We start from the raw sequence: 57445 nt of genomic DNA on the forward strand, positions 1-57445 counted from the left end.
ACCGTCAGCGCAGGCAGCCGCCTCTTCAGTTCGACCAGCGCCGGCGCAACCACGCTCATCGCCAGCGACGCACTGCACGACACACGCAGCAAGCTCGACGGTCCGAGCGCAAGCGCATGCGCGAACTCGTCCACGCGCACCGCCGCCTGATACACCTGCTCGACCTCCCTGAACAGCGCGTGGGCCTCGGCCGTCGGCACGAGGCGGCCTTTGGAGCGCTCGAACAGGCGCAGGCCGAGCGTCGTCTCGACATGGGACACCAGCTTGCTGACGGCGGGCTGTGAGACGAACAGCAACTTCGACGCCGCATTGATCGATCCGGTCAGCATGACCGCACGGAAGACTTCCATGTGGCGGAGTTTGAAGCGCATTGCAGCCGTCCGGACGATTAACCAAAAGTTATACGTTAGCTGACTTTCGGCATACGACAAAGCAGGCGTTAGTCCCTAGTATCGGTTCAAACGATTTCGAACCCTCGGAGACAGAAAGGATGAACCAGCTGGATTTGCATCATCGTGTGTGTGTCATCACCGGCGGCTCCGGTGCGATCGGCTATGCGATCGCGGAGCGATGCGTCGCGTCCGGCGCCAAGGTAGTGCTGTGGGATATCGATGGCGCAGCCGCTCATGCGGCAGCCGAAAGCGTTCGTGCTGTGTCATCCGCTCAGGTGGACGTGACGGACGCCGCCAGCGTGGCTGCCGCAGCGAAGGCCGTCGCCAAACACCATGGCTCCATCGACATCCTCATCAACGCTGCGGGCATCAACGGCCCGATCGGCCCTGTCGAAACGTATTCGATCGAGGCCTGGCGGCAGGTCATCGACATCAATCTCACGGGCGTGTTCGTCTGCTGCCGCGAAGCGCTGCCGTATCTGCGCCGCGCGCGGAATGGGCGCATCGTCAACCTGTCGTCGGTAGGCGGCAAGGAAGGCAATCCGAATCAGGGGGCGTACGGCGCGTCTAAGGCCGGCGTGATTGCACTGACCAAGTCGCTCGGCAAGGAACTCGCGGACACGGAGATTCGCGTCAATTGCGTCACGCCGGCGGCCATCGAGTCGGAGATGCTCCGCAACATGACGGCCGACGCCCGCAATTTCGTGCTCGCGAAGATTCCGCTCGGACGCGCGGGCCGGACCGACGAAGTGGCGTCGATGGTCGCGTGGCTCGCAACGGAAGAGTGCTCGTTCACGACCGGCGCCGCGTTCGATCTGACCGGCGGACGCGCGACCTACTGAGCCCCGGGACGTGATGCGATGAAACGACTCTCCCTGGCTCATCTCACGGTGCTCGACGTCGGGCCGCCGGATCTGATCTCACTGGCGGCGCAAGCGGGATTTAGAGCGGTCGGCATCCGCCTGTGTTCTCCGGTTCCCGGCGGGCTGGCTTATCCGCTGCGCGCAGGATCGCCCGAATTGCGCGACACGCTGCGTCTGATGGACGCGCACGATGTCGCTGTGTCGGATATCGAGGTCATTCGTCTCGGCGCCGATACCCGCATCGACGACTATCTCCCCGTGTTCGAGACGGGCGCGGCACTCGGCGCACGGCGCGCGTGCATCAATATCGACGATCCGGAGCGTGCGCGCGTGACCGACCGGCTGGGCGCGCTATGCGATCTCGCCCGGCCGTTCAACCTGGCGCTCGACATCGAATTCATGATCTGGCGACCGGTCGCGCGGCTCGAAGACGCAGTCGAGGTCGTCAAGGCGGTCGACAAGGACAACGCCTTTGTGCTGATTGACGCGCTGCATCTGTTCCGCTCGGGCGGCACGGTCGAAGCGGTGGCGGCACTCGATCCCGCGTGGATCGGCAGCGTCCAGCTGTGCGATGCGCCGCTCGAAGCGCCGGCGCCTGACGGCATTGTCGACGAGGCGCGCGGCAACCGGCTCTTGCCGGGCGAAGGCGGCCTGCCCTTGCGCCGGCTGCTCGATGCGTTGCCCAAGGATGTGCCACTGGCGGCGGAAGTGCCGCTCGCCCGCGAACCGGATGCGACGAAGCGCGCAACCTTCGTTCGACAGGCCACCGGCCGGCTGCTCGAACACAGTGCGTGGCCGCTGATTTGAAATATCCAACAAATAAACGGAGACAGACATGACGACAAACACGATACGCAGCGGCGACACGACAGCATCCGCACCAGCCGACAGCAGACGGCAGGCGAGAAAGGCGGCCATCGCCGGATGGATCGGCAGTGCGCTCGAATACTACGATTTCTTCATCTACGGTACGGTGGCCGCGCTCGTCTTTCCGCGCATCTTCTTTCCGCCCGGCGACCTGGCCGCCGCGACGCTCGCCTCGATGGCGACCTTCGGCGTCGCCTATGCGGCACGTCCCCTCGGCTCGTTCCTGATGGGACACTATGGCGACCGTCTGGGCCGCAAAGTCGTGATGGTCGGCACCTTGCTCCTGATGGGCATTTCCACGTTTCTGGTCGGCTGCCTGCCGAGTTATCAGGGCGCAGGACTGCTCGCCCCCGCGCTGCTCGTGCTGTTGCGCATTCTCCAGGGCATCTCGGCGGCGGGCGAACAGGCCGGCGCGAATTCGATGTCGTTCGAGCACGCACCCGCGAATCGCCGCGGCTACTACACCAGCTGGACCTTGAGCGGCACGCAAGGCGGACAGGTGCTTGCGCCCGCCGTCGTGCTGCCGCTCGCTGCATTGCTGTCGGAAGATCAACTGCTGTCATGGGGCTGGCGGGTGCCGTTCTGGCTGAGCGCGGCGGTGGTCGTCGTCGGTTTCATCGTGCGTTCGCGGCTCGAAGAGACGCCCGCCTTCCAGAGCGAGGCGTCGCATGGCGACGTTCCGCGCGCGCCGCTCAAGACGCTCCTCACGACGTACCGCAAGGAACTGCTGCAAGTGTTCTTCGCCGCGCTGATCGCATCCGTCGGGACGACGTTTGCCGTGTTCGCGCTGTCGTTCTCGCGCACGATGGAACATCACATCAGCACATCGACGATGCTGTGGACGGCGATCATCGGCAATCTTATCGCCGTGTTCACGATTCCGGTCTATGCAACGCTGTCCGACCGTATCGGGCGGCGTCCGGTGTTCATTGCGGGCAACGTCCTGTGTGCGATGGCTGCCGCGATCTTTCTCTGGTCGATCACGACCGGAAGCGACGCGCTCGTGTTCGCAACGGGCGTCTTGCTGGGCGGCGTCGTCTACAGCATCACGAATGCCGTCTGGCCCGCAACGTACGCCGAGCGCTTCCCGACGCAAGTCCGGCTCTCCGGCATGGCGATCGGCACTCAATTCGGCTTCGCGATCGCCGGCTTTGCGCCGCTGATCGAAACGGCGCTGATCGGCAAGTTCGGCACTGCGCCGTGGGTGATGCCGGCCGTCTTCACGGCGTTCGTGTGTCTGTTGTCCGCGGTGTCGATCTATTCGATGCGAGAAACGTATGACGTTCCGCTGGAGCGTCTTGGGAAGCATGCGGGCTGAAGCAGATCAACCCGTCCGACACAGCCCCTTAAAAAAAACGGGCGGGAAGCCCAGCTTCCCGCCCGCCTGCCATCCTCCAGCCTTCAACCGTCGCTTACTTCTGGACGATCACAGCCTTGTTGAACGAGCCGCCCTGCGCGATCGACGCCGAGTTGCCCAAGCCGGTCTGCGACACCACGCCCAGGTTCGAATTGCCGACTTGCGTGATCGACGCGCTGTTGTAGCCGCCGTCCTGCGATGCATACGCGCCGTTGAAGTTACCCACTTGCGCCAGCGCCAGCTCTTCACGCGTACCCGACTGCGATGCCTTCATGTCGTTGTGGAAGCCGCCCTGACCGGCCAGCAGCGTCGACTCGAACGCGCCTTGTTGCGTCAGATCCATCGTGTTGTTCGAACCGACCTGCACGGCCAGCGCCGTGTTGCCGCGACCATCGGCCTGATGCACGGCTGCCGTGTTGCGATCGCCGTCCTGGATCACGAGCGTGTGATCGTTGGCTTCGCGGAACTGGTCCACATAGGCCGTGTTGTAAGCCGAACCCGTCTGCATGATGGTCGTCTTTTCGTTGACGGCGTTGCCTTGCGTGACTTGCGCGTAGTGCGGTGCGCCCGCGCCGCTCTGGTTGATCGTCGTCGTGTTGCCGCCGCCGTTCTCCGAGTGCACCTGGGCACGCGCGAAGTCACCTTGCTTGATCGACACCGAATCGCCGATTTCCGAGATCTGCTCGATCTTGCCGTCGGTGTGACCGCCGGTCTGTTCGATGCGCGCGCCGTTGTAGCCGCCGCCCGTCTGCGTCACCGTCGCGATGCCGTTGTCCTTGCCTTGCAGCACATCGACGCGATTGCCGATGGTATTCGTCTGCGTCACGGTGGCTTTGGCGCCGTCGCTCGTGCCGGCGGTCTTGTTCGTGCCCTGATCGATGTTCACCGTGTTGAAGCTCGAACCGTTGCGGGTGATCGTGGCCGACGCGTTCTTGCCTTCCTGCTTGACGGTGTCTTTATCGAAAGCCGAGGCCGTTTGCGACACGGTCACGCTGTTGTCGTGGCCGGTCTGGCGCACCGTCGTGCGTTCGCCGATAGCCTGCTGTTGCGTCACGTCCGCGCTCAGGTTCGACGCGCCGCGTGCGCCTTGGCCGATCTGCTTGATGTCGGTGACATTGCCGCCGCCGTTGCTCGACTTGACGTTGGCGCTGGCGCCATCGGCGTTTTGCAGCACGTTGACCTGGTCATAGCTCGAAGCGGTCTGCTTCACGCCGGCCCAGTTGCCGTTGCCGATTTGCTCGACCGCTGCGCTTTCACCGACCGAGCCCACGCTCGCGGCGAATGCCGACGTCGAAACCAGTGCTGCCAGACCCATGGCGATGACGATTGCCTTGACTTTCATTTTTATGCCTCGTTGGTTTGTGTTTTGATGACTTTCGGTCTCACGACTTGCCTTGAATCAACCCCGACGACGGACAGCCCCTGCCATCCGCCGGTCCCGCTCCTTCTGCCTACTTCATCAACACCGCCGCTCTCGCTCCGTTGCCGGTCTGCGTGACCGACAATCCAGAGCCATTGCGGTTCTGCAGAATCGAAATCTCGTTGTTGTTGCCGTACTGCGTGACTTGCGACGACATCGCGCTGCCAATCTGCGTCACCGTCGCGTCATTGCCGCTGCCGTTCTGTACCGCGCTCGAACGGTTCAGCATGCCGGCCTGATAACCGGCGTACTGGTTGGCCGTGCCGCTCTGCTGCAACACGGTCCAGTTGTCATTGCCCGCCTGCGCGGTCGCGGCGGCATTCGCCACGCCCGCCTGGTTCGCCATCAGTCCGTTCTGCCCTGTCTGAACGGCGCTCAGCCGGTTGCCCGCGCCGTTCTGCACGACGCGCGCCACTTGCGTCGCGCCGCCGAAGCCCGGCTCGGTCGGACCGAAGTCCGAGACCGGCGAGAGATCGGCTGCAAAGACCGCCAGCGACAGACTCACGATCGCGCTCAGCCCCGCACAGAACGCGATCTTGGATGCGCGCCAGGGCGCACGCGGTGGATTCATTCGTGTCTCCTTCATGGTCGGTTCAGCCGCCCAGCGAGCGGGGCGGATCGATCTTCACCGGGCTGTACGGCGCGTTCGCGTCTTCCATCGTCTGCACGTAGCCCTGGTTCTCCTGCAGATAGCGCTGCATCGTCGGGTCGTACCAGTCCTTCATGTCGGCGAGCGACCACGACTGGTTCGCCACGCCCTGCACGATCAGATGCACCAGCGCGGATTCGATCGCCTCGTTCACGCACAGCTGCTGCGGCTCGTTGCGCGTCATGCCGAGTTCGGCCTGCAACAGATCCTTGAAGCCGATGAAGCGATACACGCCGGTATCGACCTGGATCGAATAGATGGTCTTGGTCGTCGAGACGCTGTTGAGGATCGTGCCGTTGCGGATATCGACAGCGCGCAGGTTCACCGTCACCTGATCCACGCGATACTGCTGCGACGCCGAGATGCCGAGATACGCGACGCCCGCGCCGCCAGTGCGGATGTTCGTGTCATACGCGACGATGCCGCCTTCCAGCACGATGCTCGCCGGCGCCAGCGCGCCGATCTGCGGCAGGTTCGAGCCGGCGCGGTTCTTGTCGTCGGGCGTTTCCAGCGCGCGCATGATCTTGCGTTCGGTGAGCAGATCCTGAAGGTTCTCGCGCTCCACCGGCGTGAACCAGCCCGAATCGCGCATCGCCTTTACGAGGAAGGAGGCGCCGCCCTGCGTCACCTGCGACGAGAACGAGCTGTCCGGCGAAGGCTTGTATTGCCCGGTCAGGTCGCGGAAGCCGTACACGGCCGCGACGATCCTGCCCTTCGGCGGCGGCAGATGCGTGAGGTCGCGCGTGATGCGGGTCGGCGGCGTGAGCGTGGCGTTGCTCGCGGGCGGCATCGGCGCTGTCACGCAGCCGGTGAGCAACATCGTGGCGATGACGGCGGCGCCCAGCGCGGTCCTTTTGATTGCGTTCGTGTTCATTGCTCGTGTGCCCGTCTCACTGTCCATTGCCGACGACGAAGGTCGTCGATGCGCCCGAGGTCTTGTCGGTCGTGGTCACCTGCAGGTTGCCGCCGGTAACCTGGGTGATCGCAATCGAGAAGTTGCCCGTATTGATCGTGCCCGGATGCAGCGTGCCGTCCGCGCCGACGATCGAGCTCGAGATCGACGAGGCCACCCGCGAAAGAATCGCCTGCTGCAGCTGGTTGTTGAACTGATCGAGCGTCGACTGGCTCGAGCCGAGGTCGCTCAGCGACGGGTCCTTGTATTTGTTCTGCGCGTTCGCTTCATTGAGCAGGTTCGTGCCGTTCAGCGGACTGCCGCCGAAGTTCGGATTCACCGGCTCGTAGACGAGCTGCGTGGCATGGGCCGCGGCGAGCGGCAGCGTGAGCGCGCAGGCGAGCACCGCCCTGCGGACAAGCGCATTCGTTTTCATCGTGTGTTCCCCGTATTGGCCTTGGAGCTTTTTTTAGAGTTCGTCGGTCGCCATGTCGGCGTCGCGAAACAGCAGGCGTGTCAGGTCCGCCTGCATGACGTTCTGGAAGGCGATCTGCGCGGCATTCTCGGCAACCGGCCGCACATTGGCGCGGGCGATGGGCAGGAACGCCTGGAAGACGCGGCGCTGCCCGAACTCCACCCACACGAGACTGCCGTAGCGCGCCGACGGCCGTTCGTGCACCGAGACGATGTAGCGGTCCGACAGCGGGATGCCGCTCCAGGCTTGCGCGAACCAGGTGTAGAAGTCCTGGCCGGCGAGCGTGACGGTATCGGTGGTGACGACGCCGCCGAGCGCGTCAGCGAGCGGCTGCTGGCCGGTGACGTCGGCGGTGCGCGCCCGCGGCGTGCCGGCGAGCGTAGCGCTCTGTTCGAGCGCAGCAGCGCCGTTGAGCGTCCCGCGCGGCGTGAGCGGCGCGCCGTTGGCGGACGACAGCGGCGCGCTCCGGTTGACCGGGCTGGGCGTCGGCGTGCTCGGCAGCGAGATGAGCGGCTGAGCCTGATTCGCCGATTCCGCCTGTGCCGCGGCCGGCGTTTCAGCATCCTGGGCGTAAGCACCCGGAACCATGGTTGAAACTGCGATGCACACTGCGATTGCATGCCCGCTCGCGGGCAGGATCTTCCTTCGCTGCATGACTTCCCCGTATGCTTCGACCGCTTGTTGCGCGGCCTTGTCGGCGTTGTTTTTATTTGTCTGACGGGATGGATTGTGCGCAAGGTCAGCAAACGCTTATGTTGCGCACGCCACATTCCTCACATGAATTACGAAAGAATCGAAATGCGCGTTGAAAGCCGGCCGAAACCGCGAATAGTGGTGCTTTTAAGCGGCAGCGTAAAGAACCGCCCGCCCCTGCCGATAACGTGAAGCAAAGGGGGCCGGACAACCGTTCGACCCGATCCGCAGCGCTTTCAGGGAGAGAACGAATTGGTCTTCAGCTACAGGGACATGATGGTCACGCCGGCAGCGGTCCGGCACGGCGACATGTTTGCCGCGACGGCGCGCATCCAGGATCTCGACGGCACCGAACGTTCCGTGCGCCTGCCGGGCGCTTTCCCGAATGTGGAAGACGCGATCCGTTTCGCGATTGCCGCCGGCTTTGAATACATCGACTGCGCGCCCCGCTGCGGAGCCGCTTCACGCTGATCGAGCCGTAAAACCGGGCGCACCGCCGATCGGTTAAAATCCCCCGCTTCCCCTCCTTCAGTCACGCCCAGACACCTATGTAGCGTATCGCGAGCCTCCTTCGTCACATCCATCTGACCGACAGGGGTTCGCGGACCTATGACGTGCGTCGCCGGCCATCGTCCAAACGATCGCCGCGCAGCGCATGCATCGCCTTGCCGCGCCCGCGGTCGTTGCACTCATTCTCCATCCAGGTTCACCCATGAAGACCCACACATTGCGCGAGGAATGGCTCTCGAACGTGCGCGCCGACGTGCTTGCCGGCATCGTCGTCGCGCTGGCGCTGATTCCCGAAGCGCTGGCTTTTTCCATCATCGCGGGCGTCGACCCCAAAGTCGGGCTGTACGCCGCGTTCAGCATCGCCGTGGTCTCGTCGATCGCGGGCGGCCGGCCCGGCATGATCTCGGCGGCCACCGGCGCCGTCGCGCTGCTGCTGTCATCGCTCGTGAAGACGCATGGCGTCGAATACGTGCTGGCTGCGGGCATCCTCGCCGGCATCCTGCAGATCGGCGCCGGATTCGCGCGGCTCGGCGCGCTGATGCGCTTCGTGTCGCGCTCCGTCATCACCGGCTTCGTCAACGCGCTGGCGATCCTGATCTTTCTCGCGCAGTTGCCGCAGCTGAACGCGCAGCCCTGGTATGTCTACGCGATGGTCGCGGGCGGTCTCGCCATCATCTATCTGCTGCCGCGCCTGACCAGGGCGGTGCCGTCGCCGCTCATCTGCATCATCGTGATGACGGCCATCTCGATGGCCCTGCATCTGCAACTGCGCACGGTCGGCGACATGGGCCAGTTCCCCGACCGCCTGCCGGTGTTCGCATTCCCGCAGGTGCCCTTCTCGCTCGATACGCTGCGCATCGTCTTCCCGTACTCGGTGGCCATTGCCATTGTCGGGCTGCTCGAATCGCTGATGACGGCCGCCATCGTCGACGACTACACCGACACCCCCAGCGACAAGAACCGCGAATGCCGCGGCCAGGGCTGCGCCAACATCGTCGCGGGCTTTCTCGGCGGCATGCCGGGCTGCGCGATGATCGGCCAGACGGTCATCAACATGAAATCGGGCGGACGCCAGCGCCTGTCCACCTTCGTCGCAGGCGCGTTCCTGCTGGTGCTGGTGGTGTTCCTCGGTCCGTGGGTCAAGCAGATTCCGATGGCCGCGCTCGTCGCGGTCATGATCATGGTGTCGATCAGCACGTTCAGCTGGAAATCGATCGGCAATCTGCGCACGCATCCGAAAAGCTCGTCGGCGGTGATGCTGGCGACCGTGATCGTGGTCGTGGCAACCGGCAATCTGGCGATTGGCGTCGGGGTCGGCGTGCTGCTTTCGGCGTTGTTCTTTACGTCGAAGGTGCGCAGCGTGCTGGCGGTGGAATCCACGCTCGATGAAGCCGCGAGCGAGCGCCGCTACGTGGTGCGCGGGCAGGTGTTCTTCGCGTCGTCGGAAGCGCTGGTAGCCGAGTTCGACTTCAAGGAAAGGGTGCGCGCAGTGCGGCTCGATCTGTCGCACGCGCACTTCTGGGACATCACCGCTATCGATGCGCTGGACCGTATCGTGAACAAGTTCCGCCGCAACGGGATTGCGGTGGACGTGACGGGTTTGAATCGCGCGAGCGCGACGATGATCGAGAAGTACGCCACGCACGACAAGACGTCCGCGACGCACTTCGAACCCACGCATTGACACGCAGGCAACGCAGCGAAGCATGGCGCTTCGCTGCTTCCACGAGTTCGCTCAGCCGAGCTTGATCGAGGTCGGATCGGCAGTCAGGTAGCCCACCGCCGCGCCGAAGCGATCCTTGTAGTTCGCGCGGACCAGCGGATCGAGCGTCGCCTGCACCTTCGCATGCAGCGGCAGTTCCCAGTCGCCGGCGTGCTGGAAGTTGCTCATGATATAGGTCCAGCCGTTGATCTCGTCGACGGCATGCAGGCCCGTCGATTCCGCGCCCGCCGGCGCCGAGAGAATCCGCGTCAGCGACTTCGTATCGACGTTGTACGCCCACAGGAAGTTGTTGACGTGCCGGCCGCTGTCCTCGCCGATGAACAGCGTGCGCAGCTTCTCCGAGAACTTGAGGTTGTCCGGATTCGCCACCTTCTCCGGATTGCCGATGTTGCCGAGCTCGTCCGCCGTGATGTCCTCGCCGACCAGCGCGGCAGGCGCGCCGATATCCACCGGCACCCACTCGCTGTCGATGGCCGCGCCGCTCAGGTCGCGCTGGCCGCCCTTCAGGTTGAACGCATACACGGCGCCGGAATTGATCGCCTTGTCCACGGCGAAGTCACCGGCGTGCGTATCGCCCTTGACCATCGACTTGACAATCTGCGACATCGCCGAATAGACGATCTTGTCTTTCGCGTTGACCGTCGTGCCTTCGAGCTTCGTGAAGGTCATGCTCGCGCCGCGCAGCGCGGCATAACGGTGCGTTTCCAGGAACGCGGCGGCCTTCTCCATGCCCGGCTTCACGCGGATCCAGTTGAACGCGCCGTTGAAGTTGATGCGCGTGTAGCTGGCATCCAGCGTCGCGCCGACGGTCGCGTCGCTGACCACGTCCATGATGTCGGCGAGCGTCAGCGTGTTGGCGAGGTTCTCGATTTCATCGCTGGTTGCGTGACCGAGGTTGAGCCACGTGAGCGTCGCCGCGCCCGCGCCGGCCGTCGAGGTCTGCGTGCACTTCGCCACGTAGAGCGTGCCCGCCGAGAGATCCGCCTTCTTGTCCGCGACGAACATGAACACGCCGCCATTGGTGGCGTCGTCGCCCATCATCACGGTGCGCTCGTCCGGCAGCACCTGGATCAGCTCGTGCGAGATCCGGCCGAGGCAGTAGTGCTTCTTGATCGTGCCGGTGCCGTCCGGATGCACGGAGACTTCCGGCAGATGGCCGTAGTGATACGGACGCGCCTTCGTTTCGTCGCCATAGAGGTTCTTGCTGTAGGCGAGGAACTGCGCGTCCTTCGAGCCCAGCGCCGCGTCCGGCTCGTACTCTTCGCTCGACAAGTGCGTGTTCCACGGCGACAGGCTCGCGCCGCAGGTGATCCACAGGCCGTTCGCCTTCGAGGTATCCACGTTGGCGTAGCTGACCAGCGAGAGCTTGCCGGTGGCCGGATCCTGGTCCAGCGTCAGCACCGCGACAGGCGACGGCAGGCGGCCGTACATGCTGGCCGCGTTCTGGTCGCGCGTGGTGTATTCGAACTGCACGACCGCGAACACGGCATTGCCCTTCACGCCCTTGACGGTCGGGTTGTCGAGCTTCAGCAGCGAGGTGCCGTCCGGGCAATCCGAGAAGAACTGGCGCTCCTTGCCGGCCACCGAGCGATCGATGATCGGCTGGTTATCGATGTCGAAATAGCCGCCCGCGACGATCGTGCCGCCGGCCGTGTTCGGCACCGTATCGCCGGTGACGAAGAACGGCTGGTAGGCCAGCTTGTAGGCGCGCGCGCTGCCGTCGCTGAATTTCACGGTCATCGACGAAGCGACGGTCGTGGTGGCCATCGCGTTCGGCGTGGCCAGCGTGGGCGCCGCCATGCCGGTGAAGGCCGCCGTGGTGAAGGCGGCGGTGGGCTTGGGCGTGGCCGGGCTGCTGTCGCTGCCGCCGCAGGCCGTGGTCAGCAGCGCGGCGGTCGCGGCGCCGCCCAGCGGCAGCATCGGTGCGCCGGCGAGAATCTTGAGGGCTTTGCGGCGGGAAAGGTCGGTGGGCAGCGCCATGTGTGGGTTCGAGTCCTGTGTGTGGTTGTGGTCATTGCATCGCGGGCCGGATGCGGCCCCGGCGTGCTGATCGACGCGCTACTTTAGGAAAAGATTGTGAAATCAATTTGACAGGCTTTGGTAATTTTTTTGCCTCGCATCCGAAAGAATGGGGCGGTATGCGTCACGGCAGGCGCTCACCATTCGCGAAACGAGAAGGCTGCCTTCCGCATGCGGGTCATTCCGCCGGGCGGCTCCGGCGCACAGGATGATGCGTACCGCGCCAGGGTCGGCGCCGGAGTTCATGGCTGCGCTGGACTTCGGCTATGCCAGGCTGATCACGGCGCAGGACTTCGTCGCGTCGCGCCGGAAAGCAGCGGCCTGATCCCTGCCGCAGACCGGCGGCGAGTCTTGCGCAATTCTCATCTGCGCGTCATCTTCAGGCACCGCGCGCCTTCCATACTGCCTCTCAAGCTCGGCCAGCCGGCCGGCTGCACTCAAGGAGGCTCACATGAAGAAGTCGCTTCTCGTCGCCATGCTGGTTACTTCGTCGATGGCGCTGGCGCTTGCATCGGGCGCCGCGTCCGCGCAAGGCAAGTCGCGCGATCAGGTCAGGCAGGAACTCGTGCAGGCTCACCATGACGGCGACGTGCCGTCGGGCAAGACCCAGTACCCGCCCTCGGAGCAACTGGTCGCGCGCAACAAGGAAGTGCATGCATCGGCGGTGCATGCGGGCGAGAAGTCCCCTTCCATCGATCAGCACGACAAGCGTTGATCCGTCTCAGTCACTCGCAGCTGCCGCGTCGGCTTGCAACGCGGGATGCGGACGGCGCGGGAACGCCATCCAGAAAGTCGTGGCCACGTGCGGCACGCTGCGCACGCCGCACGCTCCGCCGTGCCGTTCCATGATCGACTTGACGATGGCCAGGCCCAGGCCCGTTCCCGCCGCCGAGTTGGAGCGTGCCGGATCGACACGATAGAAGCGGTCGAAGATCCGGTCCAGATGCGGCTGCGCAATGCCCTGGCCGGTGTCCGACACGCTGACCTTCGTCATGTCGGCGCCGTCCAGCACGCAGACCTCGCAGTCGATCCTGACCACCGAACCCTGCGGCGCATGCGACAGCGCGTTCGAGAGCAGATTGCTCAGGGCCCGCTGGTAGAGCAGCAGATCTGCATCGACGACGGCCGCGCCGCGTACCTCGATGCTCACGCACGCCTCCTCCGCCATCGACTCGTAATAGCCCGCCACGCGCTCGGCTTCGGCAGCGGCATCGAGCGCGCGCACGGCGAGCAGCGCGCCGGCCTGTTCCGAGCGCGCCAGGAACAGCATGTCCTCCACCATCGTCGTGAGCCGGCGATATTCCTCGAGGCTCGACTCGATCACCTCGCGATACTCGTTCGCCGTGCGTTGCTGTGACAGCACCACCTGCGCCGCCGCCTGAAGATTGGTCAGCGGCGTGCGCATGTCATGCGCGAGATCGGACGAGAACTGGCTCAGCAGCGTGAACGATTCGTTCAGCCGCCGCAGCATGGCGTTGAACGCGCGTTCCAGTTCCGCCAGTTCGCCCGCCGCGCCGAGCGCCGGCAAAGGCTGCGCGAGGCGGTTCACGGAGATGGCCTCGGCATGCTCGACCATGCGCCGCAACGGGCTGATGCCGACCATCGTGATGCCGTAGGCGAGCGCGGCCGCCAGCAGCACGCCGAGCGCCTGGATCAACACGATGGTCCGCGCCTGCGCGCCCAGCAACGCGATATCGCTCGTGCGGTCGTAACGCACCACTACTTCGACGGAACGCGGGCTCGACCCGAGCGGCACCATCGCCTTCAGATAGCGGTAGCGCACGGTCGAGTTGTCGGGCTTCGCATCGTCGGCGCCGCGCCGGAAACCCGGCGTCGAGATCAGCAGGCGTCCGTCGACCCCGAGGATCGCGAGATCCACGTTGGCGCGCCCGTGGAGCGTTTCGGTCACGGCCGCAATGCCGGCTTCGGGCGTGCCTTCCGGCACCGCCTCCGCGAGATGCGCGCGCACTTCCTGCAGCGTGCCCGTCATCTCCGCCGACGAGGTCGCTTCGAGACGGCCCTTCAGCGTTTCATAGACCAGCACGCCGGTCGAGGCGAGCACCAGCGAAGTCGACAGCACGATCAGCACCGTCAGGCGCGCGCGCAGCGTGCGCGGCAGGAAGCACGTCACTGGAAGCCCCGCGCTTCCAGCACGTAGCCCATGCCGCGCACCGTGTGGATCAGCTTCGGGTGATAGTTGTCATCGACCTTGGAACGCAGCCTGCGGATCGCCGAGTCGACCACGTTCGTATCGCTGTTGAAGTTCATGTCCCACACTTGCGAAGCGATGGTCGCGCGCGGCAGGATCTCGCCCGTGCGCCGCATCAGCAGCCACAGCAGCGCGAACTCCTTCGCCGTGAGCAGGATCGTGTCGCTATTGCGCACGGCCTTGCGCCGCACCAGGTCGAGTTCGAGATCGTCGACGCGCAACGTGGTGACCTCGCGCGGCTGGCCCCGGCGCAGAATCGACTTGACCCGCGCCAGCAGTTCGACGAAATCGAAGGGCTTGACCAGGTAATCGTCCGCGCCGAGTTCGAGACCCTTGACGCGGTCGTTCACGTCGTCGCGCGCGGTGAGGAACAGCACCGGCAGCGACTTGATGCGGCGCAGGTTGCCGAGCAGCGTCCAGCCGTCCTGACCCGGCAGCATCACGTCGAGCACCAGCAGGTCGTAGTCTTCCACCTCGGCCTGATGCTGGCCGGCAATGCCGTCGCTCACCCAGTCGACCACATAGCCCGCCTCCGTCAAGCCTTTTTGCAAATACGCGCCGCTCTTGGGCTCGTCTTCCACGATCAGAATCCGCATCAGTCAACACTCCGTGCAAGCCCGGCGCGGTGCGTGAGCACGCGGGGCAGGACACGCGCGAGCGCCGCGCGCAGCGATACCTGATGACTCAGGCGATACAGCACCGGCAACACCAGCAGCGTGAGCGCCGTCGAAGAAAGAATCCCGCCGATCACCACCGTCGCGAGCGGCCGCTGCACCTCGGCGCCGGTGCCGGTCGCGAAGGCCATCGGGATGAAGCCCAGCGACGCGATCAGCGCCGTCATCAGCACCGGCCGCAGCCGGGTGAGCGCGCCTTCGCGAATGGCGTCGTCGAGCGTCGCGCCCGCGTCGATCAGGTTGCGAATGAACGAAATCATCACGAGGCCGTTCAGCACCGCCACGCCGCACAGCGCGATGAGGCCGACCGCCGCCGTGATCGACAGCGGCATGCCGCGCAGCCACAGCGACACCACGCCGCCGCACAGCGCGAACGGAATGCCGGTGAACACCAGCAAGCCGTCCTTCATGTCGCCGAACATCACGAACAGCAGAACCAGCACCAGGAACAGCGCCAGCGGCACGACCAGCTTCAGGCGTCCGACCGCGCTCTGCAATTGCTCGAACTGTCCGCCCCACGCGAGCCAGTAGCCGGCCGGCAGGCGCACGCTGTCGTCGATGCGCGCCTGCGCTTCCGTGACGAACGAACCGACATCGCGGCCGCGCACATTGGCCGTGACCACCACGCGGCGCCTGCCGTTTTCGCGGCTGATCTGGTTCGGCCCCACGCCGACCTCGACCTTCGCAAGCTCGGCAAGCGGGACATACAGCGTGCGTGCAAGCGGCGCGCCGCCGACGCCGGACGCCGCACTGTCCGCCGCCGCACGCGCCGTCACCGGCAACGCGACCGGCAGACGCTTGATCGCCTCGATGTCCGAGCGCAGGTCATCGGGCAGCCGCACGACGATGTCGAAACGCCGGTCGCCCTGGAACAGCGTGCCGGCTTTCTGTCCGCCGACCGCCGCGAGCACGGTGTCCTGCACGTCGGCGACGCTCAGTCCATAGCGGGCCAGCTTGTCGCGCTCCAGCTGCACGCCGAGCACCGGCAGCCCCGAGGTCTGCTCGACCTTCACCTCGATCGCGCCCGGCACCTTCTGCAACGCGCCCGCCACCTTGTCGGCGTTCTCGCGCAGCACGGTCATGTCCTCGCCGAAGACCTTCACGGCGACATCGCTGCGCACGCCTGAAATGAGCTCGTTGAAACGCAACTGGATGGGTTGCGAGAACTCGTAGACATTGCCCGGGAAATCGGCGAGCACGGCCTCGACGTCCTCGATGATCCGCTCATGCGGCTTCTTCGGATCCGGCCACGCGGACGGCGGCTTGAGCATTACGTACGCATCGGAGAGATTGGGGGGCATGGGATCGGCGGCGATCTCGGCCGTGCCGGTGCGCGCGAACACGCGCTCGACTTCGGGCACGCGCGCCTTCACCGCGCGCTCGATGGCCTTCTGCATGTCCACCGACTGCGACAGGCTCGTCCCCGGAATCCGCAGCGCCGCCACCGCCAGGTCGCCTTCGTTCAGGTTCGGAATGAATTCGCTGCCGAGCCGCGTGGCCAGCACGAGCGTCAGGGCGACGATCCCCGCCGCGCCCAAAAGCACGCCGCGCGGCCGCGCCATGAAACGCGTCAGGGTGGGCTCGTAGACGTGCCGCACGGCCCGCAGCAGCCGGCTTTCCTTTTCCGCGACGCGCCGGTTCACGAACAGCGCGACCGCCGCCGGAATGAACGTGACGGTCAGGACCATCGCGGCGGCCAGCGCCATGACGACGGTGATCGCCATCGGATGGAACATCTTCCCTTCGACACCGGTGAGCGCGAAGATCGGCAGATACACCACCATGATGATGAGCTGCCCGAAGATCAGCGCGCGGCGCGCTTCCTGCGAGGCTTCGAACACTTCGGCGAAGCGCTCCTCGCGCGTGAGCGCCCGGTTCGCGGCGCCCTGCGCATGCGCGAGCCGCCGCACGCAGTTCTCGACGATCACCACCGCGCCGTCGATGATGATGCCGAAGTCGAGCGCGCCGAGACTCATCAGGTTGGCGCTGACGTGCGCGTTCACCATGCCGGCGAAGGTCATCAGCATCGACAGCGGAATCACCAGCGCGACGATCAGCGCCGCACGCAGGTTGCCGAGGAACAGGAACAGCACCGCGATCACCAGCACCGCGCCTTCGAGCAGGTTCTTCCGGACCGTTCCCACCGCCTTCTCGACCAGCCCGGTGCGGTCATACACCGGCACGGCGCGCACGCCCGGCGGCAGCATGCGGTTCACCTCGGCGAGCTTCGCGGCCGCGGCCTTCGCGACCGAGCGGCTGTTCTCGCCCATCAGCATGAAGACCGTGCCGAGCACCGTTTCCTCGCCGTTCGAAGTCGCCGCGCCGGTGCGCAGTTCGCGCCCGATGTCCACGCGCGCCACGTCGCGCACGCGCACCGGCACGCCGCCCGAATTGGCGAGCACGATGTTCGCGAGATCCTCGGTGGAACCTGCCTGACCCGGCACGCGCACCAGATACTGCTCGCCCCGTTTCTCGATGTAGCCCGCGCCGACGTTCTCGTTATTGCGCTCGACGGCGCGCACGATATCGGCGAGCGTCAGGCCATAGGACATGAGGCGGCCCGGATTCGGCGCGATGCGGAATTCCTTCACATAGCCGCCGATCGAATTCACCTCCGTCACGCCCGGCACGTTGCGCATTTGCGGGCGCACCACCCAGTCCTGGATCTCGCGCAGGTCCGCGAGCGTGTAGCGGTTGCCATCGGGCTTGCGCGCCGCCGCGCTCGCCTCGACGGTCCACAGGAAGATCTCGCCGAGTCCCGTCGAGGTCGGACCCATGGCGGGCACGACGTTGCCCGGCAGCTTGTCGCGCGCCTCCTGGATGCGCTCGTTGACGAGCTGGCGCGCGAAGTAGATGTCGGTGCCGTCCTTGAAGATCACCGTGACCTGCGAGAGGCCGTAACGCGAAATGGAACGGGTCTGCTGCAGGTTCGGCAGGCCGGCCATCGCGGTTTCGACCGGGAACGTGATGCGCTGCTCGGCTTCGAGCGGCGAGTAGCCCGGCGCGGACGTGTTGACCTGCACCTGGACATTGGTGATGTCCGGCACGGCGTCGATGGGCAATTGCCGGTAACTGAACACGCCCCAGCCGGCTGCCGCGAGCGTCGCGAGCAGCACCAGCCAGCGGTGCGCAATGGCAAAGCGAATCAGCTTCTCGAACATGCGACGTCACTCCTCGGCGCTGGCCTTGCCCAGCTCGGCCTTCAGCACGAAACTGTTCGCGGCGGCGTAGCGCTGGCCGGGTACAAGGCCGCTCACGACCTCGACCGTATGCTCGTCCTGGCGGCCCACCGTCACGGGCTGCGCGACGAATCCCTGGTCCGACTGCACGAACACCGACGCGGCGCCCTCGACGTCCTGCAACGCGTCCTTCGACACGGCCACCGTGACGCCCGCGCGGCGCGCTTCCACCGCGACGTTCACGAACATGCCCGGACGCCAGACGCCATCCGGATTCGGCAGCACCACGCGCGCGACCGCCGAGCGCGTTTCTTCGCCGAGCAGTTCGCCGACATAGGACACGCGTCCCGTCGAACTCGAATCGAACGCGGCGGCCTTGACCGTTGCCGTGCGTCCGATCCGCACCTCGTCGAGCTGTTGCGGATTGACGGCCATCTCGGCCCATACGGTGGAAAGGTCGGCGAGCGTGAACACGTTGGTATTGGCGGCGATGGCCTCGCCCGGCGTCACATGCCGCTCGACGATGGTGCCCTCGAACGGCGCCCGCAATTCATAGCGGTTGAGCGCTTCGCCGCCGAGCGGCGCGCCGATCGCCTCGAGCTTCTGACGCGCGCCGCGTGCGGCAATCTCCGCCTCGCGCAACTGCACTTGCGCCTGCAGATAGTCCTGTTCCGCCGAAATGCGTTCGAGCCACAGGGTCTTTTCGCGCTCATAGGCGACCCGCGCGGCGGTCAGCCTGCGTTCCGCCGTCAGCAGTTCGCTGCGCCGGTCGGCCAGATCGGTGCTGGCGATCACCGCGAGCAGCTGCCCCTTCGTCACCCGCTGCCCCACCGACACCGGCACCCGTTCGACCACGCCGCCGACCCGCGGCCCCACGTGCGCCGTGCGATCCTGGTTGAAGCGGATTTCGCCCGGCAGTTGCAAGGTCGTCACGACTTCGCCCGGACCCGCGCTCGCCAGTCCGATGCGCGCAGCGTTCACCTGCTGCGGGCTCAGCTTGACGAGGCCGTCCTTGCGCGCAAAGACGAACGACGCCGACTTGCCTTTCCATGAAGCCTTCAAGGTCGCGTCGAAGACGTGCGGCCTGCCGACCGATTGCGACGAAACCAGATCGGCGCCTGACGGCACGAAGCGCAGGGACTGCGGCGGCGTGAACGGCCGCGCGAGCGAGCCCGTGATGCTGACGCCCTGCGTGACGGGCTTGCCGTTCGAAAAGGCGGCGACGATCAGGCGCGGATCGCCCGCCTGTTCCGACAACCCGACTTCGATGACCAGACCCAACAGCCGATACTGGTCGAAGCCGGGCCGGGACGCATTGCCGGAGACCGATGCCGTAGCCGGCTGGAGGGCGGAGTGTCCAGGGGAAAACAGCAGCGAGTCGAGCACGAAGCCCGCGCCGATCCCGCCGGCCACCAACGCTACATAGAGAAGTTTGCGCAACATGAACTGACCTTCAGGGAAGAACTGCAACCGGCGACGCGCCGGACAATGCGGAGGATGTCGACAAGTCCGGGGACGACGGCAGCGGCGTGCCTTCGAGCCGTCCGAGTTCCGCGTATGCCAGATGCGCGGTCGTCAGGGCCTGCACATAGCGCGACTGCTCCTGGTACAGCGTGCGCTGCGCGTCGAGCACGTCGAGGAACGCGAACTTGCCGAGGTCGAAGCCGCGCGACATCGCCGTCAACGTGTCGCGCGCGGCGGGCAGCACTTCGGACCTGAGCCGTTGCGCTTCGGCGGCGGCATTCTGGAAATTCGTGTACGCCGACGAGAGTTGCAGCCGCAAGCTCGCCTTCTCATTGTCGAATTCGGCTTCGGCCTGCTCCGCGTTATGCGCCGCTTCGAGCAGCGCGCCCTTGTTGGTATCGAAAAGCGGCAGCGGAATGGACACGCCGATCACCGCCTGATTGAACGGCACGCCGCCCGTGACCACGTGCTTCATGCCCGCGCTCACCGTGATGTCCGGCACGCGCCGCGCGCGTTCCACCTGGATCGCCGCATCCGAGCGCAGCATCTGCGCCTTCGCGGTGCGCACCAGCGGCGCGCTGTCGGTTCGCGCGACCATCTCGGCAAGCGGTTCGGGCGTCGGCAGGGTCTCGATATCGCCCGCGACGGCACGCTCGCGCACCGCGGACGCGCCGGTGATCGTCGCGAGCCGGTCGGCCTGCACGTCGGCTTGCGCGCGTGCCCGCTGCAATTCGATCTGCGCACCCGCTTCGGCCACGCGCGCCTTGCCTGCCTCGACCGGCGAGATCTTGCCGGCCCGCACCCGCTTGTCCGCGGAATCCAGCGTGCGGCGCGCGATGTCCGCCGATTCGGTCGCCACCTGCAACTGACGTTGCGCCGCGAGCAGACCGTAGAACGCGTCGATGACCTGAGCCCGAAGCGCCGCATTGCGTGCGTCGAGACGGGCGAGCGCGGCCTCGCGGCCATACGACGCGACGTCGAGACGCGCGCCGCGCTTGCCGCCCAGTTCGATGCGCTGGCTCACGAGGCCGGTGCTGGTGCGCTCGGACGGACCGAAGCCTTCCTGGAGAAACGACACATCGGGATTGGGCCGCATGCCTGCCTGGAGGAATGCGCCTTCGGTGGCATCGGCGCCCGCGCGCGCGGCACGCAGCGACGGATTCGCCACGGCCGCAGACGCCAGCAGCGCATCGAGCGTCAGCGGCGCATCGGCCGGCAGCGGCTCGGCGCCGGCACGCGACAGGGCCATCGAGAGAATGAGAAAAGAAGCAGTGCGCTTGAGCATGGGGAAGCGTGACCGGTGGAAGTCCTGTATTTCGACGTTTCACATAATGTTAGGGTGACTACCCAATCTGAGGATGATCGTCAGATGATGTTTTCGTCATTTGAATCGCGCAACCTGGTTGTGTCTTTCGCGCGATGCCTGTCAGTTGCCCGTCTTCGCCGGTGCAATCGCGGCATCCTGGGGATGTTCGATCGCATGCCGCTGCTTGTTGCGCGCAATGCTTGCCGCAGTAGGCGGATATTCACTGTCGCGATGCGGCAGAAAGCCGTCGCGCCAGGCCTGTTCCAGCGGGTCGATGGCCTGCGCCGTGGTCCTGCCCGCGTCGGGTCCGTCGCCGTGCGCAAGGACCGGCGCGGACGCCGCGCCCAGCAACAGCGCCAGCCCGATGATCGTGTGTTTCATGGATGAATCTCCTGGTTTCCGGCTCTTATTGAAGACGCGTGCGCAACAGCCGCAGCCCGTTGGCGATGACGATCAGGCACGTGCCTGTATCGGCGAAGACGGCCAGCCACATCGACCCATGTCCTCCCAATGTCAATCCGATGCACACCGCCTTGATTCCCACCGCAATCGCAATGTTCTGCAGCAGCGTTGCGTGCATCGCCTTCGACAGGCGGATGAACGCCGGAAGCTTGCACAGGTCGTCGTCCATGAGCGCGACGTCGGCGGTATCAAAGGCGGCGTCGGTGTCCATCGCGTTCATGGCGAACGTGATGTCCGCGCGCGCGAACGCCGGCGCGTCCTTGAGGCCGTCGCCGACCATGCCGACCGGCGCACTGCGCCCGAGCGTCTCGATGATCCGCAGCTTGTCTTCCGGCAGGAGTCCGCCCTGGGCGCGATCGATGCCGGCCTGCTTCGCGACCGCGCGCGCGAGATGCGGGTTGTCGCCTGTCAGCACCACCGTGCGCACGCCCACGGCGCGCAGCCGCGCCACGGCGTCGCGGCTCATCGGCCTGAGCGTGTCGGCCACGGCGAAGAGCGCCAGCACGCCGGCATCGCTGGCGAAGATCACGACGGTGCGCGCCACGCATTCCTGCGCCTCCACGCGCCGCCGCAGGTCGTCTGCGTCGTGGCCGATCTCGGCCATCAGACGCAGGTTGCCGAGCCAGTACCGCCGTCCGCCGATGAACCCGAACACGCCGCGTCCCCGCACCGAACCGAAGCGGCTCACCGCGAAGCGCGGAATGTGTTCGTTCCTCGCGGCCTGCGCGATGGCCCGCGATGCCGGATGCGGCGAGCGCCCCGCCAGGCTGGCCGCGAACGCGCGCACGATGCTCTGCTCGAAGCGCGCGTCGAGCAGTTCGAAGGCGGTCTGTACCGGCGTGCCGTGCGTGAGCGTCCCCGACTTGTCAAGCGCGAGCCAGCGCAGACGCCGGCCGCGCTCGAGGAACGCGCCGCCCTTCACCACGATGCCGTGGCGCGCGGCGCGGGCGAGTCCGCTGACGATCGTCACGGGTGTGGAAATCACGAGCGCGCAGGGACACGCGATCACCAGCAGCACGAGCGCCCGATGAACCGAGGCGAACCATTCGCCGTCCAGGGCCAGCGGCGGTAGCAAGGCCAGACCGAGCGCGCCGAGCAGCACAGCCGGCAGCCACGTGCGCACGACGCGTTCGAGCAGACGCTGCGTCGGCGCCTGCAACATCTGCGCTTCCTCGATCGCATGGACGATGCGGGCGAGCGTCGAATCGTTGATGCCGCCGGTCACGAGCATGTCGAGCGTGCCGGTCTCGTTGAGCGTGCCCGCGAACACGGCGTCGCCCTTGCCCTTGGCGACCGGCCGGCTCGCGCCCGTGATCGGCGACTGGTTCACGGTGGAGCGGCCCCTGACCACCTCGCCGTCGAAGGGAATGCATTCGCCCGCCTTGACGCGCACGATCTCGCCCGCTGCGATGCCGTCCACCGCGCACTCGCTCCAGGCGCCATCGGCTTGCAGGACGGCCGCCCTGGCCGGCAGCGACTTCAGCAGCGCGGCGGTGGCATTGCGCGCGCGCCGCAGCGAATTCTTCTCGACCCAATCGGCGATGGCGAAGCACACCGAGATCATGGCCGCTTCCGGCCATTCGCCGATCAGCAACGCAGCCGTCACGGCGATACCCACCAGCGCGTCGATCGTGAAGTGGCCGCGACAGAGCGCGAGCAGACCCGCGCGATACATCGCCAGGCCCGAGGCAGCCACGGCACTGAGCGCAAGCATGACGATGGTGCTGGTCTGCGCATCGAACCAGCTCGCGGCCTGCGACGCCATCGCGACGGCGCACGCGCAGCCGAGCAGGCAGATGGACACGCGATCCGTCGCGCCGGTTTCCGGCACGAGCCGCGGATCGAATCCGAGCGAGCGCAGGCCGGCAAGAATCGGCCCGAGTGCTTCGACTTCGTGTTCGATGATCAGCATGCGGCGCAGCAGGTCGAACTTCATCGACGTGACATCGCGCATGCCGCCGAGCTTCTTGCGGATCAGCGCTTCTTCGGCGACGCACTCCATCTGTTCGATGTGGATCTGCGTGCGTGCCGCGCCGCGGCTCCGGATGCCGGACACGCCTGCTTCGGCCGGCCGGGCGTCCTGCATCGCGCTGCGAGAACCGAGGCGCGTGTTGCCGATATCTTCTGGCCGTAACATACTGACGTCCTTACTCGATCAAGCGCCAAGTAGAAACCTTGGAGCCGCTCAAGAGTCAAGAAGGATCAGCACATGAAGATAGGCGAATTGGCGCGCATCGCGAAATGCACACCGGACACGATTCGTTTTTATGAAAGAGAAGGTTTGCTTCAGCACGCGGAACGCACTGAAGCGAATTACCGCACGTACAACGCCAGCCACGTCGAACGCCTGCGCCTCATCCGCAATTGCCGCGAACTGGACATGACGCACGATGAAGTGCGTGCGCTGCTGCGTGCCATCGATGAAACGGCAGATAGTTGTCAGCCAATCAATTCACTTGTCGATGAGCACATTCATCATGTGGCTGAACGCATCGATGAACTGATCGGTTTGCAAACGCGGCTGCTCGCATTGCGCGAGAAGTGTCAGGGCGAACAGCTGGTGGATGACTGCGGCATCATGCACGAGCTGACATCTAAAGAGGCCGCCAGCCGGAAGACGAAGAAGACGCATCTCGGCTAGCGGTTTGCATTGATGGGATCAAGCCTTCATGCGGTCGGCGGCGACGATCGCATCCGCGAAATCGCGCGGCGCTTCCTGCGGCAGGTTATGCCCGATGCCGCCCGTCACGTTCCGGTGCTGATACGGGCCCGTGAATTTCTTCGCATAGGCCGACGGATCCGGATGTGGCGCGCCGTTGGCATCGCCTTCCATGGTGATCGTCGGCACGTTGATGGTCGGCGCGGCGGCCAGGCGCTGTTCGAGTGCGTCGTACTGCGGTTCGCCCTGCACGAGCCCGAGACGCCAGCGGTAGTTGTGAATCACCACCGCCACATGATCCGGATTCGCGAATGACTGCGCTGAACGCTCGTAGGTGGCGTCATCGAAGCGCCATTGCGGCGATGCCAGTTGCCAGATGAGCTTGTTGAAGTCATGACGGTTCGCCTCGTAGCCGGCCTGGCCGCGCTCCGTCGCGAAGTAGAACTGATACCACCACGCGAACTCGGCCTTCGGCGGCAGCGGCGCGCGATTGCCCTGCTGGCTGCCGATCAGATAGCCGCTCACCGACACCATCGCCTTCACGCGCTCGGGCCATACCGCCGCGATGATGTTCGCCGTGCGCGCGCCCCAGTCGAAGGCGCCTAACACGGCTTGCCTGATCTTGAGCGCATCCATGAGCGCGATGATGTCCACCGCGACCACCGCCTGTTGTCCGTTGCGCGGGGTATCGGCGGAGAGGAAGCGCGTCGTGCCGTAGCCGCGCAGATACGGCACGATCACGCGATAACCCTGCGCCACAAGCAACGGCGTCACTTCGACGAAGCTGTGAATGTCGTATGGCCAGCCGTGCAGCAGGATGACGACGGGGCCATTGGCGGGGCCTGCCTCCGCGTAGCCGACGTTGAGCGTGCCCGCGTTGATCTGGCGCAGCGCGCCGAAGCCGGCCTGCGTCACGGGGCGGGTCTGGGCCTGCGCCAGGTTGCCGAAGCCCGCTTGCAGCAGGCCGATACTGGCGCTCGCCAGCGTGGCGCCCAGCAGGCGGCGGCGCGACGTGTCGATGATGTCCGTCATGATGCGGTTCTCCTGTTCCACTGTTTTAGAACGAAGCCGTCACGCAGCCGACGCACGCAACCCGGCGAGCGTCGGGCCCATCGGCCGCACGCGCATGTGGGCGGCAAGATTGCGCCAGGGCAGATCGGCGGGGTCGGCGGCCATCGGGCCCGGTGCTTTCGCGACCAGTATGCGCGACGCGATCGGTTCGAAGTCCGCGCGAAAATGCACTGAGCTCTTGTTGACCAGAATCTTCACGCGCGCGGGTTCGATACCCGCGACGCGAAAGAGATTACGGTCGAAGACCTGCATCTTGATGCTGCTGACCGCAATGCGCACGCCTTCGATACGCAGGCACGCCGTGGGACCGAGTTCGCCGCTCATGCCGTTGAGCATCGGGCCGTCGAAGCGGAAGCGGCCATCGGAAAGATGTTCGACTTCGAACTCGCCTTCGAGCGGCGAATCGCCCGGCACGTTCGAACCGCCGCCCAGCGCCAGCCGGATGCGCGCGCCGACACCCGCCCGATGCGCCGCGCGTGCCGCAGGCTCGTCCCAGATGACGCCCACAGCCGCCTCGCGCGCGCCGTGCCGCAGCAGCGCGCGGACCATGCCCATGGTGTTCGAGTCGCCGCCGACGCCCGGGTTGTCCTGCGTGTCCGCGATGATCACTGGACCTTTTGCATTGCCGCTTGTCGCGATGGCCTCGCGCGCCGCTTCGTCGGGCGACAGGAACGGCACGTCCCAGCGCGCTTCATCGTCGACGAGTTGCGTGTACAGCGCGTGCACCACGCGATCCGCTGCTTCCTGTTCGACCGCATAACCCCAGATCACCGGCCCGCATTCCTCGAAGTCCGACGCCGGAAACCCCGGCGCGAACGACAGCGACACGGCCTCCTTCTCCAGCCTCTCCAGCGCGTCATACATGCCGCGCGCCGGTTCGACGAGCGTACACATGCCGTTCACCGGAATCAGGAACGGCACGCGGCGCACGGCGCGCGCCAGCGGTTTGTCATGCGCGATGCGCTGTGCGAGCAGATGTCCCGCGCGCAGGCCGGTTTCCGCCATGTCGACGTGCGGATAGGTGCGATACGCGACCAGCGCATCGGCGAGTTCGATCATGCGCGCCGTGACGTTCGCATGCAGATCGAGGGAGACGACGAGCGGCATGTCGTCGCCGACAATCTGCCGCACGCGCGCCAGCAACTCGCCTTCGCCGTCGTCGAGATGCTCGGCGACCATGGCGCCGTGCAGGTCGAGATAGATCGCATCGAAACCGCCGGCGCGCACGCGTTCGACGATCGCGCCCGCAATGCGCTCGTACGCGTCTTCCGTCACATGCGCCGATGCACTCGCCCCGGCCCAGATCACCGGCAGCAGTTCGTGCCCTTGCGCTTCGGCCCACTGGATGAAGCCGCCGATCGGCACGTTCACGTCGCGCAGCTTCAGCACGTCGGCGCCGTGGGCCATCGGCGGAAAACCTTCGCCCTGGATGAAGCTCGGGTAGCTGGCCCGGGTCGGCGCAAAGGTGTTGGTTTCGTGCTGGAATCCCGCGATCAGGATCTTCATGATGGTCATCCTTTGTCTTCGATGAAAAGGTGTCAGGCCGCGCGCGTCTTCGCGACGGCCACGGTGCTACGGTTCGCCAGGATCAGCACGCAGGCGAGCGCGGCCATGCCGGCCATCGCGTACAGGCCGCCGTTCGTGTTGCCGGTCGCGGACTTGACCCAACCGAACACCGCTGGTCCCCAGAACCCGCCCGACAGACCAATGGTGTTGATCAGCGCGATGCCGCCTGCCGCTGCGGGGCCGGAGAGGACTTCGGAAGGAATCGCCCAGAACACCGTGTACGCCATCCACATGCAGGCGGTGGCGAGCGTGAGCAGGACCAGCGTCGCGGCGAGGCCGCCGGAGGCATACGGCGTCATCACCAGCAATGCGGCCGCGGCGAGCGCCGGCAGCGCGCTGTGATAGCGGCGCTCGCCGAGCGCGTCCGACCGGCGGCCCGCGCCGTACATGGCCACGGCTGCGGCCACATAGGGAATCGCGACATACCAGCCGAGCTTCAAGGTATCGTGCGCCCCCTGCTCCTTCAGCAGCGTGGGCAGCCAGAAGCTGATGGCGTAGATCGGAAAGATGATGCAGAAGTAGGCGAGCGCCAGCACGAGAATGCGCGGGTTCCGGGCGATCTCGCGAAACGATGCGATCCGGTGCGACCCGCCGCCATGCGCGCCGGCCTCGGCCTCGACGAGACGCTGTTCGTCGCGCGAGAGCCAGCGTGCTTCGGCGGGACCGTTGGCGAGCGTGAACCACACCAGCGCGCCGAGTGCGATGCACGGCAGGCCTTCGACGAGGAACATCCACTGCCAGCCCGTCAGTCCGCCGACGCCCGCGAGCGAGGTCATCAGCCACGCCGACAACGGCCCGCCGACCACTCCGCCCAGCGGCCCCGCGACGAACACGAGCGCGATGGCGCGCGCCATGCGCTTCGGTCCGTACCAGCACGAGAGGTAATAGATCATGCCGGGCGCGAAGCCCGCTTCGAAGACGCCGAGCAGGAAGCGCATCGCGTAGAACGCGGGCACGTTGCGCACGAACAGCATGCACGCCGACGTGATGCCCCACAACACGAGGATGCGGCTGAAGGTGAGGCGCGCGCCGATCTTCGGCAGCATCAGGTTACTGGGAATCTCGAAGAGCACGTAGCCGATGAAGAAGATGCCCGCGCCGACGCCGTATGCGGCGTCGGAGAAGCCGAGATCGCTTTGCATCTGGAGCTTCGCGAAACCGACGTTCACGCGGTCCAGATACGCGAACAGGTAGCACGCGATGAGCAGCGGCAACAGCCGCCGGTTGATCCTGCTGTAGAGCGCCTGGACGGCAGCGCCGCCCGGCTGGGGTTGAATCGTCGACATGCGCGTCTCCTTGTGGTCTTCCCCTCTCCGGGTGAAACCATGGTGAGCGTGTTCGACTGTGCCAGCAAGAGCAACCAAGTTCACGTATCGTTGCTCTGCGAGCAACACTCTCTTCTCATGTTCCGGAGCCGTCGAGATGCGTGAAATCAATCAGCAACGCCTGCGTTACTTCCATGAAGTGCTGTCGCACGGCACGATGCGCGGGGCGGCGGACCATCTGAACACGTCGCCGTCGGTGATCGCACGGCAGATCAAGTTGCTCGAAGACGAACTCGATACCACGCTGTTTGAACGCGAGGCGCGCGGCGTGCGGCCCACCGAGGCCGCGTTTCATCTATTGGAGTTCTGGCGGGGTTATCGCTCGCAGCAGGAGCGGCTCGAAGACCAGTTGCACGCGCTCAAGGGCTTGCAGCAAGGACAGATCCGGCTGGCGGTGAGCGAAGGCTATGTCGATACGCTCGTCGATGACGTGCTCGCGCCGTTCTGCGCGCGCTATCCGCGGCTCGAGATCGACGTGCAGATGCTCGCCGTCGACGACCTGCTCGACGAAGTCGCGCAGAGCCGCGCGCATATCGGGCTCGCGTACAACCCGCCGCCGCATGAGCGGATCGAGATTCGGGCAAGCTGCGCGCAGCCCGTCGTGCTGCTGATGCGGCGCGATCATCCGCTGGCGCGGCGCGGAGGCGCGGCACGGATTCACGATCTGCTCGATTACCCGCTCGCGCTGATGCCGCCGAGCTTCGGCATCGGACATGTGGTGAAGATGCTCGAAACGACGGACGGTCTGTCCATTCGACCCGCCCTCACGACCAATTCGCTAAGCGCGCTGAAGCGGCTCGTCGCGGCGGAGCAGTTCATGACGCTGATCGGCGAGTTTGCCGCGTATCGCGAGCTGGCGAGCGGCGAGCTGACCCTCGTTCCGGTCGCGCATCCGCTGTTTGAAAGCGCGCAGGCGCGCGTGCTGGTGAAGACCGGCCGGCCGCTCGCGGCGGGACCGCAGGCGTTGCTCGAATCGATCCTCGAACGGATGCCGATGTTCGGCAAGAAGCCGCGCCGTAAGACGAAGCGGTGACGCGTGATTCACGCGCCCCGCGCGCCTTCCGGCACGTCATCCAGCCGCGCCACCCGCGACGCCGCAATGATCGCCGCCTGCACGACGAAGCACACGGCCGCCGCCGCAAGACACGGCCCGGTGCCGAGGCGCGCGCTGATCGCCGCGCCCAGCAGCGCGCCGAGCGGACGGGCGCCGTAGGTCGCCGTGCTGTTGAGCGCGGAGACGCGGCTCAGCATCGAGGCGGGCGTGATGGCCTGGCGCAGTGTCGTGGAGCCGACGGTCCACAGGATCGGGCCCGCGCCCAGCAGGAAGAAGCTCGCGGCCGCCAGCCAGAACGACGGCGCGGCGAGCGTCGCGACCAGCATCAGCGAAGCGGCCAGCCCGCACAGCGGCCCGACCATCAGCATCCGGCCGAAGGTGATGCGGCGTGCCACCGCCGGCGCCGCCAGCGCGCCGCACACCATGCCGATGCCATAAGCGGCAAGCGTCATGCCGATCGCCGATGCATCGAAACGCAGATGCTGCGCCGCGTATGGCACATACACCGCCTGCACGATGAAGAAGCCGAGATTGAAGAACACGGCGGTGGCGAGCATCGGACGCAGCAGCGCGTCGTGCGCAACGAAGCTCGCGCCTTCGCGCAGTTCGGCTAAGAAATGCCGTTTGGCGGCGTGCTGGCGCGGCGGTTCGCGCAAGCGTGCGAGCAGTAGCGCTGCGCAGGCCGAAAGGCCGGCCGCGCAGCCGTAGGCCCAGCCCGCGCCGGTCCATCCGACGAGCAGTCCGCCGAGCGCCGGCCCCGCCGAACAGGCGACGCTGCGCGCGAGTTCGATGCGTCCGTTCGCGGCGGCCAGCGCGGCGCGTTCGACCAGCGCGGGCACGAGGGCGGGCGCGGCGACGTTGTAGGCGACAGTGCCGGTCGCGCCGAGAAAGCCGAGCAACGCGAGCAAGGGCAGCGTCAGCGCGTGCGCATGCACGAGCAGCAGGACGGACAGCATGGCGAGCGCGCGGGCGCATTCGGCGCAGGTCATGAGCGTGCGGCGCGAGCGGCGGTCGGCGATAACGCCGAGCGGGATCGACAGCAGCAGGAAAGGCAGCGTCTGGGCGCTTTGCAGCAGGCCGGTGTCGGCTGCCGAGGCGCCGAGCGCGAACACCGCGACGAGCGGCGTGGCCGCCAGGCCGATCTGCTCGGCGGACTGCGCAAGAAGGTTCGACCAGGCAAGTTGCTGGAAGGCAGCGGGGAACGGCATCGACGGGCTCCGGAGCGAGAAGATGGCCCATGGTCGCGGGTGAGGCGCGCGGGGGCACTCCGGGGCTTGCGGTGTGATTCGGGAGGTCAGGGCTCGCTGCCCAGTCTCTTTTGCTCCGTGACGATCCCGTCGGCGATCTTTCCCGCCAGATCGTGGAGTGACGACGCCCCTTCCACCTTGTTGATGACGAAGCGCGCGGCCGCGCCGTAAGGCTTGGGCGCCGCCGCCGATTTCTGCCCCTTGAGTTCGTCGCTGGTGTCGATGCGCGCCGACGCCTGGCCGGCCGGCGCCGACAGACTCGCGAGTTGCACGGTGACGTGCGTGTTGGGCGGCGTGTCGGAGGAATTCATCGAGGGCAGCGCGGCGCCCGGACCGGCCGGGATGGATTCATCGAATTCGCCGGTCACGAGCCAGCCCGATGCGGGCAACGGGCCCTGCGACTGCGCCCGGCACGCATTGACACCTCGCGCCTGGAGCGTCTTCACGATGTCCTCAGCAAGTGCGGACGCATTTTGGTCGACCTTCATCGTGTTGCGCATCGAGCGCAGGCGGGAGCCGGGAAGGCGCGACTCGCCGCCCTGGCTCACGGCCGTGAAGTCACGCACGACAACAGGCACGCCCGCGCTGCTGCATGGTGGAGCATCCTGCGCGAAGGCGCACGGACCCGCGAAGAAACCGAGCACGATCAACCGCCATGACGCCGATGTCTTCATCGCACCCTCCGGCAAAGGATCAGCGGTTCTACCGCCCGACGATGATACTGCCACCCGCCGTGGGGCCACGCGTTTCCTGTCCGGGCGTTTCAATGCGCCACCGCCGTCTCCACCGACCCCGCCCGCTCCATCAGCACCGCCAGCGGAATCGGCCGGCTGAGCAGGTAGCCCTGCACCTTGTCGCAATGAACGGCGCGCAACGTGTCGAGCTGATCCTGCGTCTCGACGCCCTCCGCCACCACCGTCACGCCGAGCTTGTGCGCGAGGCCGATCACGCCTTCCACCACCGTGCGCACCATCTCGTCGGTGGCGATGTTGTCGACGAAGGACTTGTCGAGCTTCAGTACGTCCGGACGGAAGCGCGCCAGATAGCTCAGGCTCGAATACCCCGTACCGAAATCGTCGATGGCAATGCGCACGCCCATGTCACGCACCTTCGACAGCACCTCCTGCGCATCGTCCACATTGTCGATCAGCGCGGACTCGGTGATCTCCAGCATGATGCGGCTCGAGTCGATGCCCGCGCGTCTGATCGCCTGCCGCAGCACATGCACGAGACGCGGATCGCGGAACTGCTTCGGCGACACGTTGAGCGCCACGGAACACACCGCCGGCAGCGCGCCGGAGAGCCGCGCCGCCGACTGCACGGCTTCGCGGATCACCCAGTGCCCCGCCTCGACGATCAACGCGCTTTCCTCCAGCACCGGCACGAACGCGCCGGGCGGGAGCATGCCGAGCGACGGATGATTCCAGCGCAACAGGGCCTCGACGCCCACGAGCGCGCCTGACTTGACGCGATATTGCGGCTGGTAATGCAGCACGAACTGGTTGTCGCGAATTGCGCCATGCAGTTCGGATTCCAGATGCGCGCGCGCCAGGTCGTCCTTCTCGCGCTCGCCGAACACGCGGAAGGTGTTGCGGCCGGCGCGCTTGGCGGCGTACATCGCCATGTCGGCGCTGATGAACAGTGCTTCAGGCGTGCGCCCGTGTTCCGGATACAGCGCGACGCCGATCGAGCAGGTCATCGTCACGCTCTTGCAGTCGACCTTGATCGGCCGGTGACACGCCGCAGCCAATTTGCGGCATGCGCGCTCGATACTTTCCTGATCGAACGGTCCGGGCAGGATCACCGTGAACTCGTCGCCGCCCGGACGCGCCGCCACCGCGCCGCCCGGCAGCGCCTCCTGGATGCGCCGCGCGATGGTGCGCAATACGGCATCGCCGGCAATATGGCCGGCCGTGTCGTTGATCGACTTGAAGCGGTCGATATCCACGAACAGATAGGCGAACGCCGTGCCCGCTTCACAGCGGCCCACGAGCGTTTCCATCATCGCATTGCGGTTCGCGAGGCCCGTGAGGCTGTCCGTATTGGCGAGCCGGTGCAGTTCCTGAAGCCGCTCGCGTTCGTCGGTGGCGTCCACGCACACGCTCACCACACGCGACACCGCGCCATCCCCGGTCACCGGATAGATATCCGCGCGCACCCAGCGGGTCCGTTCATGCGGCAGGCACAACCTGAAATAACTTTGCTTCGCGGAGCCGGTCTGCACCGCGCTGCGCATTTCGACGCGCAGCGCGCCGATATCGTCAGGATGCACGCGCTGCGACCACGCGGTCTGGTCGGCTTCGAGCGCGGACATCGGCATTTCCCACATGCGCTCGAACGCAGAACTCACGTGCAGCAGTTCGCGGAAGTCGTGCGTGGCGGTCCAGAACACGGCATCGACGTGATCTTCCATGTCCTTCTGCACGCGCGCGTTGCCGCGCAGTTCATCGATGAGATTCCTTTCGGCCGTGATGTCGCGCGACTTGCACAGCACGGCCGTCACGCGGCCATGCTCGCCGTACACGGGCGCGAAGGTCGAGGTCCACCATTTCAGCGTGCCGGTCATGGTGCGGCACGCGCCGGAGAACGAGGTCGATTCACCCGCCTTGGCGCGTTCGAAGGCCTGCCGCGCGTCGGGACCTTCCCAGAGCGCGAGCCAGTCGATGTCGATCAGCGCATCCGCGCATTCCGCCTCGATCAGATTGCGGCCCACGTCCGAAATGCACATGATGCGGCCGTCGAGACTCAGCAGCTTGAGGCAATCCTCGGCGATGGCGAGCAGCGCGTGCGCCACCTGACGCGCGACGAAGATTTTCCGGTGCGCGGCCTGCATGCGATGCACGACCAGCGTGAGCGCCAGTACCAGCGCCGCCAGTGCGATATTCCATGGCATCGGCACGAAAAACGTGCCGCAGGCGGCAATCAGTACGCCGAGCGGAGCCAGGCCGAGGCCATCGAAGCGGCGCGCGTATTCGAGGTACGGCAACTTGCTGGCAACGTTCTCGCCAATGGTTCCGAGAAAGTCGGTCGGTTCTCTCTGCACCGCTTTGACCCTGTTCTGCTATTTGTACGATCGTTGTTTATCGGCGCAGCATCTGGGGTCTTTAGTGCCGCGGAACTAAACGATGCCCGCCGCCGCGGTAAGCGTTACGGCATGCTCAGCCATTCAAGGCCGCCGCGATCTCGCGCGCGAGCGTTTCAGCCCGATATGGCTTGTTCAGCAGCGTCACGTTCGGCCTGAGCACGCTGTCGCGCGAAATCATGTCGCGGGTATAGCCCGACGCGTAGATCACCGGCACCGGACGCGTTTGTGAAAACGCCCATTCGGCCAGGTCCGCGCAGCTCACCTTGCCCGGCATCACGACGTCGGTGAGGATCAGGTCCACATGCACGCCGCTTTCGAGCACGCTCATCGCAGCGTCGCCGTTGGCCGCGCGCAGCACGGTGTAGCGCATCACCTCCAGGATCGCGACTGTCGAGGACAACACCGAAGCATCGTCGTCCACGACGAGCACCGTCGCGCCGCTGGTCTGCGTCATCAGCGCATCGGCGCGCGGCATCGCGGTTTCGTCGTCATGGCTGCGCGGAAAGAAGATATCCACGGTGGTGCCTACATCCACCGTGCTCGACACCGCGATATGTCCGCCGGACTGCTTGACGAAGCCGAATACCATCGACAATCCCAGTCCCGTGCCATGTCCTTCCGGCTTGGTCGTGAAGAAGGGTTCGAAGGCCCGTTCGAGCACCTCGGGCGGCATGCCGGTTCCGGTGTCCGAAGCGGACAGCCTCACGTACTCGCCCGGCCGCAGTTCCTTGCCTTCGCAGGCCGCCGCGTCGAGCACTTCGTTCGAACTCGCGAGCATGAACTTGCCGTCGCCGCGCATGGCGTCGCGGGCGTTGATCGCCAGGTTCAGCAGCGCGTTCTCCAGCTGGTTGCGGTCGACGCAGAAATTCCACGGTTCGTCGACGATCATCGTGCCGATCGTCACGGACGCGCCCACCGCGTGCTGGAGCAATTCGCGCAGTTCGTCGAAGAGCCGGCGCGGATTGATGACCACCGGCGACTGCGGCTGCCGCCGCGCGAAGGACAGCAGTTGCGAGGCGAGCTTCGCGCCGCGCTGCACCGCGTCCATCGCGGCCTGCAGGCGCTCGGGCACGCGCTTGTCGGCGGGCGGCAGATATTGCAGCAGTTGCAGGTTGCCGCTGATCGCCTGCAGCGTGTTGTTGAAGTCGTGCGCGACGCCGCCCGTCATCGCGCCGAGCGCCTCCATCTTCAGGCTCTGGCGCAGTTGCGCCTCGACCGCCGTGCGCGCCGCCACCGCCTCCGCGATCTTGTCCTCGAGGTCATGCGTCAGCTCCCTGAGCTTTTCCTCGGCCACCTTGCGGTCGTGAATGTCGATGATGACGCCGGGAAACCGCATCGGCCGGCCGGTTTCGTCGTATTCGCAGCGGCCCGACGCCATGATCCATGTCCAGCCGGATTCAGCCGTGCGAATGCGGTACTCCGCCCGATACGACGTGTTCTCGCGCACCGTCCGCGCGATCAGCGAGGTGATGCGCTCGACGTCGTCGGGATGGATGATCTCGAACGCCCGTTCGATCGGCAGGCCGGCCGTCACCTGCTCCAGCGAGAACAGGAAGGTGCGCGCGAAGCGCTCGTCGCCCTTGACGCGGTTGTGCTGGATTTCCCAGACGAAGGTGCCGAGCACGGCGCCCGAGTTGAGCGCGAGCTGCAGGCGTTCGTCGGCCGCGCGGAATGCCGCTTCGGCCTCGGCGCGCGTGCGCTCCAGCGTGACCCGCACGGTGGTTTCGACGACCACCGCCAGCACGCCGAGCGGCACGCCCTCGTCGGAGGCGACCGGGCTGTAGTGCAGGTCCAGCCAGACGTGGGCTTCGCGGCCCGCGCGCGGCAGCACGAAATCGATGTCCAGGTAGGACAGCGTTTCGCCGCGCAGCCCGCTTTCGACCACATTGCGATTGAAAGCCGCCGCCTCGGGCCAGGCGCGTTCGATCGGCATGCCGAGAATGCCCGGATGGCGGCCGCCGGAAAACTGCGCATAGGCGTCGTTGTAGAGCAGCGTGCCTTGCTCGCCCCACAGCACGGCCATCGGCAGTGCATTGCGCAGCATGATCTGCACGGCGGAACGCAACACTTGTGGCCATGTGTCGATGGGGCCGAGCGGCGTCGTGCTCCAGTCGAAGTCGCGTATGGCGCGCGCGGATTCCCCAATCCATGAATCGAGCTGGCGGGGGTCGACGGTGTTCGAGGTCAAACGGCGGTTCCTTGTGGGTCGGGGCGTGGGGCGCGCGGTACAGCGCCCCACAGCATAAGGGTTCGGCCGCTGTTTCCCTGGCGCCGGAGACCCCGTATCCGCCATTTTGCCCCACCCGGCAAGGAACCAGCCCGCCGCCGCCTTACTCGCGCTTCGGCCTGCGTATTGCACGAACCTTGCCCGTCCGGCCGCCGCCGCAGAAAAAGCGCTCCCCGCCGTCCGATTCGAGCCCCGATACCGCCGCGCCCTCGGGCATGTCGAGCCGCTCCAGCACCTCGCCGGATTGCGGGTCGATGCGGCGCAATTCGCTTTCGTCGCCTTCCCAGGTCGCATGCCAGAGTTCCCCGCCGACCCACGTGACGCCGGTGACGAAACGGTTCGATTCGATGGTCCGCAGCACCTTGCCGTCCTGCGGATCGACTTGATGAATCTTGCGCGCCTTGTATTCGCCGACCCACAGCGTGCCTTCGGCCCACGCGAGGCCCGAGTCGCCGCCGTTGCCCGGCGCGGGAATCGTGGACAGCACGCGCCCGGTCTTCGGGTCGATCTTCTGGATGCGGTCTTCGGCAATCTGGAACAGGTGCTTGCCGTCGAATGCGGTGCCGGCGTGCGCCGCGATGTCGAACGAGCGGCGCGGCTCGCCGCTGGCCGGATCGAACGCGTTGAGCGTCTCGCCGGCGGCGAACCAGACGTTCTCGCCGTCCCAGGTGACGCCGTGCACGCCTTCGACGCCGGCGAACGGCCCGTATTCGCGGATGATTTCCGCCTTCGCGCGTTTCATGTCGATGTCCTCCCGATTGACTTCATGATTAATTGAGCGACGACGGCTTCATCCTAGTCATTCGCCAGCGCCGCGGGGAGTAACAAGACCGTCGTGAATCCGGGCATCGGCGGCATGGTCCAGCGGCGCGCCCGGCCGCGCCCGAAGGATTGCACCTTGCCCGCCGCGCCGAGCGCATCGAGCGCGCGCTGCACGGTGCGCTGGCTCGCGCCCAGCGCAAGCGCCAGCGCGGAGCTCGACCACGCCTCGCCGTCCGCCAGATGCGCGAGCAGCGTTGCGTGCTCGTCCTCGACCGGCAGCGCGAGCACCGCGACCTTGCGCGCGTGCAGCGGCTGCAGCGCGAAGCCGCGCGACGTGGCCTCGATGAGCGCATGCGGACGCAACAGCCCGCGCAGCCGGCCCAGCTCGACGCGCAAGCGCGCGCGATGCGTTTCGTCGGCTTCACGGAGGCGGAACGCGCGGGCGATCAGCGCATCGCGGGGGACATCGCCGGGCCAGGCATCGGCGAGCATGCGCACGAGCGTGAAGAGCACGGGGCGCGTCGCCAGCGATACCGCGCTGCCCGCTTCGCGCACGCACAGACGGCAGGCATCGACGACGAAGGTCTGCGATGCGAACAGCGCTTCCACTTCGTCGAGCAGCAAGAGCCGCTCGCCGTCGCGTGCGATGAGACGCGCGGCCGGCGTCCGCAACAGCCGCCACGCGCTTTCGACTTCCGCCGCGAGCGCCGGAATGCCCGCCTGCTTCGCGGCTTCCCGTGCGAGCCCGAGCGCGTCGCGTGCGTCCCGCGTGCGCAGTCGGCGCAGTGCAAGTCCCGCTGCAAACAGTTCGTGCGCCGCGCGCAGCGCCGCAGGCAGCGCCGCGGGATCCAGGCTGGCGAGCATCTGCCCGGCGTCATCGAGCTGGCCGAGCAGCAACGCGCGCCGCACGTCGAGATAACGCGCGTGGGCGGCGTTGACGTTGTCGCCGTGTGCTTCGAGGATGGCGCGGGCCTGATGCAGCGTCTTTTCCGGCCAGCCGAGATCGCGCGACGCCAGTGCAATCTCCGCTTCCGCGACGATGCAGCGCGAGCGCGCAAGCGCCTCTTTCGCACCGAAGGCGCGTGCCGCGCGCCTGACGAGCACGCGCGCGCGGGTGAAGTCGCCAAGCTGGGCCATCGCGATGCCGCGCAACGCGAGCGCCCCGGCATCCTCGCGCAACGCGATGCGGTTCAACGCGCCGAGCGGATCACCCGCCGCGAGCGCCCGGGCTGCGGCAGTGATCAACGAATCCATGCGAATGCCGGCACGCGCGTCACTCCCGGAGGGTAGAGGTCAGCGACCAATCTACCACCGTGCCGCGGCCGGCTATCTTCCCAGCAAGCCGAACACGGCCACGCCGCTCTTCGTGCCGACGTACACCTTGCCGTTCGCGATCATCGGCGTGATGAACTTGTTGCCGGGGCCGAACTGGTCCCGGCTGCCGGCGTCGTTGCTGCTGTAGAGCGCGTTGCGGAGATTGGTCGCGTCGAAGGCGCGCAAGACCCCCGTCGCGCCATTTTCCGCTGCCCACAAAATGGCGTTAGCCGTGCCGTTCGCCGAAATGGCCGGCGTCGCGCCCGGGTAACCGAATGTGATGTACGTCTGGCTCGTCGGCGTCCGCGACAGCGAAGCGTTCGACACCGCGAACGCCTTGATGCTGTCGCCGACCGCGCCGAAATAGACCGTGTTGTTGAAGTACGCGGGCGCGCCGAACATCGGGCCGGTGATCTGACCGACCAGCTCCTGATAGATGTGATCCGCGTTCGAATCGAACTTGCCCATCGAATAGCGGTTCACGACATAGATGGTCGCGTTCTTGCCCGCGCCCACCGCGAGATGACGCACGGTGCCGTTCACATCGACGAGATCGGGCAGAACCATCGCGCCGCCCGAGCCGAGGTCTTCATCCTCGTTCGTCAGTTGCACCGTGTTCGACGGCTGGAAATAATCCTGCACGCGCAGCGGCGAGAGATTGAGTCTCAGGAAGCCATTGCCGTAGTTGCCGTTGATCGGCATCTCGTGTTCGTTCTGCGTGGGATCGAAGGTGCCATTTCCATCGAGCAGATAGATCGCTTCTCCGTCCGAGGCCGGTCCCGCGCCGCTCATCCAGATCGCGCCCATCTGGCCGTTCGGCGTGACGTTCAGCACGCTCGCCTGTTGCAGCGTGTTGGCGTCGTAACCCATGACCCAGCCGGTGTACGGCAGGAAGTCGCAATGCGACGTCCACGCGGTGTAGATGACGCCGTTCAGCATCAGCAGGGACGCGCGCTCGACGTACTGGCCCGGATCGAACGTGAGCGTGCCGTTCACGCTGCCCGATCCGTTGCCGGGATAGGTCGCGCGAATGTCTGTCGGGCCGTTGAACAACTCGGCGCCGGTGGCGAGGTCGAGTGCGTGGATGCGCTGGTGATAAGCCCCCGCGCCGTCCTTCGACACACCGACGACATAGATCGCGCCATTCGGCCCGCGCGTGCGGTCGATGACCGGCGTCGCCGTCACGCCGATGCGCGGCGTGATCTGGCCGCAATTATGGTCGTCGCTCGGATTCTCGCCGCTACGCAGCGTCGAGACGCGCCAGAGCACTGTGCCGCTGTCGGCGTCGAAGGCATAGACGCTCGCGTTCTCGGTCGCGACGTACACCACGTTATGCGTGCCGCCCGCGATGTTCACGCCGGCGAGAAAGAGCGGCTGGGCATCGACAGGGCCATCGGCAGCGAAGATCGCGAGCTTGCCGAACGTACCGGAACGGACGTTGGCGGGCGTGAGGACTTTCTCGGCGAGTTGCTGGCCGGTGCGTGCAATGTCGTTGTGCCAGGTGAGGACATCCATGGGATTGGCAGCGGCATTCGTGCTCGCTTTTGAAACGCTGGCCGGCGTCTTCGCTGCCGATGCCGGATCGCTGCCGGAGTCGCCCCCGCTGCACGCGCCGATGATTACCGTGATCAGCACGGCGCCGAGTGCGGCGGTACAAGCGGATAGACGCGCATTCATTTGCAATCTCCTTCAGCGGAAGGCATGGACGGTTCAAACGGCGTGGAGCGACGACGGTGTCTGAGTAAAGCAATCGTAATGCCCCGTATTTTTGTGTCCTGATCGATCCCCGCATTACGTGATGGTGTACGAAAGCTGGCACTTTCGCTTCGCCGAACGTTCGGTTTGAAAGAAGTGAGCACGCGTGACGTGCTCCAGATTCGCAACACAGTGTTCAGTCACCACATACGAATGTGCCCGAGTGCACATAATTCGCCATTCATTTCGCTTACCGAACGGTTATTCCCTTTGCGGATTGCTAACCTTCGATCCAGAGTCTTTTCAGCACGTCTCGCGCTCATCAGGCTGCGTCTTTCGAAAGTCCCTCCACCCCGAGTGCTCTCGACGGGGATCGTGAAGCCGTCGCCAAGGACGGCTTCGGAAAGTCAGCCAAGGTGCGAAATCAAGTGGATTCCGGCGTGCATGCGTGTGCTCCCTCGCGGACCCGACGCTCCCTGCTGTGGGGCATGGCCGCACTCGCTTCGGGCGTCACGCCTTCATTCGTTCACGCGCAACACGGCGGGCCGGGGCCGGTCACGCCGCCCGTTCGTCTCGACGATGTCTGGCTCGTCGATCAGACCGGCAAGAACCGCCGTCTGAACGACTGGCTGCGCGGCGGCATCACGGCGCTGCAAACGGTCTACACCGGATGCGGCACGGTCTGTCCGCTGCAAGGCGCGCTCTTCAGCGCGGTCCAGGAACGGCTGCCAGGCATCCGGGCGCCTCGCCGCGTGCAATTGCAATTGCTATCGATTGGAATCGATCCGCTCTCCGACTCACCCGCCGCATTACGCGCCTGGCTCGCCCGCTTCGAGGCGGGACCCGCGTGGAATGCGGCGACGCCGGCGCTGGCGGATGTGGACCAGATGCGCGTGACGCTGTCGGGCAGCAAGACACCCCTCGGCAACCTCGCGGACCATTCGACGCAGGTCTATTGCTTCGATGCCGGCGCGACGCTGCGCTGGCGAAGCGCGGACCTTCCTCGCGTCGCTGACATCTGCGAGGTACTCGGCGCGCTTGCACGTGCATAACGGAGTCATTCACGGGGAGCAAGATCATGCGAGGCATCCGTTCGACGAAGAATGCGACTGACTGGCTCAAGCGCTGCATGCGCGTGCTGCTGGCAATCACGCTGCCGCTGGCTTGTGCATGCATGCCGGCCACGGTCCGCGCGCAGACCTACGGCCCGCTCACCGTGAACGGCACCAACCTGTGCGCCGACGTGAGCGGTGCCTCCGTCACGCAAGGCGCGCCCGTGCTCTCGTGGACCTGCTGGGGCGGCAACAACCAGCAATGGCTCCCTTCGGCCACCGGCACCCGCTATAACCTCATCAACCGGAACAGCAACCTGTGCATGGACGTCTCGGGGCGCAGCCTGAACCCCGGTGGCGTCATCATCCAGTGGCCTTGCAGCGGTGGGCCCAACCAGGCCTTCTCGATGGTGCCGCAAGGCGGCGGCTATGCGATCGTCGTGCAGCAAAGCGGCCTGTGCGTGAGCACGTCCAGCACCACCACGCAGGGTCCGCAGCTGACCCAGCAGATCTGCGACGGCAGCGCCGGGCAGACCTGGAGAGTCGGCGGCCTGCCGACACAAAAGCCGCCGCTGGTCTCGAAGTGGACGGCGCCCATCACGCTGCCCATCGTGCCGGTGCAGGCGGCCAATCTGCCCGACGGCACCGTGCTGGTCTGGTCCGCCGACAGCGCGCTCAACTTCACCACCGGCGAAGTCACGCCGGGCAAGACCTACACGGCGATCTTCAATCCCTCGACCGGCAAGAGCCGGCAGGTGATCGTGACCAACACCGGGCACGACATGTTCTGTCCGGGCATCGCCAACCTGCCGGATGGACGGATCTTCGTGACAGGCGGATCGGACACGCGCAATACGAGCATCTATTCGCCTTCGACGAATTCGTGGTCATCGAGCAATCTGATGAACATCCCGCGCGGCTATCAGGGCAGCGTGACACTGAGCAACGGCAGTGTGTTCCTGGTGGGCGGCTCGTGGAACGGCGGCCTCGGCGGCAAGACCGGCGAAACGTGGACGTCGGGTTCGGGCTGGCAAATCAACGGCGCGATCACCGACGACATCATCCTCACCAACGACGCCGCCGGCATCTTCCGCTCCGACAATCACGCATGGCTGTTCGCAGTCGGCAATGGACGCGTGTTTCATGCGGGACCGAGCCGCGCAATGCACTGGTTCGATACGGCGGGCAACGGCAACGTCACCGCGGCGGGCAATCGCGGCAACGACAACGACGCGATGAACGGCAACGCGGTCATGTACGACATCGGCAAGATTCTCGCGGTCGGCGGCGCGCCGAGCTACGACCAGTCGCAGGCGACGTCGAATGCCACGCTCATCGACATCAGCAGCGGCACGGCGGTGACGCGCGCCATCGCGCCGATGAGCTACCAGCGCGCCTTCAACAACAGCGTGGTGCTGCCGAACGGCCAGGTCGTGGTGGTGGGCGGGCAGACCTTCGCGGCGCCGTTCTCCGATGACAACGCCATCCTCACGCCGGAGATCTGGGACCCGGCTACCAATGCCTTTTCGCCGCTCAATCCGCAGGCCGTGCCGCGCGTGTATCACAGCATTGCGCTGCTCCTGACCGATGGACGCGTGCTGAGCGGCGGGGGCGGACTGTGCGGCACCTGCGCGACGAATCACACCGATGTGGAGATCCTGACGCCGCCGTATCTGCTCAACGCAGACGGCTCCGCCGCGTCGCGTCCGAGCCTCACGTCCGTGCCCACCGACGCGCAACTCGGCACGACGATCGTGGTCAACGCCAGCAAGGGCGTGAGCGCTTTTGCGCTGATGCGCTCGTCGTCGGTCACGCATTCGCTGAACAACGAACAACGGCGCGTGCCGCTGTCGTACAGCGTGGGGACTGCGGGCGAATATCACCTGAACGTTCCCGCCGATCCCGGCATCGTCGTGCCGGGCTACTACATGCTGTTTGCGCTGAACGCGAAGGGCGTGCCGAGCGTCGGGCGCGTGCTGCGCGTGCATTGAATGAGGCAGCTATGCGGTGGCATGGCGAGCGCGCTTGCGCTCGCTTGCCTGGCCCTTGCCGCTCATGCGCAGCAGACGTGCAGACCGGGCGACCTCGGCTGTGCGATCTTCATTGGCGAACACCCGCTGCACGCTCATTTGCGCGACGACACTCGCGCGCTGCCTTCGGCGACGACCCGCTGCGTCAATTGTCACGCCGCGACGCCGGGCGCAGCGGCCTCGGCGGCCTTCGCGCCGCCGCTCACGCATGACGCGCTGCTTGGTGAGACGCGTCGCCGGGGCGGACCGCCGAGCCACTATGACGCCGCGGCGTTCTGCCGTGCGCTTGAAAACGGCGTCGACCCGGCTGGCGTGATCCTGCGCAAGGCGATGCCGCGTTATCAGCCAAGCGACGCCGAATGCGCGGCGCTGTGGAGGTTCGTCACGACTCGTTGAGACTTCATGTGTTCGGCTTCGGCCCAACCTGGATCGAGGCACGAGGAAATCAACGTGTGCTGATCCTTCAACGAGTCAAAGCCTGGCTGCCTCAGCTGATCCGATAAGTCCTTCGAGCCATTTTTTTTTCATTATTTTTCGTCGTCTTTCTTCTACCTTGCTGACATTCGCGAAACATTTCGTATTATGAAGCGCTTGCTGAACAAGAGCGGAACAAGGGCGCGACTTCATCCCGACCACAGAAGACGACAAGGGACGACATGGCCAGCACACCGACCGTTTCCATCTGCCTGCCAAGCTGCGACCGGCCGGAATTGCTCGTCGAATGTCTCGACTCATGCCTTGCGCAGAGCTACCCGCACATCGAGATCCTGATCGGCGACGATTCGCGCGACGACGCCACGCAGCGGCTGATCGACACCCGCTATGCAGACGACGCCCGCATCCGCTATGTCCGCAACGATCCGCCGCTTGGCCAGGCGCGCAACGTCGCGAGTCTCTTCGAGCGCGCGTCCGGCACGCTGGTCATGCTGATTCACGACGACGATTACCTCGCGCTCACCGCCGTCGAACGGCTGGCGTCGTTGTGGGATCTCTACCCGCATCTCGAAGTGGCATTCGGCGACCAGCATGAAGTCGATGCCGCGGGCGTCATCGACCCGCAGCGCAGCGCCACGCTCAATGCCGCGTTTCATCGCACGCGCACCGCGCGCGGAATGCAGCCGCTTGCCGGACGAACCGGCCTCGTGCAGATGTTCCCCAACAATGGCTGGATGGCGCTTGCGCCGCTGGTCCGGCGCGTCGGCTATCGCGAAGAAGCGGCCGCCTGCTGCGACTTCGTGTTCGGCGTCGAGTTATGTCTCGCGGCATCGCATGTCTATTACTTGCACGACTACGTGTCGTATTACCGCAAGACGGCTGTTTCCATCTCGAACAGCACCCGCCTGTCGCCGCGCGCCGCCGCCCTCGTCGCCTGGTCGTTCGTGGTCGGCCTGCCGCTCGACGCTTCACTCGAACCGGCTCGCGCCATGGCGTTGCGCAGGCTCGCGCCGATCGTCGTCTCGCTGCGTGCGCGACAGGATGCGCCGCGCGCCGCGCTGCGCATCGCGCTTGCTCATCCGGATGCCTATGCTTATGGGCTGAGTCCGCGTCTCTACTACCATCTCGCGCTGATTGCGCGGGCGCTGCTTGCACGCGGCGTGCGCCAGCGTTCGGGGGCGCCGCGCTTTCCGTGAGAACGTCCGGCATTCCGAATGACCGTGCTAAATATCTTGTAAGAAATCCTGCCTGCGCCCTTCAGCTTGCGGGCAAACCCTCATAGAAAAAGAAGTCCTTGTTAACAAGGACCTTTTTCGCTCACCTACCCGCCCCGCGCCATCGTGTCCTAAAGGGCATCGTTTCACGGTCGATATATAAGCGGCTGATGAACAACATCCGCCGCGCGGCGGGCGAAGCCTCTTCGTCCGCCATCGCGCCCCGCGCCCAACGATGCAGCCCACCTAGAGATACCTATGTTTTCGACCATCAAAGGCCGTCTGGCCTTGGCCATGACCATGCTGAGCGCGCTTCTGATCGCGATCGGCGTGGTCGGACTGATCGGCATGAGCCGCTCCAACACCGTCACCCACGACCTGTTCTCCAATCAGATGCCCAGCGCCGTGTCGGTGGGCAACGCCGAAATGTTCATGGCGCGCGAGCGGCTGAGCTTTGACCGCGCCGCCCTCAACGTCGGCACGCCGGCGGCCGAGGAAGCCATCGGCCGGGGCGCGCTGATGCGCAAGATCTCCGACGACGCCTGGACCAAGTATTCCGGCCTGCCGCAAGCTCAGGGAGAAAAGGAACTCGCGGACAAGTTCAACACGGAGCGCCTCTCGCTGCAAAAGCTGATCGACCAAGGCTATGCCGACATTCGCGCGAAGGACCAGGCGAAGATCATCGACGATGCCAGCGCCATGCAGGCATCCTTCAACCAGTTCGCGAAAGCGGGCGTCGACCTGCGCAAGCTCCAGTTCGAACAGGCCAATCAGGCGTACGACGCCGGCCAGTCGACCTTCGACCTGTTCCGCACCGTCAACATCATCGCCATTCTCGTGGGCGTGGCCGCCGCGTTCTATACGTGGATCTCGCTGCGCAGCCGCATCTCCCGCCCGCTCGACGCCGCGCTCGCACAGTTCGACGCCATCGCATCGGGCGACCTGCGCCGCAGCGTCAGCATCACGTCGAACGACGAAATGGGCCAGTTGCTGCGCGGCCTCGCGGCCATGCAGTCGAGCCTCATCGACACCGTGCGCACGGTACGCGGCGGCAGCGAGTCGATTGCATCGGCGACCAAGCAGATCGCGGCAGGCAACATCGATCTGTCTTCGCGCACGGAACAGCAGGCTTCGGCGCTTCAGGAAACCGCATCGAGCATGGATGAGCTGACCGGCACCGTGAAGCAGAACGCCGACAACGCGCGTCAGGCCAGCGTGCTCGCGGCCAATGCTTCGGACATCGCCGGCAAGGGCAGCCAGGTGGTCTCGCAAGTCGTGACCACGATGGGCGAGATCAATCAAAGCTCGTCGAAGATCGCGGACATCATCACGATCATCGAAGGCATCGCGTTCCAGACCAACATCCTTGCATTGAACGCGGCAGTGGAAGCGGCACGCGCCGGTGAGGAAGGACGCGGCTTCGCCGTGGTGGCGGGTGAAGTGCGATCGCTCGCGCAACGCTCGTCGGCGGCGGCGAAGGAAATCAAGGAACTGATCGACAACTCGGTGGAACGCGTGCAGTCGGGCACGGCGCTCGTCGATGAAGCCGGCCGCACGATGACCGAAATCAGCACGGCCGTGCAGCGCGTGACGGACATCATGGGCGAGATCGCGGCGGCCTCCGAGGAACAAAGCGGCGGTATCGATCAGGTGGCGCGCGCCGTCACGCAGATGGACGAAGTGACGCAGCAGAACGCGGCGCTCGTCGAGGAAGCGGCGGCAGCGGCGCAGTCGCTCGAAGACCAGGCCGGCGCGCTGCGCACGGCGGTGGAAACCTTCCGCCTGCAGGACGAAGGCATGCGCGCAAGCGCCTGAGCCTTTAACTGCAAGCGGTGACCCGCGGCTCGCGTTCCGAAGGAAACGCGGGCCGCGTCTGCTTTCAGACCTTGAGTACGCGCTTGCGCTTCGCTTCGCACTTGATGACCGGCACGGAGACGCGCTCCCGCAAGTACTCCACCGTGCGCGCGCAACGTGCGGGCAGCGGCCACTCGGCGCGATGAATGAGCCATAGCGTATCGATGACCGGCGCGCCGCACTCCATGACGCCGATCTCCTCCTCCCGGCCAAACGCAATGCGCGCGTAACGCGGAATCACGGTGAAGCCGAGCCCGCGCGCGACGAATTCGAGGATCAGGCTGATCTGATTGCTGAAGCCCTGCCGCCGCAGACTGCCGACGCCCGGATTGCCCGGAAAGCGCCGGCTCAGCAGACGGCTGGCGGTGGCGTGCGCTTCGGGATAGTCGATGAAACCGAGCCGTTCCAGATCGCTCCATTCGTGCACGTCTTCATGCGCGGGCACGACGAGTTCCAGCGGCTCCTCGATGAAACGGCTTGCGGCAAGACGCGGATCGTCCGGCTTCAGCGCGACGATCCCGAGGTCGTAGCGGCTTTCCAGCACGGCGTCGAGCACTTCGGAATCCGGCGCGAAGCGATGCCGCATTTTCCATTCGGGCCGTTGCTGTTGCAGGTCGAGCAGCAACGGAAACAGCACCAGCCCGATGCTGCCCGGCGTAATCAGTCCAACTTCACCCGCTTCGTCTTCCTGGTCGGACAGGCGCGATGTGAGCCGCCGGTCGGCCAGTTCCATCTCGCCGCAATAGTCGAGCAGCGCGCGGCCCGCCGGCGTCAGCTCGATGCCACGCGGCCGGCGCACCACCAGCAAGCCAAGCTGATCTTCGAGGTGACGCAGATGCTGGCTGACGGCGGCCTGGGTCAGATCCAGCCGTTCAGCCGCGCGCGTGAAGTTGCCGAGTTCGACGAGCGCAAGGAAAGTACGAAGCCACTGCGGATTGAGCATTACGAAATCTTATTGAAGCGATAATCGTCGGATAGTTTTAATTATAACGAGGTAAGGGTAATCTCGGATGCCTCAACTCACTCGACCGCTTTCAGGGAACTCCGGATGTCAGCACTTTTCACTCCCTTCACATTGAAGGACGTCACGTTGCGCAACCGCATCGCCATCCCGCCGATGTGCCAGTACAGCGCCATCGACGGCTTCGTCAACGATTGGCACCTCGCGCATTACACGAGCCTTGCACGCGGCGGCGCGGGCCTCGTGATCGTCGAGGCGACCGCCGTGTCGCCGGAAGGACGCATCACGCCGGGCTGCACGGGCCTCTGGGACGATGCGCAGATCGAAGGCATGAAGCAGATTGCGTCGGCCATCAAGGCGGCGGGCGCGGTGCCCGGCATCCAGATCGCGCATGCGGGACGCAAGGCAAGCGCGAACCGTCCGTGGGAAGGCGACGACCACATCGAAGCCGGCGATTCGCGTGGCTGGGACACGATCGCGCCGTCGGCGGTGGCGTTCGGCGGCGGTCTGCCGAAGGTGCCCGCCGCGATGACGCTGGACGACATCGCGCGCGTGAAGGCGGACTTCGCCGCCACGGCGCGCCGCGCCCGTGAGGCCGGCTTCGAATGGCTCGAACTGCACTTTGCGCACGGTTATCTCGCGCAGAGCTTCTTCTCCGTCGATGCCAATCAGCGCGACGATCAATACGGCGGCGACTTGGCCGGCCGCAGCCGCTTCATCGTCGAGACCTTCGACGCCGTGCGCGATGTCTGGCCGGAGAACCTGCCGCTGACGGCGCGCTTCGGCGTGATCGAATACGACGGCCGCGACGAAGTCACGCTCGTGGAATCGATCGAACTGACGAAGACGCTGCGCGGCAAGGGACTCGACCTGATGAGCGTGAGCGTGGGCTTCTCGACGCCGGATGTGAGCATTCCGTGGGGTCCGGCATTCCTCGGGCCGGTGGCGCAACGCGTGCGACAAGAAGCCGAGGTCCCGGTGGCGTCCGCATGGGGTTTCGATTCGCCGCCGAACGCGGAACACGCGGTGGCATCCGGCCAGCTCGATCTCGTGATGATCGGCCGCGCGCATCTTTCGAATCCGCACTGGCCGTATCACGCGGCGAAGCAGTTGAAAATCGAAAAGCCGTCGTGGGCGCTGCCTGCGCCGTACGCGCACTGGCTCGAACGCTACGCCGTCGCCGAGTGACCAACGCTTCGGCTAGCGTGCCTTGCGGATCGCAGCGCGGGCCGCTTGCGCCGCGAGGTCTGCATACAGCTCGGCCCACTTGCCGAGCAATGAACTGTCGTTGGTGAGAAACAGCGGCGCGGTGAGCCAGGCGTTCACCGTGCCGTCGCGCGAACTGTCTTCGAACACGCGCAGATCGCGATCCTCGCTGACGCCCGCCCGCGCCAGTTCCGCGAACGACAACGCCTCTTCCACGCGCGATTCATGCAGCGGTACGTCGCGCAGCATCGACAACGCGGTGCGCGCCCGGCGCGTCGCGCTCTCGCGGTTCTCGGCAAGGATGAAGATCACCAGCGCGGCAGGCGTCGCCATCCGCAGGCGATAAAGCTGCGCACGACAGCGTTCGCTCAGTTGCGTGCTCATCGGACCGGCTCCATGCCGTGACGCGCCTTGACGGCGTCCGCTTCGGGAGAAGCGGCGTAGGTGAGAAACTCGCGTGCGAGTCCGGGCGCGCTCGCCGTGGCCGCGATTGCACCCGTGAAGACCGTAAGCGTCTGGATGGAGGCCGGCAGCATGCCGAGCACATCGATGCCCGCGATCCCGATCATCTCGCTCATCTGCTGGAATCCCAGTTCCACGTCGCCACGCGCGATCAGCGTGCCGACCGCGACACCCGGCTGCGCCTGCACGCAGCGCGCCGCGATACGCTCGGCAATGCCCCAGCGCTCGAACAACTGCGTCAGATAGACGCCGCTCGGACCGGTCGAATAACCGATACTGCGCGCCGCCCGCACCGCTTCGCGCACGTCGGCTTCATCGTGCATGCGCGGATGCGGCGCCCCGGCCTTCACGGCGACCGCCACGCCCGAGAGCGCGATCGGCACGCGGCTTTGCGGATCAACGTGACCCGCCGCAGCGAGCTGGTCGATCACGTTCGACGCCAGCACGACGATATCCATCGCCTCGCCTTCCTCGACGCGCTTGCGCGCCGCCACGCCGCCCACGGACCCGATGACGACGCGCCGGCCCGAGTGCGCCGTGAAGGACGCGGCAAGCTCGTCGAGCAGACGGCGCGTGGCCATCGACGAAAGGCCGTTCAATGCAACATCGGTCATTGCTCGAATCAGTCGATATAGCGCAGACCCGCCCGTTCGAGCGGCTCGCGCATGCTGTACATGTCGAGCCCGAGTATGCCACTCGCGAGTTTCTCGCGCTTTCCGGCTTCGAGCGCCTCGCGCGCGGACGCCTTGTCGAGCACCTGACGCGCGGACGCGGCCGGCACCACGACGACGCCGTCGTCATCCGCGACGATTACGTCGCCCGGCGTCACCAGCGCGCCCGCGCAGACCACCGGCACGTTCACCGAGCCGAGCGTCGCCTTCACGGTGCCCTTGGCCGAGATGGCCTTGCTCCAGACCGGGAAGTTCATCTCGGTCAGCACGCGCACGTCGCGCACCCCGCCGTCGATGATGAGCCCCGTCGCGCCGCGCGCCTTGAAGCTGGTCGCGAGCAGGTCGCCGAAGAAGCCGTCCGTGCAGTCCGCCGTACAGGCCGCGACCACGATGTCGCCGGGCCGGATCTGTTCGGCCGCGACGTGCAGCATCCAGTTGTCGCCTGGTTGCAGCAGCACCGTTACCGCCGTGCCGCTGACCTGAGCGCCGACGAAAACCGGCCGCATATACGGCTTCATCAAGCCGACGCGCCCCATGGCTTCATGCACGGTGGCCGAGCCGAGTGCACAGAGCTTCGCGGCGGCTTCCGCATCCGCGCGTTCGATGTTGCGATACACCACTCCCAGTTCAAACATGATCAACGTCCCTTTGCCTTGAGCGCCGCATCCAGACGCGGATATACGCGGCGCGCGTTGCCTTCGTAAATCTTGTAGCGCGCTTCGGGCTCGATCTGCGCGGCCTCGACATAGCGCTTCGTATCGTCGAAATAATGCCCGGTTTCCGGATCGATGCCACGCACCGCGCCGATCATCTCGCTCGCGAACAGGATGTTGTCGACGGGAATCACCCGCGTCAGCAAGTCGATGCCCGGCTGGTGATACACGCAGGTGTCGAAGAACACGTTATTGAGCAAATGATCCTTCAACAAGGGCTTTTTCAGTTCCTGCGCGAGACCGCGGAAGCGGCCCCAGTGATACGGCACCGCGCCGCCGCCATGCGGAATCACGAACTTGAGGGTCGGGAAATCGCGGAACAGGTCGGACGTCAGGCACTGCATGAACGCCGTGGTGTCCGCGTTCAGGTAATGCGCGCCGGTGGTGTGGAAGCACGCGTTGCAGCTCGTGCTGACGTGGATCATCGCGGGGATGTCGTACTCGACCATCTTCTCGTACAGCGGATACCAGCTGCGGTCCGAGAGCGGCGGGCTGGTCCAGTGTCCGCCCGACGGATCCGGATTCAGGTTCACCGCCACGTTGCCGTATTGCTCGACGCACTTCACCAGTTCGGGAATGCATGTCGCGACATCCACGCCCGGGCTTTGCGGCAGCATCGCGGCCGGCACGAAAGAGTCGGGAAACAACTGGCTCACGCGATGGCACAGCTCGTTGCAGATCGCGGCCCACGTGCTCGACACCTCAAAGTTGCCGATGTGATGCGCCATGAAGCTCGCGCGCGGGCTGAACACGGTGAGGTCGAGGCCGCGCTCGCGCATCAGGCGCAGCTGATTGCTTTCGATCGACTCGCGCAGTTCGTCGTCGCTGATGCGCAGTTCCGAGACGGCGGGTTTTTCCGCCGGGCTCCTGATGCCGGCGATCTGCCGGTTGCGCCATGCTTCGAGCGCCTTGGGCGCGGTGGTGTAGTGACCGTGTATGTCGATGATCATCCGTGATTGCTCCTGGAACTAGTGTGCTGCGGTGGTCTGCGCATGCGCTTCGTCGACGTGCGTGCGTTGCGCGACCAGAATCGAAATGGCGGCGAGCGTCGCGGGCACGGCGAGCATCGCGAGGATCGCGCCGAATTCCCAGCCGAGGCCCAGCAGTGCGCCGCCGAAGGCGGAACCGAAGATGCTGCCGAAGCGGCCCATGCCGAGCATCCAGCTCACGCCGGTGGCGCGCGCGACGGTCGGATAGCGGCTCGGCGCGAAGGCGTTGAGGCCGGTCTGCGCACCGCTCATGCAGAAGCCCGCCGCGAACACCAGCACCGCGAGCGACGACGACAGCGCGCCGATCCACGCCAGGCCCAGCACGCAGATCGCTCCGCCGAGGTAGGCGGCGCTGATGACCGGCGCGGGCCGCGCCCGGTCCATGATCCAGCCGACCAGGATCGCGCCGATCGTGCCGCCGATCTGGAACATCGCGGTGACGTTGGCGGCCGCCGAGACCGTGAGGCCCGCGTCCTTCATCAGCGTCGGCAGCCAGCCCGTCAGCAGGTAGATCACCAGCAGGCCCATGAAGTACGTGACCCACAGCGCGGCGGTCAGCAAACCATAGCCGTGCGAGAACAGCACGCCGATCGGCTTCTTGGTGGGCAGCGGCGGCTCTTGCGACACGAAGGTTTCGCTGCCGTCGAAGCGCTCGCCGCACACGCGGCCCAGCACCTTGCCGATGCGTTGCGCGGTCGCGCCGCGCACGGCGAGCAGACGCGCCGACTCGGGCAGCAGCCACATTTGCAGCGGGATCAACACGAGCGGCAACGCGCCGCCGAAGATCAGCACCGAACGCCAGCCATGCACCGGGATCAGCGCGCCCGCGACGAAGCCGATCAGCGCCGAGCCGAGATTGAAGCCCGTGAACATGATCGTGATGAGCAGCGCGCGCTTGCGTTGCGGCGCGTATTCGGAGAGCAGCGTGGTGGTATTCGGCATGGCGGCGCCGAGGCCGATGCCGGTCAGCAGGCGCAGCAACGCCATGCTGGCGGGCGAGTTCGTGAACGCGGTCGCGATGGTGAACACGCCGAACAGGAACACCGAGGTGATGAGCACCCACTTCCGGCCGATGCGGTCCGAAGCCGGTCCCGCCGCCAGCGCGCCGATCACGAGGCCCAACGGCGCCGCGCTCATGACGAGCCCGAACGCGGGCCGCGAGATGTGCCAGTCCGCGATGATCGAGGGCGCGACGAAGCCCATGATGGCCACGTCCATGCCGTCCGCCGCGACGACCAGAAAGCACAGCGCCACCAGCAGCCACTGGTAGGCGGAGATCGGGCGCTCGTCGATGAAGCGCTTGATGTCGATGGTTTTACCGTTTGTCATGTCTGTCTCCTCCACGTGTCGTTCAGTTCTTGGTCTGGTCCCAGTCGAGCTTGTCGGCGCTCTTGCCCGCGACCGAATACAGCGCACCGGGCGCATTGCGGGTCTTCTGGAATTCCTCGAGAGTTTCGCAGCGCATGGCGGCATAGATATGCAGGTTCGAGATGCCCGTTACCGCGCCGAGCTTTTCCAGCATGAAGAAGATGACGCCGTAGTGCAGCAGGCCGCGCCAGTCGCGGCGGCGGATCAGGTCGCGTTCCTCTTCGGAAAGGCCGGCTGCTGCGAAGCTCGCTTCTTCATCGGCCTTGAAGGCTTCACGATGCGCGGGCTCCACCATGCGATGGAGGTAATCGTTGATGCGATAAGCGCGCACGGCGGTTTCGATGGAGAACGGATAGGTGCCTTCGAGCTTCTCGACATCGGTGAGCTCGACCGCCATCTTATGGCGATGACGCTCGATGATCGCGGGCTTGGTCTCGCTGCCCTCGCCTTCGTAGATCGCCGTGGCGATGCCGGCCATCGACGGCAGGTAGTAGCTGCGATGCTTGCACACCACATTCGAAGACAACGCGCCGCGCATCGTAAGCCACATGATGACTTCGGCGCCTTCGTAGCCGCCGAGCGTCGCGTACTCAGCGAGCGTCATGTTCGCCAGTTGTTCGGGATCGCGCTCGAACAGGTCGAGGAAGCGCGCGTCCCACTCCGTGTTGTTGAAGCCCGCGCGTTCGCCGTGAACCTGATGCGAGAGGCCGCCGGTCGCGAGAATCGCCACCTTGAGGTCTTCCGGATAGCTCTCGATGGCGCGACGCAGCGCCTGCCCGAGCTTGTAGAAGCGGCGCGCGCTCGGCACCGGCAATTGCAGCACGCCCATTTGCAGCGGCACGAGCTTGACCGGCCACTCGGGCTTGTGCGGACACAGCATCGAGAGGGGCGAGAAGCAGCCGTGATCGAGCGGCTTGTTCTGGAAGAACGACATGTCGAACTCGTCGCTCATCAGCGACGTGCCGATGTGCGCGGCCAGTTCCGGATGGCCCTTGATCGGCGGCAGGTCGCGCGCGCCGCCGCCTTCGTCCGCGACGCTCCATTCGGGACCGACGCCCAGCGTGAACGCCGAGTAGTGATCGAAGAAGAACGACGTGACGTGGTCGTTGTAGATCGAGATGATGACGTCAGGCTTTTTCTCGGCGAGCCAGTCGGCGAGCGGCGCGAAGTTTTCGAAGATCGGCGCCCAGACGGGATCGTCGCGCTTGTTCTTGTCGAACGCGAAACCGATAGTCGGCGTGTGCGAGGCGGCAATGCCTCCAATGATCCGTGCCATGTGCGCTACTCCTTCGAAATGCGTCGCCGGGCGGGCTTGCTTCAGGGAAAACTGAATTCGAAGGGTAGCGGAGATTGCGTCTTTTCTGGGACTACGCGTTAACCAGAAGATAGCTTTTATGGAAGCTTGCTGATGCGCCCGGAACGGCGCTGCGGCGGGCCTTTGCGGCAGTTTTTCACGAGCCGCTTTCCGCGTATCGCGATAAACAAAACAGATGGCGGGTGAAGCAGGACGCAAGGACCGGCGTGGAATTGGTTGTTTGTAAACGAAACCTGAACTGGTGCAAAGAAACCTGTCTTGGCGGAATTTCGCAAATACACCCGTACTGGATCCATCTCTCTGCCACCTCTTTGCAAACAAAGCTGTTTTCAGCGCCCTAACTCTCTGTTTTTACGGATAGTTTTCCCCTGCTCTCGCACGTCCATGTTTGCAACACCCGCTCGGCGCCAAATATTTGTATCTGCGTCCAAGCGCACCCGGCCTTGCTTCCGGTCGGCTCGCAGCGCATTCTGATGCTGCCGACGTGGCTTCTTCTGAGACCGTGGCAGCGTGCAGGCATTCACGGTCACGGTTCCCGCCGCCTTCGCCGACAAGTGCCTGTTGCGACGCGTGGACCGCTTTCAGCAACGGCATCCGTATTAAGACCTGCGCATCGATACAAGCAATCGACTCGTCGACTTTACATCTGACCGGGTCGATGTCGGCATTCGCTACGGCGCCGGCACATGGTCCGGACTTACCTCCACGTTCCTGTTGAGAGACAAGTTTTTTCCGGTGTGCAGTCCCGCTCTGTTACGCGGCAAACAGAAATTGAAGACGCCAGCCGACTTACAGCACCATCTCCTGATTCAGGATGCGTCGATGCGGTCGTCGGGCGTGTTTCCAACATGGCGCTCATGGCTCCAGAAAGCCGGTTGCCGGAATGTTGTCGATTGCAATCGCGGCATCCGGATAAACGACTCTCCAGCCGCCTACCAGACGGCCATTTCGGGCAACGGCGTTGCGCCGGGACGGACGACCCTCGTCGAGCATGACCTGAAAGAGGGGAAGCTCGTGAAGCCGTTCGATGTCGTGCAGCGCTGCGAGCTTGCGTACTACCTGGTGCACAAAAAACGCAGTGAAAGCGCTCCGCCGATCATTGCTTTCAAGGAATGGTTGATAGCTGAGGCGGGAAGCCGCGCATAGCGATCGCATTCGCCGTCGATATGAAATTCAGGTGAGCCTTTCTCCGGGGTTCTTAGGGACGTTTTAGCTCGCGAGATGGTGCGTTATCGTTCGGCGACTTGAGACTGGTTCGACTTCGCGTATAGCGTTCTCCTTCCTACTTTATCCCGCACATTGATTCCACGCTCCTGACCTTATTCCGCCAAACCTCGGAGCATTACGCGCATGACCGCTCAGGATCACAATTTCATCCCGCAATGCTAATGAAAGGCATTCGCCCGCAATTCGAGCAAGAATTCGAAGCTGCCCGCCATAGACCTCGAATCAAAGACCGCATTCTTAACCTGAAAACGTCGCAGTCCAGCGCGATGTCAATCGCGTAGATCGCGACGGCCTGCCGATAGACGCGCTTGAACAGGACTACGCAAAGCTAGAGGGGCGCGTTGCGATTTTCCGTTTGAAATCATAAAAGCCCACGTCGACGACGGTCAATACTCGGTCGAACTCGCGACGATGCATCACATCGAACAGGAACTGCCGATGTACCGCGAGATTTTCCCGTACCTGCGGGATCGCCAATGGCGATTGTGGATCGCACCGGAGAACAGCGGCGGCTTCGTGACATCTGATCATCCCGTGAGCATCGTCTGGCAGGAACGTCCCACTGTCGGCAGCATGCTGGGGTTCGCATCTCCGAAATCGTCCCTGGCCTTTCCGCTTTCAAGGACCATGGCCATTGCCGGGCATTTCGATGCTCAGGGTGGCACTTATGTCGCATCGCACGAACAGGTGGCAACTATCAATACAATTGTCATCTGCTTTGCAGATCGCCAGGTATATTCGGATGATGAGCAATTCAGATAGATGCTGGACAGACAAATCAAGAGGAACAGCGAGGCCGACCTCCGCAATGACCTGCTTGCCATCCGTAAGGGTGATGCCCGATAGTCAGCGCTATATGATTGCTTCATCGAAGCAACACGTCATAAGCGGCTTGGTTGGATCGCGCGTCAATGCCGATGCACCGAAAAGATCGTTGCAAAATCTCAGGCCTTGTTGAGGATTGTTCGACGCCTGCCTCTGCCTGACGCAACATCAGCTTCGTGAACCTGTGACCGGCAGCACGCGACCCGCTTCGGCCAGTTGCCGGCGAGCAATGAACGTCAGAAACTATCCCGCGACCGGACACTCAGACAGGGCACGATGTCGGAGCGGGTTCGCTAAATGCTCTTCGCAGTAACTGGCAACGCCGAAGCGCGCTTTTCCCGGTGGGCGATCAAACCACCGGCGTCGGATTTATTCACCCAACAGAAATACAAGCATCATTTCCTGCACGGCTTCGACCATCTGAACGCCGTTCGCCGTCTTGCAACCCGCCGCTTGCGCCGCCGCCAGAAGCGGCGTGACTCCATGCCCGGCAATCACGTCGCCAACGAACATTGACGCATCGAGTAGATCGCGCCGCAGGGGAAGCGGATCATCTCCGTGCAGCCCCATGGGGGTTGCGTTGAACACGAGGGTGCATCCTGTCGGATTGGCTGGACCAACGCGCACGCGGCGCCGGTCGGGCTCTCCAAGTTTTCCGGCGAGCCAGGCCGAACGAGCTTCGTCAGCGTCGTGAATGATGAGTTCACTGATGCCTGCCTCCAGCAAAGCGATGGCGATCGCGCTCCCTGCCGCTCCAGCGCCGATCAGCAATGCCCGGCCGTCACTCACGTGTGCACCGTGATCGGTCTGGGCCTTTACGAACGCGAGCCCGTCGAGCATGTCGCCGTGCCACGTTCCGTCCGCGTTCCGTCGCATGACGCTGACCGCACCCAGCAACCGTGCAGTATCGGAAACGCTGGCGCAATAAGCAAACGCCGACTGCTTATGTGGCATCGTGACAAGCAGTCCGTCGACGTTTGCGGTCAACGTCAATGCACGCATGACCACGTCTAGGTCGTCGTTGGCAACCTGCATGGGCAGGCAAAGCGCATTGTGGCCTCGCGCGACGAAGCCACGAGTCAGCTTCTGCGGCGATTTAACGAATCTGATCGGATCGCCGATGATCGGAAACAGCCGTGTAGCGCCGTTCAATTTCTCAGTCATCTGGCTTACCTTGTGTCATACCGGTTGTCACGTTCGCTGCGTTCTCCGCGGTCGCGCCGCACGGAGAGATCTTGACCGTTGCATAAGGCGCCTGCCGGCTTGTCCTGGAGTTGAGATACTAGCTGTTGCGGTATTTGATCCCGTATGCGTCGTCGACCCTGTCATTGAGCGCATTCGCTGCTGACTCGAAGCTCACGTCTCGCGTCATGCCGGCAACGCGAATTCTTCCGCCCCGCTGCGGCAGGGCGGCCTGATACCAACGGGATGCCAGGCCGTTGTAGGCGCCCACGTAGAGATCGCCGTCGACGACGACCGACCAGATCCATGTCGGCGTGCCATGCGTGACACCATCGTCGCGCAATGGCGACACGTGAAGATCGTCGCTCGCCGCGATCGCCGCAAGCTCATCCGTGGACCACGATGTCATTCGATTACCTCGGCATATCGGGCGATCGGTGCGGCACGCCGTGGCGGGACATCAACCCGGGCGGTGCGCAAGGACGTCCTTTACAACGGGCAGCGCTGTAAAGACATTGGGCCAACCGGCATAGAAGGCCAGTTGAGTCATCACTTCGGATGCCTGTTCCGCGGTCAAGCCATTGTCCATCGCGCGGTTCAGGTGATAGGTGAGTTGCGCGACCTGTCCCGATGCAACCAGCGCGCTGACGGTGACAAGACTGCGATCCCGTGGTGCCAGACCGGGTCTTAACCACAAGTCATTGAACAGCGTGTCGCGGGTGAATTGAACGACCCCAGGCGACACCATCCCGAAGTTCTGTTGCACCGTGCTTTCTCGCTGC

The 57445-nt window shown here is 65.3% G+C and carries 50 protein-coding genes (2 of these 50 cut by a window edge); 16 read left to right on the top strand and 34 right to left on the bottom strand.

All coding sequences use genetic code 11. The features are described from left to right. Positions 1-371: the start of a LysR substrate-binding domain-containing protein gene (locus tag QCE62_RS26100; RefSeq protein WP_309924863.1), read on the bottom strand. Its footprint begins 544 nt before the window's first position; the window shows 371 of its 915 coding nt (coding positions 1-371); its start codon is at positions 369-371; the stop codon falls past the left edge of the window. 119 nt (positions 372-490) lie between these two features. On the opposite strand from QCE62_RS26100, the gene QCE62_RS26105 reads away from it, so the two are divergent. Genes QCE62_RS26105 through QCE62_RS26115 form a run of 3 tightly spaced genes read left to right on the top strand, consistent with a single transcriptional unit; the run spans position 491 to position 3440 of the window. Beyond that, a complete protein-coding gene (locus tag QCE62_RS26105; protein WP_309924865.1) occupies positions 491-1234 on the top strand; it encodes an SDR family NAD(P)-dependent oxidoreductase in 744 nt (247 codons plus the stop codon). 18 nt (positions 1235-1252) lie between these two features. Further along, positions 1253-2062 (top strand): TIM barrel protein, encoded by an 810-nt coding sequence (locus tag QCE62_RS26110; RefSeq protein WP_309924866.1) that lies wholly within the window; start codon positions 1253-1255, stop codon positions 2060-2062. Between the two features lie 28 nt (positions 2063-2090). Beyond that, the gene (locus tag QCE62_RS26115) at positions 2091-3440 is read left to right on the top strand and encodes an MFS transporter (RefSeq protein WP_309924872.1); all 1350 of its coding nucleotides are present in this window, start codon (positions 2091-2093) and stop codon (positions 3438-3440) included. A 94-nt stretch (positions 3441-3534) separates the two neighbouring features. Here QCE62_RS26115 and QCE62_RS26120 read toward each other — a convergent pair whose 3' ends face one another. The 5 genes from QCE62_RS26120 to QCE62_RS26140 all read right to left on the bottom strand — a co-directional run bounded on the left by QCE62_RS26120 (position 3535) and on the right by QCE62_RS26140 (position 7503). Then, positions 3535-4821, bottom strand: coding sequence for a hypothetical protein (locus tag QCE62_RS26120; protein WP_309924874.1), 1287 nt, complete (start codon positions 4819-4821; stop codon positions 3535-3537). Between the two features lie 109 nt (positions 4822-4930). Continuing rightward, positions 4931-5470, bottom strand: a complete 540-nt coding sequence (locus QCE62_RS26125; protein ID WP_309924875.1) for a hypothetical protein — start codon at positions 5468-5470, stop codon at positions 4931-4933. A 22-nt stretch (positions 5471-5492) separates the two neighbouring features. Beyond that, positions 5493-6422 (bottom strand): CsgG/HfaB family protein, encoded by a 930-nt coding sequence (locus tag QCE62_RS26130; protein ID WP_309924878.1) that lies wholly within the window; start codon positions 6420-6422, stop codon positions 5493-5495. Between the two features lie 16 nt (positions 6423-6438). Next, on the bottom strand, positions 6439-6876 hold the full coding sequence (locus tag QCE62_RS26135) for a curli assembly protein CsgF (RefSeq protein WP_309924881.1): 438 nt from the start codon (positions 6874-6876) through the stop codon (positions 6439-6441). A 33-nt stretch (positions 6877-6909) separates the two neighbouring features. Then, entirely contained in the window at positions 6910-7503 is a 594-nt protein-coding gene (locus QCE62_RS26140; RefSeq protein WP_309924882.1) for a CsgE family curli-type amyloid fiber assembly protein, read from the bottom strand. 357 nt (positions 7504-7860) lie between these two features. On the opposite strand from QCE62_RS26140, the gene QCE62_RS26145 reads away from it, so the two are divergent. After that, positions 7861-8079 (top strand): hypothetical protein, encoded by a 219-nt coding sequence (locus QCE62_RS26145; protein WP_309924884.1) that lies wholly within the window; start codon positions 7861-7863, stop codon positions 8077-8079. A gap of 241 nt (positions 8080-8320) precedes the next feature. Continuing rightward, positions 8321-9802, top strand: coding sequence for a SulP family inorganic anion transporter (locus QCE62_RS26150; protein WP_309924886.1), 1482 nt, complete (start codon positions 8321-8323; stop codon positions 9800-9802). Between the two features lie 51 nt (positions 9803-9853). Here the strand turns inward: QCE62_RS26150 and QCE62_RS26155 are convergent, their stop codons facing one another. After that, entirely contained in the window at positions 9854-11821 is a 1968-nt protein-coding gene (locus tag QCE62_RS26155) for an alkaline phosphatase PhoX (protein WP_309924890.1), read from the bottom strand. Positions 11822-12311: 490 nt separating this feature from the next. Here QCE62_RS26155 and QCE62_RS26160 point away from each other — a divergent pair, with 490 nt between their 5' ends. Further along, on the top strand, positions 12312-12575 hold the full coding sequence (locus tag QCE62_RS26160) for a DUF4148 domain-containing protein (RefSeq protein WP_309924893.1): 264 nt from the start codon (positions 12312-12314) through the stop codon (positions 12573-12575). A gap of 6 nt (positions 12576-12581) precedes the next feature. On the opposite strand, the gene QCE62_RS26165 is transcribed toward QCE62_RS26160, so the two are convergent. The 7 genes from QCE62_RS26165 to QCE62_RS26195 form a co-directional block, all read right to left on the bottom strand. Then, a complete protein-coding gene (locus QCE62_RS26165; protein ID WP_309924896.1) occupies positions 12582-13991 on the bottom strand; it encodes a heavy metal sensor histidine kinase in 1410 nt (469 codons plus the stop codon). Beyond that, a complete protein-coding gene (irlR, locus tag QCE62_RS26170; protein ID WP_309924897.1) occupies positions 13988-14665 on the bottom strand; it encodes a heavy metal response regulator transcription factor IrlR in 678 nt (225 codons plus the stop codon). The genes QCE62_RS26165 and irlR overlap by 4 nt, the downstream gene beginning before the upstream one ends. Beyond that, positions 14665-17904 carry a CusA/CzcA family heavy metal efflux RND transporter gene (locus QCE62_RS26175; protein ID WP_309924899.1) on the bottom strand — a complete coding sequence of 1080 codons (3240 nt, stop codon included), beginning with the start codon at positions 17902-17904 and terminating at the stop codon, positions 14665-14667. Before QCE62_RS26175 ends, irlR begins: the two co-directional genes overlap by 1 nt. A gap of 6 nt (positions 17905-17910) precedes the next feature. After that, positions 17911-19365 (bottom strand): efflux RND transporter periplasmic adaptor subunit, encoded by a 1455-nt coding sequence (locus tag QCE62_RS26180; RefSeq protein ID WP_309924901.1) that lies wholly within the window; start codon positions 19363-19365, stop codon positions 17911-17913. 10 nt (positions 19366-19375) lie between these two features. Further along, positions 19376-20635, bottom strand: a complete 1260-nt coding sequence (locus QCE62_RS26185; protein ID WP_309925315.1) for a TolC family protein — start codon at positions 20633-20635, stop codon at positions 19376-19378. A gap of 177 nt (positions 20636-20812) precedes the next feature. Next, positions 20813-21073 carry a DUF4148 domain-containing protein gene (locus QCE62_RS26190; RefSeq protein ID WP_309817561.1) on the bottom strand — a complete coding sequence of 87 codons (261 nt, stop codon included), beginning with the start codon at positions 21071-21073 and terminating at the stop codon, positions 20813-20815. Positions 21074-21098: 25 nt separating this feature from the next. After that, positions 21099-23291 (bottom strand): heavy metal translocating P-type ATPase, encoded by a 2193-nt coding sequence (locus QCE62_RS26195; RefSeq protein WP_309924903.1) that lies wholly within the window; start codon positions 23289-23291, stop codon positions 21099-21101. Positions 23292-23363: 72 nt separating this feature from the next. Here QCE62_RS26195 and cadR point away from each other — a divergent pair, with 72 nt between their 5' ends. After that, positions 23364-23795, top strand: a complete 432-nt coding sequence (cadR, locus tag QCE62_RS26200) for a Cd(II)/Pb(II)-responsive transcriptional regulator (RefSeq protein WP_309924905.1) — start codon at positions 23364-23366, stop codon at positions 23793-23795. Positions 23796-23813: 18 nt separating this feature from the next. On the opposite strand, the gene QCE62_RS26205 is transcribed toward cadR, so the two are convergent. Genes QCE62_RS26205 through QCE62_RS26215 form a run of 3 tightly spaced genes read right to left on the bottom strand, consistent with a single transcriptional unit; the run spans position 23814 to position 27736 of the window. After that, positions 23814-24845 (bottom strand): alpha/beta hydrolase, encoded by a 1032-nt coding sequence (locus tag QCE62_RS26205; protein ID WP_309924906.1) that lies wholly within the window; start codon positions 24843-24845, stop codon positions 23814-23816. A 39-nt stretch (positions 24846-24884) separates the two neighbouring features. Further along, positions 24885-26390: a M81 family metallopeptidase gene (locus QCE62_RS26210; protein WP_309924909.1), complete on the bottom strand. Its 1506-nt coding sequence runs from the start codon at positions 26388-26390 to the stop codon at positions 24885-24887. A 32-nt stretch (positions 26391-26422) separates the two neighbouring features. After that, positions 26423-27736 (bottom strand): MFS transporter, encoded by a 1314-nt coding sequence (locus QCE62_RS26215; RefSeq protein ID WP_309924916.1) that lies wholly within the window; start codon positions 27734-27736, stop codon positions 26423-26425. Between the two features lie 136 nt (positions 27737-27872). Between QCE62_RS26215 and QCE62_RS26220 the strand changes: the two genes are divergently transcribed. Then, complete coding sequence (locus QCE62_RS26220; protein WP_309924917.1) at positions 27873-28808, top strand: LysR family transcriptional regulator; 936 nt, start codon at positions 27873-27875, stop codon at positions 28806-28808. Between the two features lie 8 nt (positions 28809-28816). Here the strand turns inward: QCE62_RS26220 and QCE62_RS26225 are convergent, their stop codons facing one another. The 7 genes from QCE62_RS26225 to QCE62_RS26255 all read right to left on the bottom strand — a co-directional run bounded on the left by QCE62_RS26225 (position 28817) and on the right by QCE62_RS26255 (position 39141). Next, complete coding sequence (locus QCE62_RS26225; RefSeq protein WP_309924918.1) at positions 28817-30037, bottom strand: MFS transporter; 1221 nt, start codon at positions 30035-30037, stop codon at positions 28817-28819. 86 nt (positions 30038-30123) lie between these two features. Then, positions 30124-30750: a hypothetical protein gene (locus QCE62_RS26230; protein ID WP_309924919.1), complete on the bottom strand. Its 627-nt coding sequence runs from the start codon at positions 30748-30750 to the stop codon at positions 30124-30126. A gap of 89 nt (positions 30751-30839) precedes the next feature. Next, positions 30840-33119 carry an EAL domain-containing protein gene (locus tag QCE62_RS26235; RefSeq protein WP_309924920.1) on the bottom strand — a complete coding sequence of 760 codons (2280 nt, stop codon included), beginning with the start codon at positions 33117-33119 and terminating at the stop codon, positions 30840-30842. Positions 33120-33234: 115 nt separating this feature from the next. Then, positions 33235-35349, bottom strand: coding sequence for an ATP-binding protein (locus QCE62_RS26240; protein ID WP_309924921.1), 2115 nt, complete (start codon positions 35347-35349; stop codon positions 33235-33237). A gap of 142 nt (positions 35350-35491) precedes the next feature. After that, positions 35492-36130, bottom strand: coding sequence for a PQQ-binding-like beta-propeller repeat protein (locus QCE62_RS26245; RefSeq protein ID WP_309924922.1), 639 nt, complete (start codon positions 36128-36130; stop codon positions 35492-35494). Positions 36131-36183: 53 nt separating this feature from the next. Further along, on the bottom strand, positions 36184-37404 hold the full coding sequence (locus tag QCE62_RS26250; RefSeq protein WP_309924923.1) for a helix-turn-helix domain-containing protein: 1221 nt from the start codon (positions 37402-37404) through the stop codon (positions 36184-36186). A 72-nt stretch (positions 37405-37476) separates the two neighbouring features. Then, positions 37477-39141, bottom strand: coding sequence for a PQQ-binding-like beta-propeller repeat protein (locus tag QCE62_RS26255; protein WP_309924924.1), 1665 nt, complete (start codon positions 39139-39141; stop codon positions 37477-37479). Positions 39142-39647: 506 nt separating this feature from the next. Here QCE62_RS26255 and QCE62_RS26260 point away from each other — a divergent pair. The 5 genes from QCE62_RS26260 (at position 39648) to QCE62_RS26280 (ending at position 45705) form a co-directional block, all read left to right on the top strand. Then, a complete protein-coding gene (locus QCE62_RS26260) occupies positions 39648-40211 on the top strand; it encodes an SCO family protein (RefSeq protein ID WP_309924925.1) in 564 nt (187 codons plus the stop codon). A gap of 26 nt (positions 40212-40237) precedes the next feature. Next, positions 40238-42202 carry an RICIN domain-containing protein gene (locus tag QCE62_RS26265; protein ID WP_309924926.1) on the top strand — a complete coding sequence of 655 codons (1965 nt, stop codon included), beginning with the start codon at positions 40238-40240 and terminating at the stop codon, positions 42200-42202. Between the two features lie 21 nt (positions 42203-42223). Next, a complete protein-coding gene (locus QCE62_RS26270) occupies positions 42224-42637 on the top strand; it encodes a hypothetical protein (protein ID WP_309924927.1) in 414 nt (137 codons plus the stop codon). A gap of 260 nt (positions 42638-42897) precedes the next feature. Beyond that, positions 42898-43872 carry a glycosyltransferase family 2 protein gene (locus tag QCE62_RS26275; RefSeq protein WP_309924929.1) on the top strand — a complete coding sequence of 325 codons (975 nt, stop codon included), beginning with the start codon at positions 42898-42900 and terminating at the stop codon, positions 43870-43872. Between the two features lie 276 nt (positions 43873-44148). Next, a complete protein-coding gene (locus QCE62_RS26280; RefSeq protein WP_309924931.1) occupies positions 44149-45705 on the top strand; it encodes a methyl-accepting chemotaxis protein in 1557 nt (518 codons plus the stop codon). A gap of 64 nt (positions 45706-45769) precedes the next feature. Here the strand turns inward: QCE62_RS26280 and QCE62_RS26285 are convergent, their stop codons facing one another. After that, complete coding sequence (locus tag QCE62_RS26285; protein WP_309924933.1) at positions 45770-46687, bottom strand: LysR family transcriptional regulator; 918 nt, start codon at positions 46685-46687, stop codon at positions 45770-45772. 105 nt (positions 46688-46792) lie between these two features. On the opposite strand from QCE62_RS26285, the gene QCE62_RS26290 reads away from it, so the two are divergent. Continuing rightward, on the top strand, positions 46793-47893 hold the full coding sequence (locus QCE62_RS26290; RefSeq protein ID WP_309924934.1) for an NADH:flavin oxidoreductase/NADH oxidase: 1101 nt from the start codon (positions 46793-46795) through the stop codon (positions 47891-47893). A gap of 12 nt (positions 47894-47905) precedes the next feature. Here QCE62_RS26290 and QCE62_RS26295 read toward each other — a convergent pair whose 3' ends face one another. From QCE62_RS26295 to QCE62_RS26320, 6 genes are read right to left on the bottom strand one after another with little or no spacing between them, the layout of a single operon-like run. Beyond that, positions 47906-48295 carry a hypothetical protein gene (locus tag QCE62_RS26295; RefSeq protein ID WP_309924935.1) on the bottom strand — a complete coding sequence of 130 codons (390 nt, stop codon included), beginning with the start codon at positions 48293-48295 and terminating at the stop codon, positions 47906-47908. Further along, on the bottom strand, positions 48292-48987 hold the full coding sequence (locus QCE62_RS26300) for a substrate-binding domain-containing protein (protein WP_309924937.1): 696 nt from the start codon (positions 48985-48987) through the stop codon (positions 48292-48294). Before QCE62_RS26300 ends, QCE62_RS26295 begins: the two co-directional genes overlap by 4 nt. Positions 48988-48995: 8 nt before the next feature. After that, positions 48996-49679, bottom strand: a complete 684-nt coding sequence (ligK, locus tag QCE62_RS26305; RefSeq protein WP_309924938.1) for a 4-carboxy-4-hydroxy-2-oxoadipate aldolase/oxaloacetate decarboxylase — start codon at positions 49677-49679, stop codon at positions 48996-48998. Positions 49680-49681: 2 nt separating this feature from the next. After that, entirely contained in the window at positions 49682-50707 is a 1026-nt protein-coding gene (locus tag QCE62_RS26310) for an amidohydrolase family protein (protein WP_309924940.1), read from the bottom strand. Between the two features lie 18 nt (positions 50708-50725). Beyond that, positions 50726-52075, bottom strand: coding sequence for an aromatic acid/H+ symport family MFS transporter (locus QCE62_RS26315; protein ID WP_309924941.1), 1350 nt, complete (start codon positions 52073-52075; stop codon positions 50726-50728). A gap of 22 nt (positions 52076-52097) precedes the next feature. Beyond that, positions 52098-53390 carry a gallate dioxygenase gene (locus QCE62_RS26320; protein WP_309924942.1) on the bottom strand — a complete coding sequence of 431 codons (1293 nt, stop codon included), beginning with the start codon at positions 53388-53390 and terminating at the stop codon, positions 52098-52100. A 651-nt stretch (positions 53391-54041) separates the two neighbouring features. On the opposite strand from QCE62_RS26320, the gene QCE62_RS26325 reads away from it, so the two are divergent. After that, entirely contained in the window at positions 54042-54575 is a 534-nt protein-coding gene (locus QCE62_RS26325; protein WP_309925317.1) for a LysR substrate-binding domain-containing protein, read from the top strand. A 492-nt stretch (positions 54576-55067) separates the two neighbouring features. Next, entirely contained in the window at positions 55068-55418 is a 351-nt protein-coding gene (locus tag QCE62_RS26330; protein WP_309924944.1) for a DUF4238 domain-containing protein, read from the top strand. Between the two features lie 432 nt (positions 55419-55850). Here QCE62_RS26330 and QCE62_RS26335 read toward each other — a convergent pair whose 3' ends face one another. The 3 genes from QCE62_RS26335 to QCE62_RS26345 form a co-directional block, all read right to left on the bottom strand. Next, positions 55851-56645, bottom strand: coding sequence for a shikimate dehydrogenase (locus QCE62_RS26335; protein ID WP_309924945.1), 795 nt, complete (start codon positions 56643-56645; stop codon positions 55851-55853). Positions 56646-56763: 118 nt separating this feature from the next. Next, complete coding sequence (locus QCE62_RS26340; protein WP_309924946.1) at positions 56764-57072, bottom strand: DUF2255 family protein; 309 nt, start codon at positions 57070-57072, stop codon at positions 56764-56766. A 51-nt stretch (positions 57073-57123) separates the two neighbouring features. Next, positions 57124-57445, bottom strand: partial view of a carboxymuconolactone decarboxylase family protein gene (locus QCE62_RS26345; protein WP_409017915.1) — the end only. 461 nt of this gene lie beyond the right edge of the window; the window shows 322 of its 783 coding nt (coding positions 462-783); the start codon falls outside the window, past its right edge; the stop codon is at positions 57124-57126.

The organism is Caballeronia sp. LZ033 (assembly GCF_031451265.1).
Classification (GTDB): Bacteria; Pseudomonadota; Gammaproteobacteria; order Burkholderiales; family Burkholderiaceae; genus Caballeronia.

Coding starts and splice junctions, on each gene's coding strand:
- QCE62_RS26105 (WP_309924865.1), top strand. CDS start 491: ATGAACCAGCTGGATTTGCATCATCGTGTGTGTGTCATCACCGGCGGC.
- QCE62_RS26110 (WP_309924866.1), top strand. CDS start 1,253: ATGAAACGACTCTCCCTGGCTCATCTCACGGTGCTCGACGTCGGGCCG.
- QCE62_RS26115 (WP_309924872.1), top strand. CDS start 2,091: ATGACGACAAACACGATACGCAGCGGCGACACGACAGCATCCGCACCA.
- QCE62_RS26120 (WP_309924874.1), bottom strand. CDS start 4,821: ATGAAAGTCAAGGCAATCGTCATCGCCATGGGTCTGGCAGCACTGGTT.
- QCE62_RS26125 (WP_309924875.1), bottom strand. CDS start 5,470: ATGAATCCACCGCGTGCGCCCTGGCGCGCATCCAAGATCGCGTTCTGT.
- QCE62_RS26130 (WP_309924878.1), bottom strand. CDS start 6,422: ATGAACACGAACGCAATCAAAAGGACCGCGCTGGGCGCCGCCGTCATC.
- QCE62_RS26135 (WP_309924881.1), bottom strand. CDS start 6,876: ATGAAAACGAATGCGCTTGTCCGCAGGGCGGTGCTCGCCTGCGCGCTC.
- QCE62_RS26140 (WP_309924882.1), bottom strand. CDS start 7,503: ATGGTTCCGGGTGCTTACGCCCAGGATGCTGAAACGCCGGCCGCGGCA.
- QCE62_RS26150 (WP_309924886.1), top strand. CDS start 8,321: ATGAAGACCCACACATTGCGCGAGGAATGGCTCTCGAACGTGCGCGCC.
- QCE62_RS26155 (WP_309924890.1), bottom strand. CDS start 11,821: ATGGCGCTGCCCACCGACCTTTCCCGCCGCAAAGCCCTCAAGATTCTC.
- QCE62_RS26160 (WP_309924893.1), top strand. CDS start 12,312: ATGAAGAAGTCGCTTCTCGTCGCCATGCTGGTTACTTCGTCGATGGCG.
- irlR (WP_309924897.1), bottom strand. CDS start 14,665: ATGCGGATTCTGATCGTGGAAGACGAGCCCAAGAGCGGCGCGTATTTG.
- QCE62_RS26175 (WP_309924899.1), bottom strand. CDS start 17,904: ATGTTCGAGAAGCTGATTCGCTTTGCCATTGCGCACCGCTGGCTGGTG.
- QCE62_RS26180 (WP_309924901.1), bottom strand. CDS start 19,365: ATGTTGCGCAAACTTCTCTATGTAGCGTTGGTGGCCGGCGGGATCGGC.
- QCE62_RS26185 (WP_309925315.1), bottom strand. CDS start 20,635: ATGGCCCTGTCGCGTGCCGGCGCCGAGCCGCTGCCGGCCGATGCGCCG.
- QCE62_RS26190 (WP_309817561.1), bottom strand. CDS start 21,073: ATGAAACACACGATCATCGGGCTGGCGCTGTTGCTGGGCGCGGCGTCC.
- QCE62_RS26195 (WP_309924903.1), bottom strand. CDS start 23,291: ATGTTACGGCCAGAAGATATCGGCAACACGCGCCTCGGTTCTCGCAGC.
- cadR (WP_309924905.1), top strand. CDS start 23,364: ATGAAGATAGGCGAATTGGCGCGCATCGCGAAATGCACACCGGACACG.
- QCE62_RS26205 (WP_309924906.1), bottom strand. CDS start 24,845: ATGACGGACATCATCGACACGTCGCGCCGCCGCCTGCTGGGCGCCACG.
- QCE62_RS26210 (WP_309924909.1), bottom strand. CDS start 26,390: ATGAAGATCCTGATCGCGGGATTCCAGCACGAAACCAACACCTTTGCG.
- QCE62_RS26215 (WP_309924916.1), bottom strand. CDS start 27,736: ATGTCGACGATTCAACCCCAGCCGGGCGGCGCTGCCGTCCAGGCGCTC.
- QCE62_RS26220 (WP_309924917.1), top strand. CDS start 27,873: ATGCGTGAAATCAATCAGCAACGCCTGCGTTACTTCCATGAAGTGCTG.
- QCE62_RS26225 (WP_309924918.1), bottom strand. CDS start 30,037: ATGCCGTTCCCCGCTGCCTTCCAGCAACTTGCCTGGTCGAACCTTCTT.
- QCE62_RS26230 (WP_309924919.1), bottom strand. CDS start 30,750: ATGAAGACATCGGCGTCATGGCGGTTGATCGTGCTCGGTTTCTTCGCG.
- QCE62_RS26245 (WP_309924922.1), bottom strand. CDS start 36,130: ATGAAACGCGCGAAGGCGGAAATCATCCGCGAATACGGGCCGTTCGCC.
- QCE62_RS26250 (WP_309924923.1), bottom strand. CDS start 37,404: ATGGATTCGTTGATCACTGCCGCAGCCCGGGCGCTCGCGGCGGGTGAT.
- QCE62_RS26255 (WP_309924924.1), bottom strand. CDS start 39,141: ATGAATGCGCGTCTATCCGCTTGTACCGCCGCACTCGGCGCCGTGCTG.
- QCE62_RS26260 (WP_309924925.1), top strand. CDS start 39,648: ATGGCCGCACTCGCTTCGGGCGTCACGCCTTCATTCGTTCACGCGCAA.
- QCE62_RS26265 (WP_309924926.1), top strand. CDS start 40,238: ATGCGAGGCATCCGTTCGACGAAGAATGCGACTGACTGGCTCAAGCGC.
- QCE62_RS26270 (WP_309924927.1), top strand. CDS start 42,224: ATGGCGAGCGCGCTTGCGCTCGCTTGCCTGGCCCTTGCCGCTCATGCG.
- QCE62_RS26275 (WP_309924929.1), top strand. CDS start 42,898: ATGGCCAGCACACCGACCGTTTCCATCTGCCTGCCAAGCTGCGACCGG.
- QCE62_RS26280 (WP_309924931.1), top strand. CDS start 44,149: ATGTTTTCGACCATCAAAGGCCGTCTGGCCTTGGCCATGACCATGCTG.
- QCE62_RS26285 (WP_309924933.1), bottom strand. CDS start 46,687: ATGCTCAATCCGCAGTGGCTTCGTACTTTCCTTGCGCTCGTCGAACTC.
- QCE62_RS26290 (WP_309924934.1), top strand. CDS start 46,793: ATGTCAGCACTTTTCACTCCCTTCACATTGAAGGACGTCACGTTGCGC.
- QCE62_RS26295 (WP_309924935.1), bottom strand. CDS start 48,295: ATGAGCACGCAACTGAGCGAACGCTGTCGTGCGCAGCTTTATCGCCTG.
- QCE62_RS26300 (WP_309924937.1), bottom strand. CDS start 48,987: ATGACCGATGTTGCATTGAACGGCCTTTCGTCGATGGCCACGCGCCGT.
- ligK (WP_309924938.1), bottom strand. CDS start 49,679: ATGTTTGAACTGGGAGTGGTGTATCGCAACATCGAACGCGCGGATGCG.
- QCE62_RS26310 (WP_309924940.1), bottom strand. CDS start 50,707: ATGATCATCGACATACACGGTCACTACACCACCGCGCCCAAGGCGCTC.
- QCE62_RS26315 (WP_309924941.1), bottom strand. CDS start 52,075: ATGACAAACGGTAAAACCATCGACATCAAGCGCTTCATCGACGAGCGC.
- QCE62_RS26320 (WP_309924942.1), bottom strand. CDS start 53,390: ATGGCACGGATCATTGGAGGCATTGCCGCCTCGCACACGCCGACTATC.
- QCE62_RS26330 (WP_309924944.1), top strand. CDS start 55,068: ATGCATCACATCGAACAGGAACTGCCGATGTACCGCGAGATTTTCCCG.
- QCE62_RS26335 (WP_309924945.1), bottom strand. CDS start 56,645: ATGACTGAGAAATTGAACGGCGCTACACGGCTGTTTCCGATCATCGGC.
- QCE62_RS26340 (WP_309924946.1), bottom strand. CDS start 57,072: ATGACATCGTGGTCCACGGATGAGCTTGCGGCGATCGCGGCGAGCGAC.